Raw genomic sequence first — 56,420 nt, forward strand, 5'->3', positions numbered from 1 at the left:
TGCCGCATTCACGGCAACAAAATCGCCATCCAACCCACTCAAGTCCCCCACAGCGGTTGCGGCCAGAACTCCAGCTCTCCAATCGGGGCGCAGCGCCTTCATTTTCTGGACTGCAGGGTACTTTAGAGACATTGTCGCTATATCTTCCTGCATTCCAAGCTCTTCAACAACATTCACCACGCGGTTTTCCAGATCGACATCGTGGCCATAATATTTAAGTTCGATGATGACCTTGGCCTTGCCCTTTGCTGCCGTGAGAACATCAATCAGGGTCGGAGTACGTTCCGACGCGTATTCCGGATCAAACCAGCTGCCGATGTCGATTTCTGATACATCTTCCATGGTGGTATCCCAGACCTTTAGGTCAACGCCTGCCAATTTCATAAAATCGCTATCATGAGCGACAATCACAACGCCGTCGGCAGTTTCCTGAACGTCGATCTCGACCCAATCCGCCCCATCTTCGATGGCCTTAACGACGGCAGCCATCGTATTTTCAGGGCGCAAGGCAGCGGCGCCGCGGTGGCCAATGACTTCGGCGTGATCCGGTGCCTGAATACGTTCTAACAGGGCCTGACCGGACCAAAGACCAATCAAGACTGCCGCGACAGCGATGGTAACGGTTACCAGAACTGGCCGGCGCATGCTACTGGATGCAGGGTACAACGGCGTTTCGAAATTCGGCTCGAAAAAATCATCCAATACAACCGCCAAAGCGCCCAGCGCTGTGGCTGCTAAAACTAGTCCAGCCAAAGACCAAAGGCCGGCAACGATCAAACTGAGGGTCAGTGCAAACCTGAGGTTGACCCCCTCTTGCAATGGGACGAGCGCAAACAAAAGGCCAGCAACAAAGGCAATCGCCGCGGCGATAACAAGTCGAATTGCCAGCCAGATGGCAAGTTCGATCTTCAAGCGACCCCGCTTGCCTTCCATCCGTCGCGCACTTTCCGAAAATGTGGCAGCGGAACCCGAATTCTCGAACAGCACCAAGTGCAGGCCCAGCGCCCAGGCCGACAACCTGCGGATCAAAACCCATGCCAGCGCAAGAACGATAAGCCCAATCAAAATCACAGCCACCCAGAATGCCGGAGGGTGGAATGTTAGATAGTAGTTGATATCATATTCGGTCAGCGTCCACCACGCGACCAACCCTGCTGCTGCGACGAAGGGCACGGCCAAAAAAAGGACACGTAAAATCAGGCGCACAGCGAATCCGAACAAAGCAGGCAAGCGTGAAAGGATGAGGGTGACCGCAGAACGTCCTGCACGCCATGGGTCTTCCTCGCCCATACGCAGGGACCCGGCCATCACCGCAAAAACGAAAACCTCGGCCAGCAGAAACAAGCTGAGCACGACAACGGCCGCAATAAATCCAGCTGGTGATAACAGGAACATTGCAATGTCTTGATCGGTCAACGCAGCTTGATCCGACAGCGAGACCGCCAAATTGACGGCCATGGCAATACCTGGCGCTATCAAAGCTACCAACAAAAGTCTTACGGCTACATAAACTGGGACAAAGACAAGTCTCCGCGCCCAGGAACCAGTGTAGGCATTTGTTACAGCGGAGAAATTGGTCAAGCTGCGCCCTCCTGAATGATCCATTCATTCAAGGCTGCGTGAACTGGAATTGCAAGTCAGACTGTCAGTTTTCTTCCAGATCAGCGGCCAACCGGAAACCGATGCGATTGGCTGGCTTGTCGTCAACAGATTTTGGTAACGCCCGCAGCATCACGTTTAGCTGGCTCACGTGCTGCACCAACTGACTTCGTGCGTTGCCGCCATCCGAGCCATAAAAGGTTATGATATCAGGGTCGAAGTAGCCCATGCCTTCGATTCTCATCACGCCTGTATCACCACCCGTGAAACCCATCGCCACCTCATGGTCACCGTCCAGCGTTTTTTCAAAGTTTTGGATGTAAAGGATCAAGCGTTCATAAGCCCATCTGGCAGGACTTTTGGTTTCGACCGGTTCCTGCAATGGCTTGGGAAGCTCTTTCGAACCAGAATCCACTTCGGAATTCGCGTGCACCTCGTAACATCTTGGCAACGCGGCAGATTCGGCTGCCTCCGCCGATGTTTCAATCTTGTCCTGCATTTCCATCAACCTTTGCGCAGATATTCCCAAGCCCCGTCCGCGCGACGCGTTCGGGTGACCGCATCAATGTGGTAAAGATGGTTCAAGTGTGCAACCGCTTCTACAAGGGCCAGCCCATATTCGCCGTCCTTGATCGGACGCTTGAACAAAGCCGGGAAACATTCTGCTGCTGCTTTTGGTTTGTCCAGATCAGAAAGCAAACGCTCTAGCGCGCCGTGATGATTTTCTATTAGCTGACGCATTCGAGTCGGAAGACCGACAAAAGGCAATTTATGCCCCCCCAGCACCAAATGATCGGGCCGGGCTAGAGTTTCCAACCGCTCGCACGCCTCTAGCCAATCCGAAACAGGGTCGGCCATGGGTTCGGTTGCGTATACGCCAAGGTTCGAACTGATCGAACTTAGGATTTGGTCGCCCGTAAGCACGAGGTTATCGTCGCGGCTCCAGAATGTTGCGTGTTCTGGGGCGTGCCCGTTGCCCATGTGAACATCCCAGTCCCGGCCACCCATATGAATGACATCGCCCTGTTTGATCCGGGTAAAGCCTAGTGGCATGGGATAGACAACATCTGCAAAATTGAAAGGCCTATCTGCCTTTCGTTTGGACAGAACTTCGGTGGCCATGCCGGCGCTGCGATAGAAATCCAGAGTCTCCTGTGGCCAACTTTCCTGCTCGTCTAAAGTCAGCATTCGTGCAAACAGCCACGAAGTGCGACTTGCCACCAGTTCCGCGTCGTGTTCGGTCTGGAACCATCCGGCATTTCCGACATGATCCGGATGGTGGTGCGTGACAACAACCCTATTTACTGGCCGACCGGACAATGGCCCCGCCATTAGTCTTTCCCAAATCAGGCGTGTCTTTTTCGAGGACATCCCTGTGTCAACCACTGTCCACCCATCGCCATCATCAAGAGCGTAGACATTCACATGATCCAACGCCATCGGCAGCGGAAGCCTTATCCATAGAACCCCTTCAGCTATCTGGGTCCACTCACCGGGTGCAGGTGGTTCGGTCCAAGGATAACGTATCGTGATGGGCACGTCCCCGTCCATCAGACTGCCAACTCTTCTGCGTTTAACGCATAGAGATCGCCAGCCCCATTTTGGGTTTGCGCCAAAAGTCCAACATGTTCCGGCAGCAATGCATTAATATAAAAACGCGCCAGCTTCGCCCGCGGCCCATCCGGATCGGCCAAGGCTGCGGACAGATGGTAATGCCCACCCAATACGCGGGCAAATGCTTGCAGATAGGGCACTGCGCCAGCAAATCGCTCGTTCATTTCAATTTGCGAAACCAACCATTCCGTTGTTTCCCGCAACGATTCAGTGGCTTCCCACACAGGACCCGCCAATTCAGGTAGAACCGCGCGTGCCCGTTCTGCCTGATCCTCAATCTCGTCCAGCAGGTTTGAAGCTGCCTCGCCACCATCCATCATTTTCCGCCCGACAAGGTCCATTGCCTGAATGCCGTTCGTCCCCTCATAAATCGCGGTCACTCGGACATCTCGATAGTATTGCGCTGCACCGGTTTCTTCGATGTAACCCATACCACCATGCACTTGCACCCCGGTTTCAGCTACTCGCATTCCGGTTTGCGTTCCGAATGCCTTGCAAATCGGCGTCAACAGAGCCGCACGCGCGGCCCATTCCTGGTCCCCAGTCGCCTGCGCCAGATCAATGGCCGCCGCGTTAGCCAACAGAATGGCGCGCGCGGCAAATACATCGGCTCGCATCTCCATTAGCATTCTGCGCACATCCGCGTGATCAATGATGGTACCGGACGGCGTTTTGCCTTGTCTGCGTTCCAGCGCATATCCCAGCGCGTGCTGATAAGCGCCTTCAGCCGCACCGACACCTTGCCCGCCGACACCCAGACGCGCATTGTTCATCATGGTGAACATCGCGGCCATGCCACCATGTTCCTTCCCCACAAGCCAACCCTTGGCCCCGTCATATTGCATCACGCATGTGGGTGAGCCGTGAAGGCCCATTTTATGCTCGAGCGAAACGACCTTCAGATCGTTTGCAACACCGGGGTTGCCGTTTCTATCGGGAATAAACTTTGGCACCAGAAACAGCGAAATTCCCTTGGTTCCCGGGACACCATCCGGCAACCGGGCAAGTACCAGATGGCAGACGTTCTCGCAAAAGTCATTATCGCCCCACGAGATGTAGATTTTCTGCCCGGTTACGGCATATGTGCCGTCGCCGTTGGGTTCGGCTTTAGAGGTCAGCGCTCCTACATCAGATCCAGCCTGTGGTTCAGTCAGGTTCATGGTGCCAGACCAGTCACCCGCCATCATCTTAGGCAAGTAAAGCTCTTTCAGCGCGTCACTGGCGTGGTTTTCCAATGCTTCGATCTGGCCTTGCGTCATCAATGGCGCCAATTGAAGTGAAAGACAGGCCGCGCTCATCATTTCGTTAACCGCTGTCGTGACCGTCATTGGCAAACCCATGCCACCGTATTCAGGGTCGCCGCTCATTCCGATCCAGCCGCCTTCTGCGATCGCTTTCCAGCCGTTTGCGTAACCGGGCGAGGTTCTAAGAACGCCGTTTTCCAGACGCGCCGGTTCGAGATCACCGGGGCGTTGCAGAGGAGCCATAACCTCTTCGCACATCTTGCCAGCCTCGGACAGGATCGCGCTGACCACATCGGCGCTGGCCTCCGAAAACGTCTCTGTGGCGGCGATCTGATCAAAATCGACCACTTTGTCTAACAGGAATTGATAATCGGAGATTGGGGCGCGATAAGGCATGGCTTCTCTCGGGTTTTACGCGTGGGCTTGGAATCCGCAAGCCGCATAATTATTCATCTGGGTTGGAACGATTACCTACCTGTCCCTATGTTGCAATCAACCAAAACGCGGCGTCACCACAAATGATCCCTTACCGCACAGAGTATTTGTCCGCCGATCCAGCAGGATTGGAACAGGCCGCAGATTACCTGCGGCAGGGTCTTTTGGTCGCGTTCCCGACTGAGACGGTTTATGGCCTGGGCGGCGACGCGCGGAACGGCGAAGCTGTGGCTGCAATATACGCGGCCAAAGGGCGACCCAGCTTCAATCCCCTTATCGCTCACGTTTCATCGGTCGAGGCAGCACAACGCTATGTTAAATGGTCGGATGAAGCCGAGCGTCTGGCGGAACAGTTCTGGCCCGGCCCCTTGACGCTTGTTCTTCCTTTAAAGGCAGGAGGCGGAGTGTCCTCACTGGTTACTGCAGGGTTAGACACGCTGGCCGTTCGCGTTCCAGCCCACCCCACAGCGCGTGCACTTTTGAAAACCTTGGATGCACCTGTCGCGGCCCCTTCAGCAAATCCTTCAGGCCGAATCAGCCCAACGACCGCCGCTCATGTTCTCGCCGGTTTAGATGGTCGCATAACCGCGGTCCTGGATGACGGCCCCTGCGGAGTGGGTTTGGAATCAACCATAATTGGGCTTGCCGGCACACCAACCTTACTGCGCCCGGGTGGAGTAGCCTTGGAAGGTATCGAATCGGCTCTGGGTAACCGGCTCCATCTGCGCGAGCCCGGTGAACCACTTACCGCTCCGGGACAATTACTGTCCCATTATGCCCCCGATGCTTCGGTTCGCCTGAATGCCGAGTCACAGCAAGGCGGCGAAGTGTTGCTCGGTTTCGGAGAGGTGGTCTGTGACATGAACCTGTCACCGGACGGCAACTTGAACGAAGCTGCCGCAAACTTGTTTGCCTGCCTGCACGAACTGGATAAGTCACGCCGCCCGATTGCAGTGTCTCCGATCCCGGAAATCGGTCTTGGCAAAGCAATAAATGACCGCCTGCGACGGGCAGCAGCCCCTCGAAGCTAAGCCCGGCCAGCGCTGGCTGATAAAGTTAGAGGGTCAACGCCCAAAGTCGCCAACGCAGCTTCCCATTTTTCATCATCGGGCAGGTCATAAACCAACTTTGGGCTGGCATCGGTCGTAAGCCACCCATTCATGGCAATCTCATCCTCAAGCTGATCCGGTCCCCATCCTGAATATCCCAATGCCACCATTGCATTCAGAGGCCCTGTCCCAGACGCTAAATCTTCAAGCACATCCAAGGTCGCAGTCATGCTAAAGTCAGAGCTGATTTGCATTGAGTGCAGGTTAGCCTCGTAGTCTGCGGAATGAAGCACGAATCCGCGTGACATCTCGACAGGCCCGCCAAAATGAACCAGCCGTTCGCCAACAACAGGTATGCGGCAAGGAATTTCGAGTTGCTGCAACAAAGTCTTGATGCGAAGATCCGACGGTTTGTTGATGATAAGCCCCATTGCTCCATCGTCGGCATGGCTGCAAATATAGACTACCGCATGCTCAAACCTTGGGTCGCCCATGCCAGGCATTGCAATCAGCAGTTTTCCGGTCAGGTCCATTTGAAGGCGTCTCGTTTCTCGGCTGCCTGTCAACAATGGCCCTGTATCGCAGGAAATGGCAAGTGATCTGAGGGGAATCAGACACATTTCACCCCACTGACCTGAACGTGACTTGGCAATCCTGCCAACAATGCGCATTTATAGATTATGATGAGTTTCTGGAAACCAACCGCAATAGCACTTACGGCAAACCTTTGCCTTGCAACGTCTGCCTTTGCGCAAGGCATGGATCAGTTGGTTCAATTGGAAATCTTGGATGGCGGCAGAACGCCCGAAGGGACATATCAGGGCGCACTTCGATTGAAACTCAAAGATGGTTGGAAAACATATTGGCGCGCTCCCGGCGACGCGGGAATTCCACCGCAGTTCGATTGGAGTCGTTCGCGCAATGTTGGCGATGTCGAGATAACCTGGCCTGCTCCGCTTGTTTTCGACCAAAATGGCCTGCAATCCATTGGCTATGAGAATCAATTGATCTTGCCTGTTGAAATCACACCGCAAAACCCGGCAAAGCCAGTTCGCTTGCGTGGCGAGATGGATTTGGGTGTGTGCAAAGATGTCTGTGTCCCGGGCCGTTTGGGTTTTGATCACACGCTGGACGCCCAGGCCGCTAGGAACCCTGCTATTGCCGCGGCATTGGCCCAACGCCCGTTTTCCGCGCGAGAAGCTGGCGTTGCCGCCGCATCCTGTCACTTGAAGCCGACTACCGATGGAATGCAAATCGAAGCCCATGTTACGATGCCTTCGGCTGGCGGTGCCGAATTCGCAGTGATCGAACCCGGAAACCCATTGCTTTGGGCTTCGCAAGCGGAAACAAAACGCGATGGCAACACTTTGATTGCCCGAACCGAGGTAACGAATGTCTCGGGCGGTCCGTTCGCATTGGATCGATCCGAAGTTAGAATCACTGTTTTGGGCGCAAGCCATGCGGTTGATATCATTGGGTGCGACGCAGGCTGACCAAATGAACCCCGTCCCTAAAATTGGTGCCCTGGCCGTGGTGCTACACCAGGATCAGGTTTTGTTGGTCCAGCGTAAAAAGCAGCCGGACCAAGGGTTGTGGGGGTTTCCGGGCGGCCACGTAGAATGGGGCGAAACTGTTCTCGAGGCAGCGGCGCGAGAGTTGCTGGAAGAAACCGGGGTTACTGCGCGGCCGGATAGCTATATCGACAATCTGGATTTATTAGGTCGCGACGCGGCTGGGCGAGTGCAATCGCACTATTTGCTGGTCGGCGTTATGTGTCGGTATTTGTCCGGAGCGCCAGTTGCCGCTGACGATGCTCGTGACGCACGCTGGTTTCCAATTCAGAAAATCCTTATTGGAGACCTGCAAATGAACGAACGGGTGCCAGAGTTGCTTGCGCAGGCCATGCGGCTGAATTAGGTGCCCGCGCGGCCTGATAAGCGCCCGTAAAGCATTCCTGAGATTGTCACACCCAAGATCAGGATAATTGCTGCACCTGCCGCGAAAATACCAAAGCCCAGTCGAAGAATGGTTAACCCTTCATCGCCTGGGTAAAACCCGGACAAAAAACCAATTGGCGTGCCGGTTAAGGCGGGCCAAACCATTGAAGCGACCAGCCACAGGAATAAAGCAGAGGCCGTTGCCGCGACTGCACCTCTCACAACTCTGTCCGGTGCCCTCATCGCGCGACGCATCGCGATCATAGGTCGCGAAACATCGTTCAGGATCGCCAAAAGCGCAGGTACGAGCAATAGGACCAAGAGCATCCCAAACCCTAGGCCGTAAACCAACGTGATTACCGTAGGCTTCAAGAACTGTGCTTGTTGAGAGCTTTCGTAAAGCAAAGGCGTAAGCCCCAGAACCGTTGTCAGGGTTGTCAACATCACTGGCCGCAAACGATCTGCGGTGCCCTCGACAATTGACGGTACAAGTCCACGCTCTTGCTGATAGCCATCGATTGTAGTCACCAAAACAATAGAGTCGTTGATGATAATTCCAGTCATGCCCAACAGTCCGACTACGGTGAACATACTGAGCGGCACGCCCCAAATGTAGTGGCCCCAGATTGCCCCTACCAACCCAAAAGGAATAATTGCCATGACAACCAATGGTCGCGTCCAGCTCGCAAATACCCATGCCAACACAAGGTAAATTCCGGTAAGACATAGGATCAGCCCGGTTCGCGCCTCGGAGAGAAATTCGTCTTCTTGTTCGCTTAAACCCGCCATGCGCCATTCCACCTGCCGTTCTGCGGCGATATTGGGCAGTATGTCTTCGCGCATCGCTCGCTCGATTTCGGCGGCCTTGGTTGGGTCGTCTTCGGATATGTCACCATTCACTGAAATCACGCGCAATCCGTTCTCGCGCCGAACAGTCGAAAACCCCGACTTGCGTTCTACCGAAACGATATCAGCAAGCGGCACATAGACTCCATCTGGTGTTCGCATGAGGGTTCGTTCCAGGAAATCCGCAGTCAGCTCTCCTTCGGGCAATTCGACCCTTATCTCGGCACTGCGTGGTCCATCAGGGAATGTGGCAGCCTCAATTCCATTCAAACGATCCCGCAACACTCGGCCTAGCGTTTCTATTCGGAAACCAAGCGCTTGCCCCTGTGCGGTCAGATCCAGAATGAATTCTTCTTTGTCGTAAGCCAGATTATCTTCAAGCGCTGACACCTCAGTGTATTTCGATAATTCGGTCTGCAAGTCCTCGGATGCCGCCTTCAATGTGTTCACATCGGATCCATAAAACTGAACGTCTATCGCATCACCACCGGGTCCTGACCGCCACCCCCGGAAACTAAGCAATTCGACTTTCGGGTGGCGCGGAACAAAGTCTTGCAGCTCGCCGACGAACTCAAAGCTGGAATATGGGCGCAGGTCGGCATCTATCAGCTCGATAGAGATGCCGCCAAGCAAGTCGTCATCTTTACCGTCCGCTGCAGCCAGTCCGAATCCGGCAGAACCACCAACCTCGGCCAGAACATAATCAATAGGGTTGCGGCCGTGTCGTTCTTGGTAAACCTCACCCAGCTCAACAGTTGCACGTTGAACCATGCGCATCATTTCCATGGTGTCCGCGCGAGTGGCACCTTCAACCATTATGAAATTGCCGGTGACCGAGCCTCGTTCCGGTGCATTAAAGAACCGCCATTTCACATCGCCTTGGATAAACAAAGCAATCTGACTGGCCAAGATCACCACCATCAAAGCTACAACGACGTATCGTGCCCAGACCACCCATGCGACTAGTGGGCGAAACAAATTATCCCGTACCCAGCGAAACCCTCGATTTACCACCCGGTTAGGCAAGTCATACCAATGTTCCTTGGCCGAATGCGCGATGGCATGAGCCATGTGGTTCGGCAGAATCAGGAAACACTCGATCAGCGAGGCTGCCAACACAGCGATGACGGTGAATGGGATGTCGCGGATCAGTTCGCCGAACCGACCTCCCACGAGCGTAAGACCAAAAAAAGCAATGACGGTCGTAATTGTAGCTGCGAATACTGGCATCGCCATCCGTCGCGCCGCTCGTTCGGCGGCGACAACAGGTGCCTCACCCAAACGACGGGCACGAAAATCGGCATGTTCCCCCACGACAATGGCATCATCCACTACGATGCCCAATGTGATGATCAGGCCAAACAGCGACACCATATTGATAGAAAGTCCACCGAGGTACATCAGTGCAATCGCAGCAGACATAGCCACGGGAATTCCGGCGGCGACCCAAAACGCAATTCGAGCGTTCAGAAACAAGAACAACAGGCAGACAACCAGCCCAAGGCCAACAAGCCCATTATCGACAAGGATATCCAGACGGTCTGTGATTGCCTGAGCACGGGTTCTGATCAGTTCGATGGTGATACCTTCGGGCAGGCTTGCCTGCATATCCAGAACCACATCCTCAACTGTATGCTGGATTTCAATCGCATCACCCAGGTTCGAACGATCCACCCGCACAGACATGGCCGGGTCGTCGCCAACAAAGTAGCTGCGATTCCGGGTAACACCTTCAACCCTGATCTGCGCCACATCGCCAACAATCAGCTTGGACCCATCCGCAAAACTACGCAGCGTGATGCCTTCGATTTCTTCCGGAGTGCGTTTTTCCGCACCGGTGCGAATACGTGCATTAGCACCTGTCACATCACCAGCCGGACTTGCGGTGACCTCAGCTGCAATAGCAGATGCGATCTCAGACATGGTGATGTCGTTAGCGATCAATTGCGCGGTCGGTACTTCGACCACCACGCGCGGAGCAGCCAAACCACGAATTGTGGTACGAGTAACGCCAACTGCAAACAAACGGCTGATCAGTTCATCTGTAAACTTGGCCAATTGTTCTGCTTCGATGGGCCCGGTTATGACCACGTCGGTGACCCGATCGCGCCACGCGCCGCGTTGAATCGTAGGCTCTTCGGAATCTTCGGGAAGGTTATTCACACTGTCGACGGCTGTTCTGACTTCTTCGACAGCGCGCGACATGTCCCAGTTCGGCTCAAACTCCAGCCGTATTCGTGCTGATCCTTCTCGTGAAGTTGACTCTGTACTCGCCACACCTTCGACCGCAAGCAAGGCAGGTTCCAGCAATTGTACGATGCCATTGTCTACATCCTCGGGTCCGGCCCCGTCCCATGCAACGTTTACATCGACACGTTCGAGGATCACGTCCGGAAAAAACTGCGCGCGCATATTTGGAACGGCAGCAGCTCCCAACACCAGCATGACCAGCAACAATAGGTTCGCAACCGTACGATGACGCGTGAAATAGCTGAGGATGCCCCCCGCCGCTCCCGGTATTTCGCGCATCATCTTGGTCAGCCTCCGGCCCGGGTCTCAAGCCGGCGAACCAAAGAAGCCGGCACGCTTGCCTCACGAAGCTGACCCAATACCCGATCTTTGACTGCCTGCGGCATGTGACTGCTTGCTTCGACCTGTGCCACAAATCGCGCGCGCTGTTCGTCAGTCAGTTCGACCATGTCCGGTTCGACATCAGCACTGGCTTCAACACGCAAAGGTCGCACACGAACGCCAGAACCCAAAAGCGGAGTTCGACCAATCACAACTTCGCGGCCTGCCAGTCCTTCGCCCCGCAGTAAAACCTCATCGCCCTGTCGTCTCACCAGTTGAACGGGCAAAGGCTCTAGCCGGTCGTCTTTTCCAAGAACCAGTACATTACCAGTGGCGTCCAGAACCGACGATGGCAAACGAACCACATTTTCCAAGGGTTGCTCTTCGACAGTTACAGTTACGAAATCCCCGGGTTTAAACCCCTGCGCACCGTCAAGGCGAGCAAAGACCAAACGTCCTGTCTGTCCCTCTCCTGCCGACCCGCTGTCGCGACTGATCAGACCGGTTGCAGTCAGGTCAGTTCCGGTAACTTCCAGCGATACGGTGACAGGTGCCTGAATCAAAGCGCCGGTATCATCCAGCAGTCTCACATATTGTGCTGTGGATACACGGAACGCGACCTCGAGCGCGTTTGGGTCAACCAGTTCAGCCAGTTTTTCGTTCGCTGAAACAAGTCGCCCTTCTACCAGCGTCACTCCAGTCAGAGTTCCCGCGAAACTGGCATGGATTGTCATGTCTTCCAGATCGCGCTCTGCTCCATCCAAGGCAATTCGGGCGCGCGAAAGCAATGTTGTGGCCTGATCAACCCGCGACTCAGCCTGCGCCAGGGCAATCCGACTGGAAAGAACAGCCTGCTGTGCTGAAGTTGCCGCCAATTCAGCCTCTTCCACGCTGGCTGCCGCTCCGACTCCTCGTGTTTGCAAGTCGCGCTGACGTTGAAGCGCACGTTCCCGCAATTCGGCTTGCGCTTCGGCAGATCGCAATTCATCTTGCGCCAACAGAAGCGAACGTTCCGCGTCACGTTCTTCGAATTGCGCATCAAGCAAGTCGGACTTGGCGCTGTCCAATGCAGATTGAGCATCTGCAGGATCAAGCTCGACCAACAGTTCGCCTGAAGTGACCGTCCCCCCATCTTCAAAATCCTCGGCCAATGCGACCACACGACCAGCGAGAGCCGCGCGCAACTCAAGCCGCCGACGGCTCTGTACCTGACCGAATGCTTCTAAATAAGGAACCACAGTTTCCGGCTGAGCTGTTCTGACACTGACAGCAAATATACGCTCTCGGGCCGCGGGTGCCTGCGTATCGCGGGTGAGGACATCTTGAATTGCCCCGGAAATCATATGACCAGCTACGAACAACAGGCCCAGCGTCATAAACGCAAGGAAAACACCGACAAGGCTTTGCCTTAGAAATCGCATTGATGTCTCAGCTCCGTTTGCGACTGTAGCCCTACGAAAAAGGTAGCTGAGCAATGAAAATTGCCAAGCCACAACACAGTTACTTAGTGTTTAACGCACGAACATCCTACTTCCGTCTCAGATGTTCGTCCAATCTGGGCAATATTTCCACGAAATTGCAGGGGCGGTGACGATAATCGAACTGTTTTTCAAGGATGGCATCCCATGCGTCCTTGCAGGCACCAGGACTGCCGGGAAGAGCAAACAGATATGTCCCAGCTGCTACGCCTCCAGTGGCACGTGATTGAACGGCCGAGGTGCCAATCTTCTGCATTGAAACGATTGTGAAAACTGTTCCAAACGCATCGATCTCTTTTTCATAAACATCTCGGTGCGCTTCAACCGAAACATCTCGACCTGTTAGCCCGGTGCCGCCAGTCGAAATTACCACGTCAATCTCGGGATCGGCCACCCATAGACGCAATCGGGCAGCTATTTCGGAGCGCTCATCCTGAACGATTTGTCGGTCGGCTAGAATGTGTCCGGCCTTTACAATGCGATCGACCAAGGTCTGACCTGATCGGTCATCCGCCAAGGACCTTGTGTCGGAAACCGTAAGAACAGCAATCCGGACAGGGATGAACTCTTTGTTTTCGTCAATATTCGTCATGCAGTTCAGGCCCTTTCCATAGTAGAAAACCGAACCATCGGTGGCAAAGACAGGCCATCGTTGATCCAGACTAAAACTCCCGAAGCAGTGGCCTTCGAGTCCAAAACCCGAAGCTCACCGCCCGCAAACCAACAGACCAGTCCATTCTTCGCGGAACATTCTTGGGCCTTGTTCAAGTCAAATAGAAGGAAATGCGGCAGAAGTGAGCACTTGGTAGGGTAAACAAACTTTGACAAAAACGCAGGCAAAGTGTCAGGTCCGGTCATAAGCTAACCTCAAACCAATTCGGGCGAGGCCCTAAATTGGCCACTTGTGTTCGTCCGATCGCACCACGAAAACCCCAGCTGTCGTGTATGTGGCCACAGAAAACAAAGTCTGGCTGAACCCGTTCAATTGCATCTCGTATCGCGGTGGACCCGACTGAAATACCCTGCGATGTAACATCGCCACAACCTTTGGGTGGAGAATGCACAATCAATAAGTCTGCTGTTTCGCAACGATTTAACAACTCTAACGCTTCGGCTTCAGTCATGTCGCAAGACCAATCACCAAATGGCGTAACCGGTACGCCATAGCCCAAACCGAACACGCGAAGCCCATCAATCGTCATTCCAGAGCCATGTAGCACATGGACACCTTCTGGCACGGCATCAGTCAGTTCTTCGGCGCTTTCAGCATTGCCTGGCACAAGGACCAGCGGAACGGATATGCCCGACAGCATCTTCATCGCCTCATCCAAACCACTTCGTGCATTACAATAGTCGCCAGCTCCGATTACCAGATCGGCTTCCGCACTTGCTGCAACTAGGTCGGCAGCACGATTGCGGGCAAGATGCAGATCGGAAAACGCTAAAACCCTCATTTGTCAGTTCTCAGCCATGACTTCAGCTCCAGCAGGTCTGCCCACGCCTGTTTCTTCATTTGTGGTTGACGCAGCAAATAGGCCGGATGGAACATAGGCAGGACCGGCAGGTCAAATGCCTGATTCCATTGTCCCCGTAACCGGGTAATCCCTCTTTTGCCCAGAACGGCCTGACAGCTGATATTGCCCATCACAACCAAGACCTTCGGTTTGGCTAACGCAACGTGCCTTTCCAGAAATGGTCCCATCATGCCTATCTCTTCAGGTTTGGGGTCACGATTTTGCGGCGGCCGCCAAGGTAGAACGTTAGTAATATACACGTTCTTCGTCCGATTCAGATCTATGGCAGCCAGCATCCGGTCCAATAATTGCCCGGCGCGGCCTACAAAAGGCTTACCCTCGCGATCTTCGCCACGACCCGGAGCTTCACCGATAATCATAACCGGTGAGCACGGGGTTCCGTCTGCAAAAACAAGTTGACGCGCACCGCGTTTCAGTTCGCACAGATCAAACGCCTCCATCGCAGCCCGTAAATCTGAAAGCGTCCCAGCGGAGGTTGCAGCCTGCTGAGCAACTAAAGCTGCGTCTAACGATTCAGACTTCACAGGTGTGGCAGGTTTCGCGGTAGGTTTTTTAGACTTTGGTCCAGTATCCGGAAGCGCATAACGATCCACTGGCGCGTCACCAATCGCCTCGGTTACGCCGAGTTCGATCTGCCATTCCAGCAGAGCCCGCGCGGTGTGAATGTCCAAGCCCGATTCCATGGAACTAATTTACCCTCCTTTGGGCTGAGGGAAAGCGAATAGAACTTGATATACGAACGGTACGCACAGACGATGCACGCATCCATGTTGTTGACCTTGCGATTCCTTCTGATCGGACTGATCCTTGCCTCGTTGGCAAGCGGCCCGGCCTCGGCCACATTTCACGACAGACCTGGCCAATGCAGAGGCGGCCAAATCAAATGCGGCGCTCGCTGCTGCTCAGCCGGGCAAAGATGCAGCTTTGACGGCCACTGTATACAACCCGGCGGGAATTATTGTGGCGGCGGACGATCCTGTGGCCCATTTGAACGCTGCGTAGCAGGCGGAACCCGCTGTGCGCCAATAGGAGCTAATAAATGTGTCTCGCGACTTGATTGTCCGGGCGGAAGCTTCTGCAACGCTCGTGGCGAATGTGAACGCACATCGCCCGAATTCGACCCCACTCCGCCGACCAGGTGCGATGATGGGCTTACATGTGCGCCGGGCTCAGCTTGCTTGCCCGGTGGGGGATGTTCGCGCCCGGGCTGGTTCCTGTGCGAGGAAACCGGATCGCAATGCAGGCCGGGTTTCAAGTGTTCGCAACACCAAGGATGTGTTCCAATGAAAGCAATCGATTGTGGATATGGCAAATGGTGCAAGCCCGGCGAGCAATGTTTGCCCGAAGGTGGTTGCACTAAACTACCTGAAGGCACCGAACCTTAGGTTGCCAGGTGCCTTGCAGCTTCATATAAGCGGCCCGATTGTCAGACAGGAGCCAGCCCATGAGTTTCGCCCATCGTCACCTACTTGGCATCGAACATCTGTCGCAATCCGATATTACCGCTATTCTAGATCTGGCCGAAAAATACGTGGACCTGAACCGTCGCTCAGCCAAGCACTCTGATGTACTTTCAGGTCTTACCCAGATCAACATGTTCTTTGAAAACTCAACCCGAACCCAAGCCAGTTTTGAACTGGCTGGTAAGCGGTTGGGCGCAGACGTCATGAATATGGCGATGCAGGCAAGTTCGATCAAAAAAGGCGAAACGCTGATCGACACGGCGATGACCTTAAACGCAATGCACCCAGATTTGCTGGTTGTAAGGCATCCCCATTCCGGCGCGGTCGACTTGCTGGCGCAAAAGGTAAATTGCGCAGTTCTGAACGCAGGTGATGGTCGGCACGAACACCCTACTCAGGCGTTGCTTGACGCATTGACCATTCGCCGCGCCAAAGGGCGGTTGCACAGGTTGAACATCGCTATCTGCGGTGATGTCGCCCACAGCCGCGTGGCACGGTCAAACCTGATTTTACTTGGCAAAATGGAGAACCGCATCAGGCTGATTGGCCCTCCTACTTTAGTGCCCGCACAATTCGCCGAATTCGGTGCGGAAATCTACGACGACATGAACGAAGGCCTAAGGGAAGTTGATGTTGTGATGATGTTGCGCCTGCAACGAGAGAGGATGGATGGTGGGTTTATCCCTTCGGAACGGGAATACTATCACCGCTATGGTCTTGATGCTGCCAAGCTGGCACTGGCCAAACCCAAAGCCATAGTTATGCACCCAGGGCCGATGAACCGAGGTGTCGAGATTGACGGAACGCTGGCAGACGACATCAATAGGTCTGTTATCCAGGAACAAGTCGAAATGGGCGTCGCAGTTCGTATGGCCGCGATGGAACTTCTGGCCCGCAACCTTACCGAGGCCGCATGAACGATCTGAACATAGCACCCTACGAACGCGGCGTACTGCGCCTGTTTCACTTGGACATGCGTCCCGAAGAAGCGAAGTTTCTGCGAGAACCAGGCGCGGTCGACCAGGTTCTTGGCGTGACAGGGCTTGACGCAGAACAGATCGACATATTCCCGGTCTCAGATCTCGAGGATTTGGGCCTATATGGCTATTTGCACGACGGCTGCGGTATTTCAGACGACCAACTGAACCGAGAAAAGCTGGATGCCATTAAAGGTTGGGTTTTGGTCGTGCGGAGCGCCGCCTTTCGCGGTCGTGAGGCAACGCTGACGCTCGATCCAAGGGTTCGTTTGGTTGACCTGTTTACCGAGGCGGTCACAAACTGGTCCGGCGGGAAAATCGAAACTGAGAGCGCCTTGCCATTCTCTGGGCATCAGATTTTGGAACAAGACACTAATCCGCGCAGAATTGGGTCAGCCATTTTAGCTGTGGCATTTGTAACTGTCATAGGAGGCTTACTTTGGATGATCCTGTAACTTTCGCACCGAGCAAGGCGGCCTATATTCGTACCAACGCGTGGCTTGCGGCCGGGGCCATGGCTGGCGCAATGATTGTGTTGTGGGTGATTGGTAATCCCTACGTCTGGACAGGCGCTCCCGCGGGCCTTGCCGCAGTCACTGTTCGCGCCTGGTATCTGGCCTCGGAGGAATTGGCCACCAGTTGGCAGATGACGGATACTGCCCTTACAGGTCCTGGCCCCCGCAAAGTCCCGCTAATCCAGATTGCAGCGGTCAACAAGATGGGCAGCTTTGTTCAGATCGTTACCAATGGTGGTGAAAAACACCTGATCAAGTACCAATCTGACCCCGCAGCAACGAAAGCCGCGATCGAAAGGGCAATGGCATGAGCACCATAACCTTCACAAATGCCCGCTTGATTGATCCGGAAAGCAGTGAGGACTTTATCGGATGGCTGCAAATCGCTGAAGGTCACATCGCCGCGAGGGGAGAGGGAACTCCACCTGTTTCCGACGAACAAACAATTGACTGTGGCGGTCAGTGCCTCGGGCCTGGTATCGTCGATATTGGCGTCAAAGTGTGCGAACCGGGCGAGCGACACAAGGAAAGCTATAAGTCCGCTGGGCTCGCAGCAGCTGCAGGCGGTGTGACTACCATAGTCACGCGCCCTGACACTTCTCCAGCTATCGATACACCCGAAAGTCTGGAATTTGTCACTCGCCGTGCGCAGGCCGATACTCCTGTCAACGTGCTTCCCATGGCTGCCCTAACCAAGGGTCGGGAAGGGCGCGAGATGACCGAAATCGGATTTCTGCAAGATGCTGGCGCCGTCGCGTTCACGGATTGCGATCATGTCGTCGTCAACACCAAGGTCTTCTCGCGTGCGCTGACCTACGCGAAATCCTGCGGAGCATTAGTGATTGCTCACCCACAAGAACCCGGTCTGAGCGGCGGTGCAGCAGCGACCAGCGGAAAGTTTGCCGCGCTGCGCGGTCTGCCGGCCGTGTCCCCAATGGCCGAGCGAATGGGGCTGGACCGAGACATCGCTTTGTTGGAAATGACCGGGGCCGCGTATCATGCCGATCAGATCACCACAGCGCGCGCCCTACCCGCTCTGGAACGAGCAAAGCGAAACGGGTTGGACATAACGGCAGGAACGTCAATTCATCATCTAACGTTGAATGAGATTGACGTGGCCGACTACCGTACGTTCTTTAAGGTAAAGCCACCACTGCGTTCGGAGGATGACCGTTTAGCAGTTATAGAAGCCGTTCGGACTGGTTTAATAGACACTATCAGTTCAATGCACACGCCTCAGGACGAAGAAAGCAAACGTCTTCCATTTGAAGAGGCCGCGTCGGGCGCGGTCGCGCTTGAAACTCTATTGCCCGCAGCGTTGAGGCTGTATCACGCGGAGCAATTGGACCTGCCATCTTTGTTCAGGGCCATGGCCCTGAATCCTGCCAAACGACTGGGGCTTAATAGTGGTCGATTGGCAATAGGTGCTCCGGCCGATCTGGTGTTATTTGATCCCGACGTTCCTTTTGTTCTGGACCGCTTCACTCTCAAATCAAAATCTCAGAATACTCCATTTGACGGGCAAAGATTGCAGGGTAAGGTCACCGCAACTTACGTCGCTGGCGAACAAGTCTACCGGAGAACCTGATGCCGATCTTTGATAGTACAACAACTCAGCTCATTCTTTGGGCTGCGCTGGGGTATCTTATGGGTTCTATACCGTTTGGTATGATCATTGCCCGTGCGATGGGTCTAGGGAACTTGCGCAATATCGGTTCAGGAAACATCGGTGCAACCAACGTTTTACGAACCGGAAACATGGCCGCAGCCGCGTTAACCCTTCTTATGGACGCGGCGAAGGGTGCGGCGGCGGTTCTTTTGGCTCGTTCCTTGGCTGGAGAGGATGCGGCGCAAGCTGCCGCACTTGCGGTTTTTCTGGGTCATTGTTTTCCGGCCTGGCTTGGGTTCAAGGGCGGAAAAGGCGTGGCAACCTTTCTAGGGCTATGGCTGGCACTAGACTGGCGCGTCGGGGTTTGTTGCTGCCTGACTTGGCTTGTCGCAGCAGCAATATGGAGAATTTCGTCTTTGGGCGCACTTGTTGCGGCGGCTTTGTCGACCACGTGGGTAGTGATACTGACAGACGGCTCCACCTTCATACTGGGCGTTATTCTGACCCTGTTAGTATATTGGCGGCACAGTGCCAATCTGGCTCGTATTCGCGCTGGAACCGAGCCTAAAATCGGAAAGTCCTGACTGCGCTGGGTCTTTAAAAAATCTGTGCTTTCTCTGCATTTTTGAACAGCTGCCCTTAGTACCTGCACAATCACGATTGATTGCTTTGAACGTGAACTCGGCGTTTCCCAACTCGGATGGCGTGACCTTCAATTACAGGAGGCACGGACAACTTAATCTGGGTCGTCTAAGCAAAATTTGGATGCTTGAAAACGATCCGTGCTCGAAGGATGAAAACATGAACAGGATCAGATCCATCATTAGCGGCGTTGCACTTTCAGTCGCCATCGCAAGCTCGGCATTGGCGGCCGGCGTAGAACTTAACACAAGTACGACTGGGCTGGCACTTCAGGGCTATGACCCCGTCGCATACTTCACCGAAGGTCAACCCACCAAGGGTGATTGGCAGATAACCACATTGCACAACGACGCAACCTATCGCTTTGCCAACGAAGACAACAAGACTGCGTTTGAGGCAAATCCGGAGGCGTACCTACCGGCCTACGGAGGCTATTGCGCGTTCGGAGCCGCGATGGGTTTCAAGTTTGACGGCGACCCCAACTATTGGAAGATCGTGGACAACAAGCTGTATCTGAACCTGTCCGAAGGCATCCAGAAACGTTGGGAGGGTGACATTCCCGGATTTATCGAACAGGCCAGCAACAACTGGGAAACGATTGCTGACAAAACCCCGGCGGAGTTACAGCAGTAATAAAGCGCTGAGAGTGCGAAAATCTTGGCGGCAGGATTCCTGCCGCCAAATTTGTTTGTGCTTCAACTACAAATGGTGCCGATAGTTTCTGTCGCTGAAGGTAGACGCGTATCGGTCATACTAAATCGAATATAAGTAAATCTATGGTTCTAAAATTGTACTGCCGGTGGTTTGCCGCGCTTCAAGTGCGCGATGCGCGTTGGCGACATCCTCTAATGGGAATTGCTGATCAACGTGTATCTTGACTTCTTTGCCCTCAACCTTGCCAAACAACCTCCTCGCCATGGCCTGACAGACACTGGGGTCCGAGATATGCGTAAATAAAGTCGGTCGTGTCAGCCGAAGCGATCCTTTTTGCGCCAAAACCCCTATGTCCAAGGGCGGCACTGGCCCAGAAGCATTGCCGAAGGAAATCATCATACCCAGCGGCTTGAGGCAATCCAAAGATCGCTCAAACGTGTCCGCACCCACGGAATCCATCACAACATCGACGCCTTTCCCGTCGGTGATTTCCAAAACACGCGCAACAAAGTCCTCGGTACGGTAGTTTATGCAATGGGCCGCACCATTGAATTGCGCGAGGCTGCATTTCTCATCCGTACCAGCGGTGCCTACCAGCGTGATCCCTTCAGACTTGGCCCATTGGCAGGCGATCAGGCCCACTCCGCCCGCCGCAGCATGAAACAGAACCGTATCCCCGCGCTTCAACGGAGTGGTCCGATGGAACAAATATTCCACGGTCATCCCTTTTAGCATCATCGCAGCCGCGGTTCGGAAAGAGATGCTTTCAGGCAATGGACAGACTTGCGCTGCTGGCATCACTCGAGCCTGTGCATATGCACCCGGAGGGGCACTGGCATAAGCCGCCCTTTGTCCCTGACTCAAATGAGTGACACCCTCACCCACGGCTTCGATAACACCGGCGGCCTCCATCCCCAAAGCATGAGGCAATGCCAACGGATAAAGACCGCTGCGCTGGTATACGTCTATGAAGTTCAGTCCGCAGGCCTGATGCCGGATGCGAACCTCTCCCGGACCCGGATCGCCAACATGGCGTTCTTCGATCCGCAGAACTTCGGGACCGCCGGTTTCGTGAATAACTACGGTCTTTGCCGTCAGCTGCATGGTGACCTCCCTCTGTTATAGAGCAAAGCTATCACGCCCGAACGATAGGGCAATCCATTCAATCCGCAGGCTCGGAAAGACATAAACGCCATAATGTGGTATAATTCACTTAGGCGTTGAAGGATCATTCGGTCCGGACACCCAAAAAACCGGATGCATCCTTACGCGCCAAAGCGCTGTGGAGGGGATGATCATGGGCAAAACAATCGGAAATCCAATCAGTTGGGCCGCTAGAAATCTTGGTGCGACCAGTTCACATATTGCGGAAAGCCTTTCCAGGGTAGGCAGTTCGGACACTCAACAACTTCCTATGGTTAAAAGGCTTACTATTCAGGATCTGCGCGACTGTCTTCGCGCTGGTTATCGGGACTTCCTCGAAACCCGCGCCGACGCAATCTTTGTCGTGCTAATTTACCCAATTGCAGGTATGTTGATGTTCGGTTTCGGACTAAACATGAACATGATCCCGCTTCTGGCACCGCTGATCGCTGGATTTGCACTGATAGGGCCAGTGGCCGCCGTTGGGCTGTATGAAATTAGCCGGAAAAGAGAGTCGGGAGGCGAAGTTCATTGGCTAGACGCCTTTGGAGTATTTCGCTCGCCCTCGTTTGGCGCAATTCTGGCATTGGGGTTTTACCTGATAGTTCTTTTTTTGATCTGGCTAATGGTGGCACAAAGTCTCTATTCACAAACACTTGGGCCCGATTCGCCCGTTTCTTTCGGTGCCTTTGTGACTGAGGTTTTCACCACAAGCGCTGGCTGGGTTATGATTATACTGGGAACTGCGATCGGGTTTGTTTTCGCGCTTGTGGCACTTGCTATTAGTGTTGTCAGCTTCCCCTTGTTGCTGGACAAGAAAGTCGGGCTACCGATCGCAGTGGTGACCTCAGTTCGGGTCCTGCGAGAAAATCCGGGCGTAATACTTACTTGGGGTTTCATAGTCGCGGCCTTGCTGCTGCTTGGTGCTATTCCGCTGCTGCTTGGCCTGATCATCGTAATGCCGGTACTTGGCCATGCCACCTGGCATCTGTACCGGCGTGCCATAGCGTGACCATTGGTCCGGGCCTTTAGTCTGCAACCTTAAGAACGATCTTTCCGATGTGGCCCGAACTTTCCATTCGCGTGTGCGCCGACGCGGCGTCCGTCAGATCAAACTCGCTATCCATAACTGGAGCGACTTTCCCGGCCTCGAGCAACGGCCAAACAGCCTCAAGCAAATCTTGCGCAATAAGCGCCTTGGCCAGATTACTTTGCGGTCGTAACGTACTCCCGGTTAAAGTCAGACGCTTGACCATCATAAGCGCAAAGTTGACCTCAACTGTTGGTCCTTGAAGGAAAGCGATCTGGACCAGACGGCCATCTTCGGCCAAGGCTTTGAGGTTTCGGGGTATGTAATCCCCACCAACCATGTCGAGGATCAAATTTGCGCCGCCTTCAGTGCGCATGACGGCAACAAAGTCTTCATCTTTGTAATTTATCGCTTTTTCGGCTCCGAGGCTGACACAGGCGGCACATTTTTCGTCTGATCCTGCTGTGGCAAAAACCCGGGCGCCGAACGCGTGTGCCAGTTGGATTGCCGTTGTTCCAATCCCGCTGGAGCCGCCATGAACCAGAAACCTTTCACCGGCCTTCAACCCTCCTCGAGTGAACACATTAGACCATACAGTAAAGAAGGTCTCAGGCAAGCAAGCAGCTTCTTTTAGGCCCATCCCAGACGGCACAGGCAGACAATGCGCTGCCGGTGTCGCAACGTACTCTGCGTATCCGCCACCGGGTAACAACGCGCAGACTTGATCGCCAACCGCCAAACCTTCAACACCTTCACCAACAGCAACAATTTCGCCGGATGCCTCAAGGCCCGGCAAGTCGCTTGCACCCGGCGGCGGATCATAGGCCCCTGCCCGTTGCAGGGCATCAGGGCGATTAACGCCGGCGTAGGCGACCTTGATGACAACCTGACCGTGTCCAGGTTTCGGAACCGGACGTTCGGTCAGTTGCAAAACATCCGGGCCACCAGGTGTCGTTATTTCAACGGCGCGCATCATCTGTGTCATCTGCCAATCTCCTTTGCCGATTGCCTAACAGGCATCAGGCTAAAGGCCCAGTCGCAAGTTCAGATTACTTTCGGGGGTTAAGCAAACCGGGAAGGTCAGCCCGCATCCGAACCGGTGCCTTAATTTGTCCAGCCAGCCAGTTGGGGACAGACAGTAAGGGTTTCAAGAGCGGGTTCCCGTTAACTTGCGCCTTGAGCTTTTCAAACTGCATTACACCCTCTATGCGGCGATCAAGAAATTCCCACGTTTTTTGATTGTCTGGACTGTCATCCCCCAACCAATACAACAGGGTCGAGGAATAAACACCGGACAAAGTCGCGCGTTTGGTATACCAGTTCACATCGTCTGAGGTGTCACCAAGCGCATCCCAAATCTGATCGCATGTGCCCCAGATCGCCTTCGCTCCGTCCGCTGCATACATCGGCAGAGCAAACAGAGTGACCCCCCGGCGAACCGCCTCTTTATCGTGTACGGCTTGCAAACGAAACCTAACTGCTGCTGCAATTTTTTCGCGGAACTTCAGCCCACTTAAATCTTCGGACTTTATCCGCTCCAACATTTCTGCATCACCGCGCGCGTGGAACGCCAATGCCAACTCCACTGCGCCGCGAGGACAAATGATACGAGCCATGCCTTCATCCAGACCGCAATCGACGACTGCGGCGCGAAAGCTCACCTCGGACCAGCCGTCAAATGGCACATGGTCCAGAATAGCATCCAACAGCTGTTGCTTCGTGTCTTCGTAAGTCACTGTCATTGCGTTTCTCCGATTCTGGCCCAGTACTAGACAAGATAGGTGCGCTTTGCTATACGGCCACCTCCTGCAAATCCTTGCAACTCTATCTAGAAAGGTGGTGACAACCACATGCAGGTTAGTGTTCGCGACAACAATGTCGATCAGGCGCTTCGTGCCCTGAAGAAAAAGCTGCAGCGCGAAGGCGTGTTCCGTGAAATGAAGCTTAAGCAACATTTCGAGAAGCCGTCGGAAAAGAAAGCGCGCGAGAAAGCTGAAGCGATCCGCCGTGCCCGCAAACTGGCACGTAAGAAAGCCCAGCGCGAAGGTCTGCTCTGAGATCTGCGTCTCGTCCAGCTTTGGATGACACTATTTGACGACCCCCGAGGCGGCGCCCGGGGGTTTGTCGTTTTTGGATCAGACGTTATTCGCCGATAGGCCGTGGGTTGCTTGCGGTAATTTGCCGACCGCGCGCTGGACCGTTTGGACCGGCATATTGCAGCCAACCGAATCATCCAAGCCAGCACCACCTTGCCAATACCTGATCTGATTGCGCCGGACGCTTTTCTACCAACCAAAATCCCTCTGTAACTGGTCGCGTCCGAAAGGACGTGAACAAACGGAGGCATAAATGTCGACAGCAAGTACAATCGAGTGGGAAATGCTGGCGCTGATTAACCAAGAGCGCGAATCCCGCGGATTGGATCCACTGCTAATGGAAACCCAACTGAATGATTCATCAGAGGATCACAGCGCCTGGATGCTGGATACGGACAGATTTAGCCACACAGGTGAAGACGGATCATCCGCAACCCAGCGGATGCGGGCAGCTGGATTCGATTTTGAAGGCAGTTGGCGGTCAGGCGAGAATATCGCGTGGCAATCCGAACGCGGCGCGCCTGGTATCAGCGATGATGTTGCACAACTGCATGAGAATTTGATGAGCAGCCCGGGTCACCGTGCTAACATACTCAACCCTGATTTCAGGTATATTGGCATCGGCATCGAGACCGGTGATATGCGGGGCTACGACGCGGTCATGGTTACTCAGAACTTCGCCACGACCAGCGCTCCGGTTCTGCTGGATCAAGGCCTGGCTTTTGTAGAACCTATCCCGACCCAACCTGCAGAAGAATCTCTGCAACCTGTCGAAGAAGAAACCGTCGAACCGATCGAAGACGATTATCAAACCGCCGAAGAAGTTACTGCGGAACCAGTGGAAGAAATTGACCCGCCCACTCAAGAAACCGTTGTGACACCGGTTGAAGACAACGACGAAACCGTTGAAGAAAACGTCGCAGAGCCTGACGGAAGCGAATACGAAAAAATCGAAGAGGAAATCGCCGAGCCGGTTGAAAGCGGCGAAAAACCTGTCGAGGAAAATGTTGCGGAACCGTTAGAAAGCAGAGACGAAACAGTCACGGAAGACATCGTTGAACCGGTCGAAATCAAAGACGAGCCATACGAAAAAGCAGTCGTGGAATCTGATGTCACTGACATCAAAGAATTTGACGTGCAGGCCTTTTTGGTTGAGGTCGAAGAAATGGTGAACACCTTGAAGGCTCGCTTCGATCAGTTCGATTGGAATACGTCAAAGTGGGCTCAACCTGAGTCCAAGTCGAATGATTTCGACTTTGCATTCAGCCTTGGCTCTGACGAAGAAGAGACATTCGCCGAAGAAGAAGGCGCAATCGATGAGTCAAGTCAGGATTTCGACTGCACTGCAACATATGAAGTAAACTGGGCCTTTGATTTCGGGTGATCGAAATTTGGATACGGGGCTCCGTGTCCCGTATCCAATATCTGCCTGATTCAATAAATCTTGGGCACATGCAACTCGTCTGGCAAAATACGGCGCTCGTATTCGGGGTTATAACGACGATCAGGAAGCGTTACCTTTTCCTGCGGAACATCATCATAAGGTATTTTGGTCAAAAGGTGCTCGATACAATTCAGGCGCTCACGTTTCTTGTCGTTTCCTTCCACGATATACCAAGGCGCTTCGGGAATGTTGGTGCGGAAGAACATATCTTCCTTGGCCTTCGTATACGCCTCCCAACGAATTCTAGACTCCAAATCCATAGGCGACAGCTTCCATTGCTTCATAGGATCATGAATCCGCATCAAGAACCGCAATTGCTGTTCCTCATCCGTGATTGAAAACCAGTACTTTAACAAAATAATTCCTGAACGAACCAGCATACGTTCAAATTCAGGAACGTCTTGAAAAAACTGTTCGACCTGACTTTCGCTTGCAAATCCCATAACCCGCTCGACACCCGCTCGGTTATACCATGAACGATCGAACAGAACGATTTCGCCAGCTGCGGGTAAGTGCGGGACATAGCGCTGAAAATACCATTGGCTTTGTTCGCGGCGGCTTGGTGCGGGCAAGGCGACCACTCGGGCAACTCGCGGATTCAGACGTTGAGTAATCCGCTTGATCACACCGCCCTTGCCGGCACTGTCGCGACCCTCAAACAGGATGCACACCTTGGCACCTGTATGCTGAACCCAATCCTGAACTCTGATCAATTCAGCCTGCAGACGCAGAAGATTGCGGAAATACAGCTTTCGGTCCAGCATATCTGGATGCTGTTCGCGATAGATTTTTCGGATCTCCATTGAAAGCATCGGCTCATTGAATTCGATCTCGAAATCTTCGTCGAGCGTGTCTTCCAGTTCAGCTTCCAACCAGTCCTGCGCAGCGTCATTAATGTCGTGTGCCAAGGTCTGCTCCTTATAATTCTTCGGGTCCGGACCGTATCGGCGCTGTGTAAACGACATATGTCGTCAAGGTCGCGATTTCGCCAAAAAGTCGCTGCCCTTTGGCAATGCAACCTAAAGCGCCAGACTTTAAATGTGGCCCGTTCGGCAATAGGATACAAGCGCGAGAATTGACGCAACCAGAACCTCCGGGACGTCGCTAATCCAAACAGCTGAATTTGTGTGCACCTATCAATTTGGGAGATGAATCCGAAGACTTTTGGCGCTTTAAAGGTCACACCGGAAGTGCGGTCGTTTTGAATACAGTTCGCAACGCAAAAGAACTCTGCATTTGGGCCACGCCGGGTAGGCGAGACAGGTATTGGCGGTGAATACGTGCGAAATCTTCTGTATTTTCCGCAACAACCTTCAGAATGTAATCCGCTGTGCCAGCCATCAGATGGCATTCCAATACGTCCGGGATCCGGGCTACGGCCTTTTCAAAGGCGTTCAGGACTTCTTCGGCTTGTCCCTGCAGCGTGATTTCAACGAAAACCGTTGTCGGGACATTCATTTTGCGGGCGTCCAGCAGGGCGACGTAGTCCTTTATATAGCCTTCTGCCTCCAGACGTTGCACTCTGCGGTGGCAGGCCGAAGGCGAAAGGTTTGCCTGATCCGACAACTCGGAATTGGACATCCGCCCTTTGCGCTGCAGCGCGGTTAGAATCTTACGATCGGTTGCATCCAAACTCATTTGCGCACGTCTATTGCATGACTTGGCCTTATTGTCGAATAAATTCCCGCGTTTTTTGATTTTCACAAGCAGGGTTTCACAAAAATTGCGCTCAATTTTGCACATAATTTAGGCAGTTTATGTATGGAGAACCTCAATGAAGATCGGTTGCCCCAAAGAAATCAAACCTCAGGAGTTCCGTGTAGGAATGACCCCGAACGCAGCTGGCGAAGCCGTGGCACACGGGCATGAGGTCATCATCGAAACCAATGCTGGAACAGGTTCCGGCTTTGAAAACGAAGCATATGTCGCGGCCGGCGCTCGAATAGTCGACACCGCGGAAGAGGTTTTCGCAACGGCCGACATGATCGTGAAGGTCAAGGAACCACAGGCGGTCGAACGCAAAATGCTACGCGAAGGTCAATTGCTGTTTACGTACCTACATTTAGCGCCTGATCCTGATCAGACCCACGATCTGTTGGAGTCAGGCTGCACCGCGATTGCTTATGAAACCGTCACGGATGCCAACGGAGGACTGCCGCTGCTGGCGCCAATGTCCGAAGTTGCAGGCCGCCTTGCGCCACAGGTCGGATCGTGGACACTGCAAAAGGCCAATGGCGGTCGCGGTGTGCTGATGGGCGGCGTGCCTGGTGTGGGCCCGGCCAAGATCGTCGTCATTGGGGGCGGAGTTGTAGGCACTCACGCCGCTAAAATCGCTGCAGGCATGGGCGCAGACGTCACCGTGCTGGATCGATCCCTGCCGCGCCTGCGTTATCTGGACGACGTATTCGGCGGAACGTTCAAGAACCAGTATTCAACCGCGGGCGCAACTGCCGAACTGATTCAGGATGCCGACATGGTAATTGGCGCGGTGCTTATCCCGGGGGCGGCTGCTCCCAAGTTAGTGACCCGCGCACAGCTGTCGACAATGAAACCCGGCGCGGTTTTGGTTGATGTAGCAATAGACCAAGGCGGTTGCTTTGAAACCTCAAAGGCAACCACGCATGCGGACCCGATCTATGAAGTGGACGGGATTATGCATTATTGCGTCGCCAATATGCCCGGCGCGGTCGCGAGAACGTCAACCATTGCTCTTGGAAACGCCACTATGCCATTTCTTTTGGCCCTGGCAGACAAGGGTTGGAAAGAGGCATGTCAAGACGATCCGCACCTGTTGGCAGGTTTGAACATCCACGCGGGCCAACTGACCTATTACGCTGTTGGCAAGGCTCTTGGGATCGACGTCGTCTCTCCGTCAGTTGTCATTAAATCCTAGCTAAATTTACCGTTTATGGCACGGTTTGGAAAAGTCTTCTGTCTAATCAAAAAAGGTGCCGCGCGAATCGCGCGGCACTTTTCGTTTTGAAGTACTGCCATTTCACACTTCTGGACACAGGGTCCATGGCTTTCAGCCCTGCCTTTGGATCTCCACCGAATGCGGGTATGGGATCGAAACTCCCTTTGCGTCAAAGGCTTCTTTGATGGTTTTTGTCAGTTCGAATTTGACGTCCCAATAATCATCTGCCGCGCACCAAAGACGCGCCGTCAGGTCGACCGAACTGTCACCCAGATTTGTCACCCTTACCCAAGGCTCCGGATCGCCCAGAATGCGCTCATCGGCTTTTGCTACGTCCAAAATAATCTGCATTGCATCATCTGCGCTGTCACCATAATCGATGCCAAACACCAGATCGACGCGTCGAGTATCGTGAGCTGAATAGTTTGTAATAACCGACCCCCATGCCTGACCATTCGGCACGATGATTTGAACATTGTCCGGGGTAACAAGCTCTGTCGTGAAAAGGTTCAGGTCTTTGACCGTCCCAGCAGTTCCACCAATATCAACGTATTGCCCCAGTTTGTATGGCCGGAAAACAACCAACATCACGCCCGCGGCAAGATCGCTGAGTGTCCCTTGAAGGGCAAGACCGATCGCCAACGATGCAGCACCCAGAATAGCGACAATGCTGGTAGCCTGAATGCCAAAGATCCCTAATACTGCAACGAACACAATCGCCAAAAGCACCCATTTGACCAGGCTGGCAACGAAATTTCCAAGTGTCGGGTCGATATGTGGTGTCGCGTTTATCCGACGGCGGACCACACCGCTTATCGCTCCGGCCAAAATCCAGCCGAGCACCAATACAATCAGGGCTTTGATCGCGTTCATAATCAATGGACCGAACGCGCCCACCTGTGTTGCAACTTCTTCCACGCGCATCTCCTTTTCGACAGCATACCCGGGCATCTAGCGCGGGGATCATAAGTGAGTTTGTTCCAAAGTTCTTGTTGGGTCTAGGGGCCGGGTTGCATGGTTTTCCCCCCAAGTGTTCCCCTGCAAACATCTGCTGACCTTTTACGCACAGTTCCGGAACTGACAAGGTGACGTGGTTTTGTCAAAGTGCCCATGAGTTGCACGAGAAAGGAACCTCCGATGCTGGATGTAAGCTCATTCCTGATCATGTCAAAATGGCCCCCGCAATGGCCTGAAAGGATTCAGCTATATTCGTTCCCAACGCCAAACGGCATAAAGGTGTCAATTATGTTGGAAGAGACCGGGCTTGCCTATGAACCGCATCTGGTCACTCTTGCTGATGCGGATGTCAAAAGCCCCGAATTCCTATCGCTCAACCCCAACAACAAAATTCCGGCAATCGTTGATCCAGACGGACCCGATGGTCAGCCAATTGGGCTATTCGAAAGTGGAGCGATACTACTTTATCTCGCAGAAAAAAGCGGCACACTCCTTGGGCGGTCACCGTCTGAACGACATCGCATCACCCAGTGGCTGATGTTCCAAATGGGTGGTATTGGCCCGATGCTGGGTCAACTTGGATATTTTCATAAATTTGCCGGCAGTGAAATCGAAGATCCTCGTCCGCGCGCGCGTTATCGTGACGAAGCCAAACGTTTGCTGAACGTTTTGAATACACAGCTTGACGGCCAGGATTGGATCGCCGGGGACTATTCAATAGCAGACATTGCCATTGCATCATGGTTAACCGCGCTGGATTTTTATGGCACCAAAGACGTCGTGGGGTGGGATGAGTTTACCAACCTTCCGATCTATCTTGACCGTTTCCTTGCCAGGCCTGCGGTTCAGAAAGGCAGGTCGATACCGGCACGCGACTAGTTTGTAAATCAACGCGAACGGCTCAAAATATCCGTTCGCGATCTTTGCATTTGGCTAATCAGACAATTTTCCGGTTAAAACATATCGCAGAATCTCAACTACCTGTCCTGGTTCTTCCGCAACAGCCAAAGCAGCGGCATCCACCTCTTTCAGCGCATGCTGATGATCGGGACCGTGCAACACGATGATCGATTTGCCCAAAGCCGAGGCATAACCCGCGTCAAATGCCGCGTTCCATTGTTTGTATTTGTCGCCAAAACGAACAACAACGACATCAGAATCCAAGATCCCTTTTCGGGTACGAATTGCGTTGAGCATGGCACCTTTGTGGTCGTGCCAGTATTTGTTTGGCTCGCCTCCCAAAATGGCTACGCCGCAATCATCGCTTGCACCATGATCAGTCACTGGGCTGCTAAAAGTTACCTCTAAGCCACGTGCGCCATCGATAATCTGTTCGCGCCAATCGGTGTGTATTTCTCCGGAAAGGTAAACCTTCAGCATGTCTTTCTCCTTTTCAGGTAACCAAAGTAGATAAATGGCTCTCGCCTTACCAAAGTGATCAAACCATGGGCGAAGCGACTCTAGCCGCGCAGAACGCCGCCTGTTGCCTTAGCGACTTTTTCGACAATTTTCGCGCTGACCGCTTCGATATCCTGATCTTTCAAGGTCGCTTCTGAAGGTTGAAGACGCACTGTAATGGCCAGAGATTTCTTGCCGTCGCCTACATTGCCGCCGATGAACTCATCAAAGACGCGCACATTATCAATCAGAACCTTGTCAGCACCCGCCGCTGCATTGACAAGTGTCAATGCCTCAACCTGCGCGTCGACCACGAACGCAAAATCACGTTCGACCGCCTGCAGGTCCCGCAGTTCCAAAGCCGACCGCGTTGCACCGGATTTACGCGGCATAGGAACTTCTTGCGGCCATACGACAAATGCCATCGCCGGTCCTTTGACGTCCATCGCCTGCAAAACGCGTGGGTGCAACTCACCAAACACACCCAGCACTTTTTTGGGTCCTAAACAGATTTTTCCGTGCCGCCCCGGATGCCACCAAGAATTTGCTCCACGCATGATCTGAACTTTTTCAGGCGCTCCGATAGCCGCAAGAACTGCTTCGGCGTCAGCCTTGGCGTCAAACACGTCCACCGAGCGAGACGCTCTGTGCACATCTTTAGGACCACTATTTCCAACCAGAAGACCGGCGATTTGTGTCGTTTGATCGCCAGGCTCGCCATCGTGAAAAACCGGGCCCACCTCGAACAAAGCCAAGTCGGAATAACCGCGAGCCTGGTTTCGGGCGGCAGCCTGAAGCAACCCGGGCAACAGATCCGGGCGCATGTGGCTCATTTCCGACGAGATCGGGTTTTCCAGCATGGTGGTATCATCGCCGCCGCCAAACAGCGCGGCCGAAGCCTGATCAATGAAAGTGTAGGAAACACACTCATTGTAACCTAGCGCCGCACACGTGCGCCGCGCCATAGACTGGCGCCGTTGAGACGGGGTCATAACCGGCTTGGGTATCCCGCTATTGGCACGCGACAATGGCTTGCCTTGAAGTTTGGTCAGCGATGCGATCCGGGCGACCTCTTCCACCAAATCGGCTTCACCCATGATATCCGGACGCCAGCTTGGAACTTTGGCCATTTCACCGTCCAACTGAAATCCAAGGCGGGTCAAGGTTTGACGCTGTTCGCTTTCCGGGATGTCCATGCCTACCAGAGATTGCACACGCGCAGCATCCAGCCGGTAAGAACGTGCGTGATCCGGCGCCTTGCCTGCCTCGACCACGTTCGAAGCCTCTCCTCCGCAGATATCAAGGATCATCTGAGTGGCATGTTCCAGCCCTTCCAGAGTGTATTCTGGGTCGACGCCACGTTCAAACCTATAACGCGCGTCCGAGTTGATCTTAAGCGCTCGCCCGGTCAGGGCAATCTGTACGTGATCCCAAAAAGCACTTTCCAGAAATACATTCACTGTATCTGCGGTACAGCCGGTTTCCTCTCCTCCCATGACGCCCGCTATTGATTCCGGCCCATTGTCGTCGGAAATCAGCATCATTCCGGGCTGAATAGTGTATTCTTTTTCATCCAGCGCAACCAACTTCTCGCCGCCTTTGGCGCGATGCACGCGCAGATTTCCTTGAACTTTGTCTGCATCAAAAACATGCAAAGGGCGGTTATGATCAAACGTCATGTAGTTGGTGATATCCACCAAAGCCGAGATCGGACGCAACCCGATCGCCTTCAACTGGTCTTGCAACCATTGTGGACTGGGACCATTTTTGACACCTTTGATCAAACGCCCGGTGAAATGAGGGCATCCGTCCAACGTGTCGTCATCAATCGTCACCTTGATTGGGCTTTCAAAATCTCCGGGTACAGGCGCAAAATCCCGTTCTTTGAGCTTACCGATGCCACGAGCAGCCAGATCGCGTGCTATCCCAGCAACGCCCAATGCATCCGGGCGGTTAGGTGTGATAGCGATTTCAATCATTGGATCAACTTTGGCCGGGTCATTCTCGGCCAGCCAGTCGACGAACTTGTCTCCGACCTCGCCCGTGGGCAGTTCTATGATACCGTCATGTTCGTCTGAAAGCTCCAGCTCCCGCTCGGATGCCATCATACCAAAGCTTTCGACGCCGCGGATCTTGCCCACATTGATCGTCAAGTCCAGACCGGGGATGTACATGCCAGGCTTGCAGACAACTACGGTAATTCCCTCGCGTGCGTTCGGTGCGCCGCAGATGATTTGCAGGTCGCCTTCGTCAGTTTCAACCGTGCAAACGCGCAGCTTGTCTGCGTCTGGGTGCTTTTCAGCATGCTTGACGCGACCCAGCGTAAATCCTTTAAGGCGGTCCGCCGGGTTCACGATCTCTTCGACCTCGAGGCCGAGATCGGTTAGCGTTTCGGCAATCTCGTCTACTGACGCGTCGGTTTCGAGGTGATCTTTCAGCCAAGACAGAGTGAATTTCATTGCGCGGAGCCTTTTTTGGCAAACATCCAGTCGGCCAAGGCAATGGCAAAGATTGGGCCAAGGTGCAAGCGTTGCGCGTTACGGATAGGTGGGGTTGCGGCCCAAAAGTTCGTCTAACTGCCGACCGATCCAGCCGTGAGGGATAAAATGCCCGCCCGGATGCGTGTCCAGCACCACCTGCCCCTGTGCGCAATCGCTCCATTCTATCCGGCTGAGCGTCAGGAATGGCTCGACGCTCCAGTCGCCCCTCGGCGTCGCTGTCCGGCAATCAAAAGCCTCGCGCCATAGCGCAACCGGATAGGTCTTGTCGCCATTCGGACCTATAGGAAAATCCATGACTGTGTCGCTTAGCCCGTGCACGTGGCGCACTTCGCGCGGGGCTTGCGGGCAGTCTTCGGTCTGCCGGATCGAACCAGCAACAGCCAGCAATGCTGCAGTGCCGTCACCCGACTGGCAGGCATAGCGCCACGCCATAGCGCCGCCGTAGGAATAGCCGGACACATAGATGCGCTTAGGATCCACTGGATAGCGTTTGGCCACATCCTCCAAAACCCGGTTCGCAAAGGCCACATCGTCGGATTCAGAGGTCCAGAAATCCCAAGTTTTGCGCTGACCGTTCGGCGCCACCAACAACACGCCCCTCAGCTTGGTCGCGCCAGCGATCCGCGAGTGATTTACCACCACATCGCCCTGCCGTGCCCAACCGTGAAAATGCAGCAACACTGGCAAAGTCGTTTCGCCGTCCCAGCCATCCGGTTCAAGTACATGGTACGAGCGGTCGCCAAGGTCGCATGCCACATCGCCGTGGCAGTCAATTGCTGCGGCTTGTAGTGGGAAGAGGAACAACAGGCAGGTCAGAATCCGGAACATAAGCTAGAGCCTACAAAACCTGCGCCTCAAGTCACGTCACAACCCCGTGGGAGGTCGCCATAAGCCGCTCGATCTGGCTATTAATCAGTTTTGAATTGGCAGCGTCTTTTGGATGTCTTCTACTAATAAAGCCGTCTTATTAAATACGTCTCGGCGCATTTCTGTCAGCGCCGCAGCAAGCAAGTTTTAAAATTTTTTCATGTCGCGCTGAGCGCTCGGACTCGACGTATCTGCGGCATACTCTGCGAATTCATTGACACTTTTCAAAACCTGATCGGAAGCTAGCAAAGACAATTCCATCCTGAGCGAATTGTAGGTTTCTAGTCCACCATCACTGTTTAACTGCATAAAGGACCGCATGAAGTTTAGATAAAGCTCGCGTTTCTTTGACACTAGGTCAGCTTCTCGATCCAGTCGTTTTTGCACTCTGTAAGTAATTGTGGCTCCGACTACCGCTATCAGCGCCACAAAAAGAGTCACAAAGCTCGAAAGGTTGTCGGAATTCAGGAGATTCGGGACATTACTCACCTACTCAAACCACCATGCAGGTTCGGCATATCCAGCGCGGCAAACCCATAGTGGCGCAGCCAGCGCAGGTCTGAATCAAAGAACGCCCGCAGATCAGGGATGCCGTATTTCAGCATCGCCAGACGGTCGATGCCGATGCCGAAGGCAAAGCCCTGATAGACCTCAGGGTCGATCCCACCAGCGGCGATCACCTTGGGGTGGACCATGCCCGACCCCAGAATCTCCATCCAGTCGTCGCCCTCACCGATCTTTAGCTGACCGTTATCCCAGGAACATCGGATGTCGACCTCGGCCGAGGGCTCGGTGAACGGGAAGTGTGAGGCGCGGAAGCGCAGTTCGACGTCGTCGACCTCGAAGAAGGCCTTCACGAACTCTTCCAGAACCCACTTCAGGTTCGCCATCGAGATGTCTTTGTCCAAGGCCAACCCCTCGACCTGATGGAACATCGGCGTGTGGGTCTGGTCATAATCGGCGCGGTAGACGCCGCCCGGGCAGATCACGCGGATCGGTGCGCCCTGCAGCTCCATCGAGCGGATTTGAACCGGCGAGGTATGTGTGCGCAGCACATGCGGCGGGCGGTTATCCCCTTTGGCCCGATGCATATAGAACGTATCCATCTCGGCCCGAGCGGGGTGGTGGCCGGGGATATTCAAAGCGTCAAAATTATGCCAATCAGTTTCGATCCGCGGCCCTTCGGCCACTGAAAACCCCAACTCGGCGAAAATTGCTGTCAATTCTTCGGTGGCCTGACTAACAGGGTGGATTGAACCCTGACGGCGCGGACGCGATGGCAAGGTGACATCCAGCCATTCCGTACGCAGCCGCTCATCCAGAGCGGCATCCGCAAGTGCCGCCTTCTTAGCGGTAAGAGCCGAGTTGATCTCATCCTTGAGGGCGTTTAGTGCGGGTCCTGCAATCTGGCGCTCCTCGGGGGTCATTTTACCCAATTCGCGCATCTTCAGCGCAACTTCACCCTTTTTCCCGACGGCGGCGACGCGGATCGCCTCGAGCGTGTTTTCGTCGCCCGCTTCGGCGATCTGCCCCAGATATTTTGCCTTGAGATCGTCCATGACGCTTTCCGAAACTTGCCCTGAATTCTGTTCAAGTCCTGCTATCACAGCAGTCCGCGAAAGCAAGAGGGCGTGGATCAGATCGCCCGCAGCATTGCCGCCTGTGCGCCGCACCGTACCGGGCGGACAGTCTGGCCATAACCTGCCGGATGATTCTGCAATTCAGGGAACAACAAAAAAAGCTCGCGCGCTGCGTCTTGATCAAGACTGGATAACGCCTGTGCGCCCGGAAAGAAACTTTCCGAAATCAAACCAGATGTTGATACCAACTGATGCCGATCGAAAAACAAATGGACATAATGCACGATATCGCAGGGCGCTGATGTGACAGTCACTCCGTCAACCAATGACTTAGCGGGAACCAGAACCTCATCTTCGCCGAACAGCAATTGAGCTTGCCAACCCGTCACAAGAAGCCGGTGCTGAGGTGAAACGTAAACATCAGCGTCGGCACTCAGCGCCCCTGCGTGGATACAGATGGGTGCAAGCCTGCCGTGCCCCTTAACCGTACGTCCCCCGGCCCAAAGGATCGGACAGGGACCATCATCGATCGTTAATACAGCGTCACCCGGTCTAAGCGTCTCCGCCCGCCGCGGGCCCTCCGGAGTATCAACCAGCGTTCCGGCCACAAAACAGGGTGCACCACTGTCGCCAGGTGAAAGATCTCCATAAACCAGCGAATCCGGGTTTGGCTGGTTGAACTGCAACGTAGTCGTTGTTTGGTTCGGCCCCACCAAAACCAGCAGATTGACCGAAGTTTCACCTGCCGCAAGTCCGTTTTGCGCCACGATATTCTGCGTACCGCCGCCAATATCGTAAAAATCGATAACCTCGCCCGTCGAGGTATTTGTTAGCGCGTAAGCTTCGTAATTGTTGGGGCCACCACCATTGGGGTCCGTCAGAAGGATAGGAAAATCATCTGCCGATATAACGAAAACCTGTTCGTTGTTGTCCGGGTCGATCAAGACTTGGACCGAGGGGTCAGTCAATGGGATTTCGATACCGACCTGACCGTTGGCCTGGTAGAACGACACGGTAAAATCCGCCGGATCCTCACCCGGACGAAGTGAGACTTCCAAAAACTCGGAAACGCCTGTCTGAGCGGCATAAGCGTTCGAGTAATGTAGTTCGCTGATACGGGCCATTTCGTTTTCACAGTCAGAAAATTTGGCCCAACACTACGCGAAAACGCCCTGCTGATGGCAAGGGTGTAATTAAACGAATAGCAAATGCTTTCCCAACTGCAACACAACCCCATACAGCACTGCGGCGTCAGTAGCTGAATTCGGGATAAATTCTGGTCAGATCGCTTTGCCATTCACCGTAATACTTGTCCAGCAATTCGTCGGCAGGCACTTTCCCGGATTCGATACTGTCGTTGAGCGCGTTCAGAAAATGTGTCTCATCCTGAACGAGACCTCCGGCGCCCGGCCGGGCGCGGGCAGCCAATCCGGAACTCGCGATCGCAACCACCTCGCGCGCCAAATCATGCATATTAATTTTGCCCACCTGCGCCTGCAAACCGTTCTTTGCGGCTTCGACTCTCAGAGTTTCGCGTGTCTCGGCATCCCAATCCTTTACCAGATCCCATGCGGCATCCAGCGCGCCCTGATCATACGTCAGGCCCACCCAGAACGCCGGCAAAGCGCACAGACGCCGCCAGGGACCACCATCAGCTCCGCGCATTTCCATGAATTTCTTGATCCGCGCTTCGGGGAATGCCGTCGTCAGGTGGTCAGCCCAATCACTCAGTGTTGGTGTCTCACCGGGCAGAGCCGGCAGTTTACCCTGAAGAAAGTCGCGAAAAGACATGCCGAGCGCATCAATGTACTTTCCATTGCGGTAAACAAAATACATTGGCACATCGAGCGCGTACTGAACGTATCGTTCGAATCCAAAACCTTCTTCAAACACGAAAGGCAACATCCCGGTTCGCGCATCATCCAAATGCCGCCAAATGTAGCTGCGCCAGCTTTTCTGCCCATTGGGCTTGCCTTCGAAAAATGGTGAGTTCGCAAATAACGCCGTAGCGACGGGTTGCAACGCCAGCGCAACGCGAAGCTTTTGCACCATGTCCGCTTCGGATCCAAAATCGATATTGACCTGAACTGTGCAAGTCCGCCGCATCATGGCCCGGCCCATCGTTCCGACCTTTTCCATGTAGTCGTTCATTAGCCGATAACGCCCTTTAGGCATCAATGGCATGTCTTCATGTGTCCATATCGGAGCCGCACCAAGACCTATGAATCCAACGCCAATTTTATCCGCAATGTCTTTCACATCGCGCAGATGCGCGTTCACCTCGTCACAGGTTTCGTGGATCGTTTCAAGCGGCGCGCCTGATAGTTCCAGTTGACCGCCCGGCTCAAGCGAAACGTTCGCCCCGTCTTTTTCCAGGCCAATCAGTTTGCCGCCTTCTTCAACAGGCGCCCAACCGTGCAAATCACGCAGGCCTTGCAAAACCGCCAGAATTGAGCGTTCACCTTCATAAGGCAGAGGTTTCAACGTGTCCTTGCAGTAGCCAAATTTTTCATGCTCGGTGCCAATACGCCAATCCACTTTGGGTTTACAGCCGGCTTCCAGATATTCGGCCAGTTGCTCATGGCGTTCGATCGGTCCGCCGCCGGACTGAGGGATAGACATGAACCGTGCTCCGATCTTGCTGTGTCAGTCGTGTTGGCCAGTGGTTATCCTAAACCGCGGCAGTGTCAATGCAGCCGAACATGCAAGGGGCGCGATGGGCGTCGTTCCCAAATGACGACCGGGTGTTCAGAACCGCCGTTTAGTTCCGACAGCATATGCTCGGTTTTTAGTCCCGGCAGACTGGAAAACACGTCAAACAACGCTTCGGCCCCTTCCGCATTCACTGGAATGTGAAGCGTGGGTTGGCCGGGCTGATCCAGAACCCAAAGTGCCGGATTGGAAGTAGGGTCCAATGCCAAACGTTCGATTTCCTGCGTGGCGACGATACCGCCGTCGAGGGGACCGAAATATGTTATCTGGCCCTCGTCAATGGTCACCACACCCGGCCCGCCGGCTCCTGTGCGAAAACGGACGCGTTGAACTCCGATAACGGCAAGAGCTATGGAAATGGCGATCAGGACCCAGCCCAACCAACCCAACAACCCACCGGGACCGCTAATCCAGCTTAAGCCTATTAAAAAAACAAAGAGCGCCGTTAACACTTCGCGCCAGCGCCAAAGGGCCCACTTGGCTTCGGGTCTGATGAAACTCACTGCTCAACTCCGGTATAAGGTGCCTTGATGGCTTCAAATCTCATTGGCGTCAGATCGTATACCAAATGCCGTTCAACAAGACCCGCTTCGCGTGATATTTTGGCCTGCCAGATCGCTCCTTTTTCGGCCCATTGAATTTTGTTTTCAAAAAAGTCCGCCCACTCCCACCCATTCAAATCAGCAATATTCTCTTCACCAGGAGCGATCAAAGCATAACTGCTTGAGATCATTGCCCTGTTCTTGCGGCCCAGTGAAAAACTCTGGCGCAAGGCAAATCCAGAGGAAAGCTCGAGCTGCAGAACCGTCTCGTATCGCGCACCTTCAATACGGTTCCAGCCTCGCCGTTCCAATCGGGATGCAGCCAGATCCCCCATGTGAAATCCATCGGTAGACTGCGGATAAGCATCAATCGGGGCCGGGACAAGTCCATCGGGCAGATGATCTTCCGCAGCTGCCCCATTACGCCACAGCGCACCCTCATCCGTGAATGCACCACCGCCGAACCAACTGTCCGCCTGCGGCCAGAACGCGATGGCCGCCAACCATGGTGTTCTGGATACTGCGGTCCAACACCTGGAACCATGGCAAGCAAAGTAAACAAGATGCTTGCCGTCGGGGGACAGGTCGCACCGATATTCATGGATACGCCCGTTGATCCATCGACCCAATTCTACCTTGTTCCTGCGCCGATCCCAAGACAACGCCGCAACCTGAGCTGAAGGTCCTCGGCGCAGTATAACCGCGTTGTCAGACTGCGTAGCCGTCAAAACATGAAGCCTGGGTGGGGGAGTCAAGTCCAATCCCCCAATACCTGTTGCCACATGGTCAATGCAGCGACTGCCGCGGTATCCGCACGCAAGACACGCGGCCCAAGGCTAACTACGTGGGCAAAGGGTAACGCCGCCAGCCGCGCGCGTTCACGTTCAGAAAACCCCCCCTCCGGGCCGATCAGAATGGCCCAAGGACGACCTTTCTCTGTAGCAGTTAGATGCAAGGCCGCACCTGCTTCGGCCTCATCACAGAACATCAATTGGCGATTTTCGGGCCAAGAGTCCAAAACCGAATCAAGACGTTTCAGGTCAACGACCTCTGGCACAAAAGTCCCACCACATTGTTCCGCAGCCTCGATTGCATGGGATTGTAAACGATCTTGGCGAATGCGCTCGGAATTGGTGAATTGCGTCTGCACCGGCACGATCCGCGCCGCGCCCATTTCCGCCGCCTTTTCAACGATGAAATCGGTACGTGCCTTTTTGATTGGCGCAAACAAGAACCATAGATCGGGCGGCAATTGAAGTTGCTTGGTCTGCTTTAAGCAGATCAGAACGCCCCCTTTTTTGCCGGCTTCGACAATCTCGGCCATCCATTCACCATCGCGACCGTTGAACAGGGCAACTGGGCCACCAAGGGACAGCCGCATCACCCCGAACAGGTAATGCGCCTGGTCACGCGTCAAAGGAACCGATTGCCCCTGACCCAAAGGGTGATCTACATACAATCTGATTTTTGCGTTCATGGGACCTTACATATGCAAGGCAATGCGCCAACACCAGACGGTCAAGTTGCCGATGCCGTCACGGGAAACTGGGTGGATACCCACGCTCCGGCCTTTGCGCGCCCTTACTTGCGTTTGTCTCGGGCTGATCGACCTATTGGCACCTGGCTGCTGCTGATCCCCTGCTGGTGGGGATTAGCATTGGCAATCCTCAGCCGTGGAGACGCGCGTTGGAGCGACCTTTGGATTGCGGCAGGTTGCGCTATTGGAGCGTTCTTGATGCGAGGGGCCGGTTGCACTTGGAACGACATAACGGACCGTGACATCGACGCCCGGGTCGAGCGGACACTGTCACGACCGATCCCTTCGGGCCAGGTCAGTGTGCGGCAGGCGATAATTTGGATGGTACTTCAATGTTTGTTTGCACTGGCAATTCTGTTGACTTTCAACCGCGCAGCCATCGCAATGGGTGTACTGTCCTTGCTGCCCGTGACCATCTATCCGTTTGCCAAACGATTCACTTGGTGGCCGCAGGTGTTTCTTGGATTAGCTTTCAACTGGGGCGTTCTGCTGACCTGGGCCGCCCATACAGGGACTATAGGTTGGCCTGCAATCACCCTTTACTTGTCAGGAATCGCGTGGACCCTGTTTTATGATACGATCTACGCTCATCAGGACGCTGAAGACGATGAATTGATTGGTGTGAAATCCACCGCTCGCCTGTTTGGCGTCGATACAGCCAGATGGCTCAAGTATTTTCTGGTTCTTACCGTAAGTCTGATGGCACTTGCCATTATCGACGCTGCATTGCCGCGGGCCTCGCTACTTGCTTTGGCGGTCGCGCTGGCAGGGCCGTGGGCAATGGGGTGGCATATGGCGTGGCAACTGCGCGGTCTGGACACTGAAGACAACGCGAAATTATTGCAATTATTTCGCGCCAACCGGGACACCGGCCTTATTCCGCTTATCTTCCTTTGCGTCGCACTATTGCTCTGATTGAACCTCCGGCCCGGGGTCTGTATGAGTCCGATGCCAGACGACCGAGGAGTCACAATTCACCCCATGCGCCTGCCATACGCAATCGCCGTTGCCGTGTTTTTTGTCATATCAGCCATGATATCCGTTGTGGGTGCAGGCTTGGCTGTCACACGGATCGAAGACGCCTCTGAACTGGCTGTACGCCGGGCGCTGGACCTGCAGGGTCATGGCTGGGCCGAAGTGCAATCGGACGGTTTGCGTGTTGTTTTGACAGGAACGGCCCCAACGGAAGCGACCCGGTTCAACGCGCTGACTGCAGCCGGAACCGAGGTCGACACTTCGCGCGTGATCGACGAAATGGAAGTTGCACCGACAGCCAATCTGAACCCGCCCCGATTCTCGGCCGAGATCTTGCGCAACGATAATGGAATTTCGTTGATTGGTTTGATCCCCGCAAGCGAGGACCGCGGCGCTCTGATCGACAACCTAAAACGCTTGAACCCCGGTGTTAGCGTTTCGGACCTTATGGAAACCGCGGATTACCCCGAACCAAAGGGGTGGGATGACGCAGTAACTTTTGCTGTCGCGGCGCTATCAAAACTGCCTAGGTCCAAGATTTCTGCAAGCCCCGGGTTGGTCCGGATCACCGCGATTACTGATAGCCAACAGGAAAAAGAACGGTTGGAACAGGAGCTGACCCGTGCTGCGCCACCCAGCCTGCGTATTGGGCTATCTATTTCCGCACCGAGGCCGGTCATAACTCCGTTCACTTTGCGCTATCTGATCAACGAAGCAGGAGGGCAGTTCGACGCTTGTTCTGCCCAAGACGAAACAGCGCGCGCCAGTATATTAGAGGCGGCCAAGAAAGCTGGTTTAACGGGACCACACGACTGCACGATTGGATTGGGCGTACCCTCTCCGCGATGGGCCAGCGCCGCTCAGCTAAGCATTCGCGCACTTTCCGAATTGGGGCGCGGATCCGTTACTCTTTCTGACGCAGACGTCACACTGGTGGCCGCACAGGATACCGACCCCGCCCTTTTTGATCGCGTGGTCGGAGAACTTGAAACAGCATTGCCAGACGTATTTGTTCTTCATGCCGTTCTGACCGAACCGGAAACTCAGGAACAGAGTGGCCCAGTCGAGTTTACCGCGACGCGCAGTCCCGAAGGCCTTGTGCAATTGCGCGGGCGTCTTGAAGATGAAGCCTTGCGGGACATGGTCGACAGCTTTGCAAAAGCGGCATTTGGGTCCAACCAAGTATACACCGCGACCCGTTTAGTGTCTGACCTGCCGGAAGACTGGTCCGTACGAGTACTGGCCGGACTTGATGCACTGTCACAGCTGAATAACGGAGCATTAACAGTAACCCCCGACTATGTCGAACTTTCGGGCATAACCCACGATCCCCAAGCAAAAGCCCGGATCGCAGGGCAACTATCAGAACAGCTGGGCGATGCACAGGATTTCAACCTGCTAATTGCCTATCAGGCACCGCCTGAACCGGAAGACGCTCTGCCCGACCCTGAGCAGTGCGAAGAGCAGATAGCGGAAATTCAATCCGCCAGCAAAATCGCGTTCGAACCCGGGTCGGCCACAATTGCCGCAGAGTCGCGTGACACAGTGAACCAGATTGCCGATATCCTGCGAGAGTGCGGACCGATAAGGATGGAAATCCAAGGTCATACCGACAGTCAGGGTCGCGAAGAGATGAACCTTCAGCTCAGCCAGTCCCGCGCGCAATCCATTCTGACGGAACTAAGAGGGCGGCGAATCCCAACGTCCAGTTATACTGCGGTGGGTTATGGCGAAACGCAGCCCATTGCCGATAACGACACAGAAGAGGGTCGAGAAGAAAACCGACGGATTGAATTCCGGCTTGTTCGCCCTGAACCCGGTACAAACAATGAATCTGGACTAGAGGCATTGGAATCCGAACTTGAAGCGATAGAAGCCGAACCAACGGACGATGCAACGCCCGACGCGGAAACAGGGAATCTGCAAGTTGAACCGAACTGAATTCATAATAGCCACTGCCATTATCTTGTTCGCGGCCTTTTGCATGGGATGGTTCGCCAACTGGCTGGCCCATCGTCTGTCGCGTGTCCGCCAAAGCGATGTGGCCGATTTGGATCGCATGAGCCAAGAGCTGCATGAAGCCGAAGAGACGCGGGATCAGGCAATTACTTACCTTCAGCAGCGTGAGGCCGAACTTACGAACCAACTGACCCAGACTGAGGCGGAACTGACCGCTGCGATGGACGGACTTCGCGCTGCGCGTCAAGAGGCCGATGAACTGCGCGGGCGGATCAGAGACTCGGACTAAACGCTCGCGCGATATGTTTTACGACGCTACCAGCGGCCCAAAGCGTTTTCATCCTCATCCCTGGCTGCGACCCATTCCGCACCCGACCTGGTGATTTCCTTTTTCCAGAAAGGCGCACGGGATTTAAGATAATCCATCAGAAACTCTGCTGCCTCGAACGCATCTTTGCGATGCGGCGCCGCGGTGGCGACCATCATGATCCGCTCTCCTGGCTCAAGACGCCCATGCCTGTGGATCACCAGCACGTCGCCTAAGGACCATCTTTTCTGCGCCTCCTGAGCGATCTTCGTCAAGGCCCTTTCAGTCATGCCGGGATAATGCTCAATTTCCATTACATCCAAATCGCCGGTTGCAAGATCGCGCACCACACCTGTGAATGTAACGATAGCTCCATGCGCAACGTTACCCCGGGCGAATGAATTAGCCTCGGCCCCCAGATCAAATTGTTCTTCCTGAACCGCGATACGCATTTGGTCATCCACCAGTCATTGGCGGAAAAAAAGCCACTTCGCGCACACCGGAAAGCGGTGCATCGAAGTCAGCCAACTCCTGATCAAGTGCCACGCGCAAAGCTGAGATATCCGCGAATGCGGCGGCGTAGCGATCTTCGCGCTCACTTAGCTCTGCCACCAATTCCGCGACCGTGGCAGCCCTGGTCTCCACCCGTTCTTTTGGAATTCCGATGCGTTCGCGAACCCAAGCGAAATACAGCACATCCATCCACTAGCTCTCCTTCAGATGAGGCATGGCTTTACGTAGGTAGTCATAACCCGTGATCAATGTCAGCGCAGCGGCAATCCACAACAGCCACAGCCCGACCTGTCCGGACCAGTACATTCCACTGAGGTGCCAGCGTAAATTGTTCACATCCTCAACTTGTCCGGCGATAACTTGTTCGACCAAATCAGCATCCATGCCGTAGGTCGCCATCACTGCATAGTGTTCAAAAATACCCTGTGAGAACATTATTGCGATGGCAACCATCTGCGCGGTTGTTTTCCATTTTGCCAGTTTCGTGACTTTCAATGTTCCGGCCACGTCTCCCAAATACTCGCGCAGGCCAGAAACAAAAACTTCTCGGAATAAGATCACAGTTGCTGGAAGAACCAGCCAAGGTGTCCAATGTTCAGTTGAATAGCCCACTAGGATCATAAGCGCGATTACAACCATCGCCTTATCGGCGATAGGGTCCAACATAGCGCCAATCTTGGTCTCTTGTTTCCAAGCGCGGGCCAGATATCCATCAAACCAGTCGGTGATTGCAGCTGACAAAAACAGGATTAGCGCAAACCAGTCCGCATAGGGGCGAGTGAAGTACAGAAACATCACCGCCAGGCCTGGCGCGGCAAGCAGGCGCAGTATCGTAAGGATATTGGGCAAGTTCCATTTCATGCAGCGGAGCCTACATCGCCGGTTCCGGACAGAAAAGACGGTGCAGCAAAAAACTATACCGATCACATGGGCTTGGTCAAAGCGCCGCATCTGTCAGGTGCGTTCGAAATTGGACTTGGCCTCCGCCACGATTGGCGTCAGATTGCCGCGTGAATCAGGCCAATGAAGCATCCAAGATGACAGCTCAAGTTCTAACTAATTCCCGATCGAACCTGATTGGCAGTATTTGGATGATTACAGCGATGGCCGGGTTCGCCATTGAAGATGCTTTCCTCAAAGGAATGTCCAAGTCACTGCCTGTTTGGCAAGTTCTGGTCTATTTCGGGTTGGGTGGATCTGCTGTATTCGGCGCGATATCGACGCTGCGAGGTTCGCGACTGTTTCAAAGGGCTGTTCTTTCCCGCCCGATGCTCATCCGAGCGTTTTTTGAGGTTCTCGGTCGGTTGTTCTATGTTCTGGCCGTCGCCTTGACGCCGTTGTCTTCGGCTACTGTGATACTACAAGCCGCACCATTAGTCGTCGTCGCAGGGGCCGCTCTGATTTTTGGCGAAACAGTCGGTTGGCGCCGATGGAGCGCGATCTTTGTCGGCATGGCCGGTGTAATTGTTGTCATCCAACCAACCGGTGACAGCTTCTCAATTCTATCGCTGTTGGCAGTTTTCGGAATGCTGGGTTTGGCCGGTCGAGATCTGGCCAGCCGCGCGGCACCTGCGCAACTGGGAACCGATTTGTTGGGATTTTACGGTTTTCTCAGCGTCATTGTCGCCGGGTTTTTCTATCGCTTTGTGGAAGGCGTTCCTGCAGAACCTCTTTCCTCTGATTCCGGTTTTTACCTAGCGGGCGCGGTGATGTTCGGTACAATGGCATATGCGTCTCTGATGAAGGCAATGAGAACGGGCGAAGTGTCGGCGGTGACACCGTTTCGATACTCACGCCTTCTGTTCGGTATCGGTTTGGGCGTGTTTTTGTTCGGCGAGCGATTGGATCAAACTATATGGATCGGAAGCGCCCTGATCGTAGCCTCGGGTCTCTACATCCTTTGGCGCGGCAGATACCACTAACCTTTTTCATGAAAGAAGTCATAGACCTTTTGCGCAAGGCCTGCTGAAATTCCGTCCACTGCTCTTAAGTCGGCCAGATTGGCGCGGCTGACTGCTTTGGCGCTGCCAAAATGCGCCAGCAGCGCGCGTTTTCGCGCGGCGCCAACCCCGGGTATTTCATCTAACGGGGTGGCACCTACGGCTTTTGACCGCTTGGCGCGATGTGTTCCGATAGCAAAACGGTGGGCCTCATCCCGCAATCGTTGAATAAAATACAGAACAGGATCGTTTCGTTTTAGTGCAAAGGGTCGCTGGCCAAATCGATGGAACTCTTCCTTGCCGTGATCCCGGTCTACACCCTTGGCTACACCGATCATCGGGATGTCTTCCACCCCATGCTGCGCCATGATTTCATGCACTGCACTGACCTGGCCTGCCCCTCCGTCTATCAACAACAGGTCCGGCCAATGACCCTTGTCTCGATCCGGATCTTCTTTCTGAAGGCGTGTAAAGCGGCGCGTCAGAACCTCTTTCATCATTCCAAAGTCGTCGCCTGGTGTCAGGTCGTCACCGCGGATATTGAACTTGCGATAAGAGTTTTTAATAAAGCCCTCAGGGCCGGCCACAATCATACCGCCCACCGCATTGGTGCCCTGGATATGCGAGTTGTCGTACACCTCTATCCGTTCAGGAGGGTTGTCTAGATCGAATGCCTCGGCCAAGCCGCGCAACAGCTTGGCTTGCGTGGCAGTTTCCGACATGCGGCGGGCCAAAGATTCGCGCGCATTTCGCAAGGCTCCAGCGACCAGTTCTTGTTTTTCTCCACGCTGTGGCACTAAAATTTCGACCCTGCGACCAGCTTTTTCAGACAATGCTTCCTGCATGAGGTCTGCGTTCTCGATTGCATCAGACAAGATCAACTGAAGCGGTGGTTCCTTATTGTCGTAGAATTGCCCCAGAAACGCTTCCATGACCTCTGCCGCAGAAACATCTGGCCCGACACGCGGATAAAAATCTCGGTTGCCCCAGTTCTGGTTGGCCCGGATGAAGAAAACTTGTACACAGGCCTGTCCGCTGTCCATGAACAGTCCGATTACATCCGCCTCGGTAACACCGCGCGGATTGATTCCTTGGCTGGTTTGAACTTGCGTTAAAGCCCGAATTCGATCCCGAAGACTGGCAGCACGCTCAAATTCCATCGCCTCGGACGCCGCCATCATCTGTTCGGCCAGCTCTTCCTGAACTTTAGTAGATCGCCCAGACAAGAACCGCTCTGCATCTTTGACACTTTCGCGGTATTCTTTGTCCGAGATCAACCCGACACATGGACCCGAGCACCTCTTGATCTGATAGAGAAGACAGGGCCGCGTACGACTGTCGAACATCGAATCCGAACAGTTTCGCAGCAGAAATGCCTTTTGAAGCTGATTGAGGGTCCGGTTCACAGCACCTGCACTGGCGAAGGGGCCAAAGTAAGCGCCCTTTTCTTTCTTTGCACCCCGGTGCTTTTTTATCTGAGGAAAAGGATGATCCTTGGCCACCAGAATATTTGGAAAGCTTTTGTCATCACGTAGCAGCACGTTGTACTTTGGCTTTAGTTGCTTGATCAGGTTCTGCTCAAGCAACAGAGCTTCGGTTTCAGTGCGGGTAGTCAAGAACATCATCGAGGCTGTAGCGGCGATCATCCTCTCGATCCGACCAGAATGACCTGGACGAGCGTAATTGGATACCCGCGCTTTCAGGTTTCGGGCCTTGCCTACATAAAGGACTCTGCTCTCGCTATCCAACATGCGATAGACGCCAGGCGAACTGTCCAGCGTTTTCACATATCTCTGGATGCAGGCATAACCTGATGGCTGAGTTTCCGAAGTCGATTCGTTCTGGTTCGTCATAGTCATGAGATATGATTCTCTGGCAATGGCTGCAATCTTGTGCGCCTTAGATCAAGAGAAAACAAATCCACGGTTTCTGTGGATAACTACGCAGATAAGTTTTTGGGTTTGTCGAAATCCCCTTAAATTACTGTCCTTTCGCTGAACTGCCTAAAAATTGGGCGCTATTTTAACTATTTGAAATTATTGAGTATTTTTTTATGTGTAAAACAAGTATATGAAAAAAAAGACATTTTTGTAACGCAAGTGTAACAAAGCCGCGAGCGGTGCAAAACTTGAAGCGAATATGTCTATTCCACGCCAAGAACATCCGGCGTCTGCCAAACGAGGTGTTGACCGCCATCGACGCATAACAACTGCCCGGTGACCGCATGAGCGTCCAAAAAATACCCCAGTGCCGCGGTAATATCTGAAGGGTTTGCGCCCCGCTCCAAAACCGTATTTTTTCTCTGGGCCTTGAAGTGGGCTTCGCTTTGACGGTGGCCTTGTAAAGTCGGGCCAGGGCCGATCGCATTTACGCGGATCGCAGGTGTGAGTGCCTGAGCGGTCGTGCGCGTCAAAGCCCACAACCCCATTTTGGCGATAGTGTACGTCATGAATTCTGGTGTCAGTTTTCGTACCCGCATGTCGACCATGTTTACGATCAAGCCCGTTGCGACCGGCTCTCCCTCGTTGTCAACAATCGGTTCAAGTCCCTGTTCGGCCATAGACTGTGTCAAAACGAATGGAGCTCTCAGGTTGCTGTCGATATGGCGATCCCAACTGCGGCGTGTTGCAGTGTGAATATTGTCGTATTCAAAAATCGACGCGTTGTTCACCAGGCAGGTTACCGGACCACCCAGCGCCTCTGCGGCACGGGGCAACAGTGAATGGACTTGATTTTCATCCAACAAGTCGGCCTTCAATGCGATCGCGGACCGACCAAGCGCTTTGATCTTGTCGGCGGTATCCTCTGCCGCCTCGCGCGAAGAAGCGTAGTGGATTGCAACGTCATGACCGCGTTCTGCAAGATAAATCGCCATAGAACGACCCAATCGCCGCCCAGCACCAGTTACCAAAGCTTTGGGCATCGTGGCCTCCCTAGGTCAGATCACGCCAGAAGAATGACGACATACACCAAATATAACATCGTCAATACCATGCCCCACACGCGGGTAATGTCCTTTTTGAAGAACACGAATGGTACCAGCAACAGCGACGCACCCAACATCACCCAAAGATCGAACTGCAAAAATTCTGGGTCTACAGGGATGCGACCGAACAAAGTGGCAATGCCGATAATGGCCAATAGATTGAACATGTTCGAACCGATCACATTGCCCAACGCCACGTCCGCCTGCCTGCGCAAAGCAGCCATCACAGTGGTCGCAAGTTCCGGCAACGATGTTCCAACTGCGACCAGTGTCAAACCAATCACAGTTTCGCTCACACCGTATGTGAGAGCTATGACGGTTGCGTTTTCCACCAGCAGATGGGCACCCATCGGTAGTCCGATCAACCCGAGGATCAGGTAGATCGACAGTTTCCAGTAAGGCATATCCGGGTCGGCCTCTTCCAACCCTTCCAATTCTTCTTCAGCAGCACAAGCACTGCGGTGCGCGTGCGCTTCACGAAAAGCGTTTGCAAGAACCAACGCCAAGGCAGCAAGCAGGATTACCCCGCTGAGCAATGTAAAGACACCAAGAAATGCCAAGGCGATGAACAGAACCGATGCAATCAACATGAATACATAGTTCTTGCGACTGTCACATTCGCTGGTGTGAAGAGTGGCCAGCATGGCCGGAACGCCCAAAACCAAAAGTATGTTTGCCGTGTTCGAACCGACCACGTTACCCAGCGCGATCCCCGGAGCATTTTCTTGAACAGCACTGATGGCAATCAATAGTTCAGGGGCCGATGTGCCAAAGGCCACAATAGTCAAACTTACAATAAGCGCGGGTACACCTAACCTTAGGCTGAGGTTTACCGCGCCGCGCACCAGCGCGTCTCCGGCCAGTAAAAGGATAAGCAACCCCAGGCCGGAAAGCAGCCACGCCGTCATCCGCGGCCTCCTTTTTCACAGGCGCAAGGGCCTTTACCTATTCGAAAACGGCCGCAGCGCAGACATTTAGCGGATTTCAGGCGGCGTTGTCCGGGAAAGCGAAGCTTGCCGAACATCGCCAGTACCCCCATAGCAATCAGGAAAAGGGTTACGGCCTTGATGATCACGTTACAACCCGAAACGCGCATAGGCTGCGCGCTCCTCAAGGCCGGCAATTGCGTCCTGGGTCAAAGTAGCACCAATGCGCGACCAGATCTGCTTGCGCAGGCCGTAGCGGCGGAATTTTACTTTTTCTCCATAGCGTTCCTGCATTTTCGGCTTCAAATGGGCAATCCCGTCAATCAGGCCCAGTTCCTGCGCCCTGCGAGCCAGCCAAATCTCACCGTCAAACAAATCGGCTTTTCCATCCAGCTTGTCTCCACGACGTGTTTTTACGTGCGTGATAAAGTTTTCGTGGATATCGCCGAGCAAAGTTTTTAGCCGTTCGACATCTTCTTTCTTTTCCGGGGCGAATGGGTCCAACATCGATTTTGACTGACCGGCAGTATGAACCCTGCGTTCTACCCCCTGCCGCGCCAAGAATACATGGGCACCAAAGCCCGCAGAAATAACTCCTATTGAACCAATGACAGAGCAGTCATCGGCCCAGATTTCGTCAGCCGATGCTGCCAACCAATAACCACCTGACGCCGCCACGTCTTCGACAAATGCAAACACTGGAATTTCCAGCTCGTCTGACAGACGCCTGATCCGCGCTCCAATCAGTGAACTTTGAACCGGAGACCCTCCAGGAGAATTGATTTCGAGCGCAACTGCGACTGGTTTACCCTTGCGGAATGCTTTTTCCAGAATTGGGGCCAGCGTCGTGTCGCTCAGAGACGCACGACCGGCCATGCCAATAGCTCCGGACAAACGGATCACGGCCACAAGGGGGGACTTTTTTAGAAAAGGCAGGCTGAACTTCATGGGTGCCGATGTAGAGTGCGCCTCACGCTTAAACAAGGGAACCTGAGGGCCATATCCACGACGAAAACCAATTTAACACATCCGATGGGCAAAAATGCAACGCCCTAACTGCGGATGCGCCAGCCAGTTTTGAAGATCCAGCCAACTATTGCAAGGCACCCACAGGTAAAGGCCAGGATGGCTAGCAAACTGAAAGCGATCGGCACATCCGCCAACCCGTAGAATGACCAACGAAAGCCTGAGATCAGATAAACCACTGGATTGAACAATGTAATGGTCTGCCAAATGGGCGGCAGCATTGAGATTGAATAAAATGTGCCGCCCAGAAAAATCAGCGGCGTGACGACAAGCTGCGGCACCAGCGACATCTGTTCGAAATTGCCGGCCCAAATACCGATAATAAAGCCCAGTAACGAAAAGCTTAAACACGTCAAAATCAGAAACGCTGCCATCGCAAACGGGTGTTCAATACGAATGTCCACGAAAAATGTAGCAGTCACCAAAATCACCAAGCCCACAAATAGGGACTTGGTGGCCGCAGCCCCAACATAGCCGATCACGATTTCGATGAAATTAACAGGTGCCGAGAGCAGTTCATAGATTGTACCCAGAAACTTCGGGAAATAAATCGCGAATGAAGCGTTCGAAATTGCCAGCATTACAACCGACAATATTATCAGCCCGGGAACAATAAACGCGCCATATGGCACGCCTTCGACCTCTTGAATCCGGCTGCCAATGGCGGTTCCGAAAACAACAAAATAGAGAGTTGTAGAAATAACAGGCGACAGAAAACTTTGCGCCAAGGTGCGAAAGAACCTTCCCATTTCAAATCGATAGATTGCGGCAATCGCAGACCAGTTCATTCGGGTTCTCCGGACACCAGGTTGACAAATATCTCCTCGAGGCTCGACTGACGGGTCTGCACGTCCCTCAACACAAGGCCTGCTTGCGCGACGTCGTTCAGCAAGGTTGTGATGCCAGTACGTTCGGCGTTGGTGTCATAGGTAAACACTAGAACATCGCCAGAGCCGTTCAACGAAAGCCGATGGTCAGACAGGCTGTCCGGGATGGAGTCGATGGGCTCGTTCAGCGTCACCTCGATCTGCTTCTTTCCCATCTGAGACATCAGCGTCTCTTTGTCCTGCACCAAAAGCAACTCGCCCTTGTCAATAACGCCAATTCGATCAGCGATAGCTTCGGCCTCTTCGATGTAGTGCGTCGTCAATATGATGGTGACACCAGCCGCTTTCAATTCGGCCACGATCGCCCACATATCCTTTCGCAGTTCTACGTCGACGCCAGCGGTGGGTTCGTCCAGAAACAACACGCGAGGTTCATGCGCCAAGGCTTTGGCAATCAGGACGCGCCGTTTCATACCGCCCGACAGTTCCTTCATTGAACTACGGCGTTTGTCCCATAGCGACAGTTTGCGCAGAATATCTTCAATCTTGGCGTTATCTTTGCCATAACCGAACAACCCGCGTGAAAAACGCACCGTGTTCCAAACCTTTTCGAAGGGTTCGAGCGCGATGTCCTGCGGCACTAATCCAATCATCTGACGCGCTGCTCGGAAATCCGATTGAGTATCGTACCCCCCCACAGTAACAACGCCCGAAGTCGGCGTCGTAATACCACATACTGTTGAAATCAAAGTCGTTTTTCCGGCGCCATTTGGACCTAACAGAGCCAGTATTTCCCCTTCTTTTATGTCCAGTGAAACGCCCTTCAACGCCTCAAAACCGCCCGCATATGATTTGCGCAGATCCTTGATCGACAAAATCGTATTCATGTTCGTCCTCGTTCCGCTGTGCACATTACCGCGACAAATCATGGGCGAACAGATCAAAATCGCACACATGACTGTTCGCAAAGGCTGTAGACTGTTCAATGTACGCTTGCTTTCCGGGTCTTGGAACGAAACCCTACTTTGCGGGAGGGCAGCTATGCTGGATGGATTACGCATTATCGAAATCGAAGGTTTAGGACCTGGCCCGTTCGCTGCCATGCTGTTAGCCGATCTTGGCGCGGACGTGATCACGATACACCGGGCGGGTGGACCTGTGACACCCGCCACACCTGATCGGTCTCTGTTGGATCGGGGAAAACGATCCGTTGAACTGAACCTGAAGGAACAGGGCGATCTTGAAATCGCCCGACGCCTCATCGCCTCTTCCGATGCGCTGATCGAAGGTTTTAGACCTGGCGTAATGGAGAAGTTAGGATTGGGGCCCGAAATGTGCCTGGCCGAAAACCCCAAACTGGTTTACGGGCGTATGACAGGCTGGGGTCAGGACAGCCCAAACTCGGAAACCGCCGGCCACGACCTGAACTATATCGCCCTGTCAGGCGCGCTTTGGTACGCCTCTGCCCCAGGCTCGGTTCCTCAGACCCCTGCAACACTTGTTGGCGACATAGGCGGAGGTGCAATGTATCTGGTTACGGGGATTCTTGCTGCCCTGTTGAATGCCCAGCAGACCGGTCGCGGCACCGTAGTTGACGCAGCCATATATGACGGCTCTGCCCATTTGATGAACTTGCTGATGAGCCTTGGCCAAGTTGGCGGCTTATCAGAGACACGTGGTAATAGCCTTTTGGACGGGCCACATTGGAGCCGTTGTTATACTTGCTCGGATGGCAAGCACATCTCAGTCCAGTGCCTCGAGCCAAAATTCTATGCGGAATTCTTGAAGCTGCTTGATCTTTCTGGTGACCCAAAGTTTCAAAACCAGTTTGACGCGGCACTTTGGCCAGAGTTGACGGAACGCTTGGCCGAACTTTTTTCCACTAAATCGCGCGATCAATGGGCAAAACTGTTTGCTGGCACTGATGCCTGTGTCGCTCCTGTTCTAAGTCCGCAAGAAGCACGGCATCACGAAATGAACCGGGCCCGCGGAACATGGCAAACACTCGATGGCGCACTACAGGCTGCTGCCGCGCCAAGGTTTTCAACGCATAAATGGCAACCGAGGCCAATACCCACCCGTGGCGAACACACGAATGAGATTCTGGCCGATCTCGGCATTGACACCAAGCCCCCAACGAGAACCAATAAATCTGTCTAATTTAGTATAGCGGGTTTACCTGCCGCGTACCGTGTCGATCATCAGCTGCACGTTATCAGGGTCGGCATCCGGCGTAATCCCATGGCCGAGATTAAAAATATGCGGCCCATTGGAAAAAGCTTCGACAATCGCGCGGGTTTCATTGACCAGTGCCTGCCCACCCGTGACCATGTGTGACGAAGCTAGATTTCCTTGAACGCATCCGTCTACTTGAACATGTTTCGCGGCCCAAACAGGCGACACGGAATTATCCAAGGCGACGCAATCAACACCGGTGGCTTGCGCAAAACCCACATAGCCCTCACCCGCCTCGCGAGGAAATCCAATCACGGGAATTCCCGGGTAGCGTTCTTTGATAGCTTTTGTAATGATCCGACAAGGCTCGACCGAATATTTCCGAAATGCTTCCCCTTTGAGAGACCCAGCCCAGCTATCGAATATCTTAACGACTTCCACGCCAGCGTCGATCTGCGCTGACAAATATTCGATGGTGGCAAAGGTGATCCGGTCGAGTAAAGCCTCAAAAAGAGCCGTGTTTTCCTGCCTCAGTGCATGGGCAGGACCTTGATCAGGTGTACCGCGTCCGGCAATCATGTATGTCGCGACCGTCCAAGGCGCGCCAGCGAACCCTATCAGCGTTGTCTCCGGGGGAAGTTCGCGCGCAAGGATGCGAACCGTTTCGTAGATTGGTGAAAGGGTATCGTGAATTTCGCTTGCAGGATTGAGTAAATCAAATTCTGCCTGCCGTGAGATTGTGGACAAGCGCGGTCCTTCGCCCGCAACGAACCAAAGGTCAGCACCCAGCGCCTGCGGCACCAAAAGGATATCAGCGAACAGTATCGCTGCATCGAACCCGTAACGTCGGATAGGTTGTAATGTCACCTCGGCCGCCAGTTCCGGATTGTAACACAGCGATAGGAAATCTCCCGCTTGGGCGCGTGTGGCTCGGTATTCAGGCAGATACCTGCCCGCTTGACGCATCATCCAAATGGGAGGCACATCCTGAACCTTGCCCGCCAACGCCCGCAGCAATTTCTTTTTCTCGGCCATGCATGCCTCCATTCCTCCTACTTGCCGCAACGGGTCCGCCTTCGGCGTCAATTTGTCAAGCGCTGCCCCCATTGTCAGGGCAATGTGACGCGACTAAAGCTGGACTCATGAACCTGACTCTCCCATCACCGGCATCGCCCCTTAAAATCGGAACGCGCGGATCGCCGTTGGCCCTGGCGCAAGCTTATGAGACACGTCAGCGGCTGAAAGATGCCTTTGAATTGCCCGCTGATGCCTTTGAAATCGTGGTAATTAAAACGACGGGCGACAATCGCGCGATGATCGACGCAGACCGCCCATTGAAAGAGATCGGGAACAAGGGTCTATTCACCAAAGAAATCGAAGAGGCGATGCTGTGCGGTGACATAGACATTGCAGTACACTCGACAAAGGACATGCCAGTTGCACAGCCAACGGGGTTGCTGCTGGACACTTATCTTCCACGCGAAGATGTGCGCGATGCATTCATCTCACCGCGATTGGGTGAGATTGGCTCTTTGCCCGAAGGCGCAGTGGTTGGCACGTCTTCACTGCGGCGGCGCGCGCAGATATTGCACCGCCGGCCAGACCTGCGGGTGGTCGAGTTTCGAGGAAATGTTCAAACGCGATTGAAGAAGTTGGCGGAAGGCGTAGCGGATTGCACATTCCTTGCGATGGCCGGACTACGTCGCCTTAAGATGGAGGAGATTCCGGCAACGGCAATTTCTACTGACGAAATGCTGCCTGCCATCGCTCAAGGGGCTATCGGAATCGAACGGCGTCAGGACGATTTTCGCTCTGCAGAAATGCTTCAGTCGATTCACTGCCCTCAGACAGCAGCGCGTCTTTTGGCCGAACGCAACCTGTTGGCCGGGCTGGATGG

General features: G+C 54.0%; 58 protein-coding genes (1 of these 58 running past the window's edge). 22 read left to right on the forward strand and 36 right to left on the reverse strand.

Annotation, left to right across the window (positions count from 1 at the left end; genetic code table 11):
- From AC2FNV_RS08510 to AC2FNV_RS08525, 4 genes are all read right to left on the reverse strand, one after another.
- Positions 1-1,581 (reverse strand): glycerophosphodiester phosphodiesterase family protein (locus AC2FNV_RS08510; RefSeq protein ID WP_496772977.1); only part of this gene is annotated, 1,581 nt, incomplete at its 3' end.
- A gap of 64 nt (positions 1,582-1,645) precedes the next feature.
- Positions 1,646-2,098, reverse strand: a complete 453-nt coding sequence (locus AC2FNV_RS08515; protein ID WP_170605935.1) for a DUF6173 family protein — start codon at positions 2,096-2,098, stop codon at positions 1,646-1,648.
- Positions 2,099-2,103: 5 nt separating this feature from the next.
- Positions 2,104-3,150: an MBL fold metallo-hydrolase gene (locus AC2FNV_RS08520; protein ID WP_170605933.1), complete on the reverse strand. Its 1,047-nt coding sequence runs from the start codon at positions 3,148-3,150 to the stop codon at positions 2,104-2,106.
- Positions 3,150-4,853, reverse strand: coding sequence for an acyl-CoA dehydrogenase (locus tag AC2FNV_RS08525; RefSeq protein WP_170605931.1), 1,704 nt, complete (start codon positions 4,851-4,853; stop codon positions 3,150-3,152). The genes AC2FNV_RS08520 and AC2FNV_RS08525 overlap by 1 nt, the downstream gene beginning before the upstream one ends.
- Before the next feature lie 122 nt (positions 4,854-4,975).
- Between AC2FNV_RS08525 and AC2FNV_RS08530 the strand changes: the two genes are divergently transcribed.
- Positions 4,976-5,923 carry an L-threonylcarbamoyladenylate synthase gene (locus tag AC2FNV_RS08530; protein ID WP_170605929.1) on the forward strand — a complete coding sequence of 316 codons (948 nt, stop codon included), beginning with the start codon at positions 4,976-4,978 and terminating at the stop codon, positions 5,921-5,923.
- On the opposite strand, the gene AC2FNV_RS08535 is transcribed toward AC2FNV_RS08530, so the two are convergent.
- A complete protein-coding gene (locus AC2FNV_RS08535; RefSeq protein WP_170474819.1) occupies positions 5,920-6,474 on the reverse strand; it encodes a YqgE/AlgH family protein in 555 nt (184 codons plus the stop codon). The two genes, AC2FNV_RS08530 and AC2FNV_RS08535, sit on opposite strands and share 4 nt — an antisense overlap.
- Positions 6,475-6,699: 225 nt before the next feature.
- On the opposite strand from AC2FNV_RS08535, the gene AC2FNV_RS08540 reads away from it, so the two are divergent.
- Both AC2FNV_RS08540 and AC2FNV_RS08545 read left to right on the forward strand, forming a co-directional pair.
- A complete protein-coding gene (locus AC2FNV_RS08540; protein WP_496772981.1) occupies positions 6,700-7,434 on the forward strand; it encodes a protein-disulfide reductase DsbD domain-containing protein in 735 nt (244 codons plus the stop codon).
- A gap of 4 nt (positions 7,435-7,438) precedes the next feature.
- Positions 7,439-7,858 carry an NUDIX hydrolase gene (locus AC2FNV_RS08545; protein WP_170605925.1) on the forward strand — a complete coding sequence of 140 codons (420 nt, stop codon included), beginning with the start codon at positions 7,439-7,441 and terminating at the stop codon, positions 7,856-7,858.
- On the opposite strand, the gene AC2FNV_RS08550 is transcribed toward AC2FNV_RS08545, so the two are convergent.
- The 5 genes from AC2FNV_RS08550 to AC2FNV_RS08570 form a co-directional block, all read right to left on the reverse strand.
- Complete coding sequence (locus AC2FNV_RS08550; protein ID WP_170605923.1) at positions 7,855-11,256, reverse strand: efflux RND transporter permease subunit; 3,402 nt, start codon at positions 11,254-11,256, stop codon at positions 7,855-7,857. The genes AC2FNV_RS08545 and AC2FNV_RS08550 overlap by 4 nt on opposite strands.
- A gap of 5 nt (positions 11,257-11,261) precedes the next feature.
- Complete coding sequence (locus AC2FNV_RS08555) at positions 11,262-12,716, reverse strand: efflux RND transporter periplasmic adaptor subunit (protein WP_170474810.1); 1,455 nt, start codon at positions 12,714-12,716, stop codon at positions 11,262-11,264.
- Between the two features lie 106 nt (positions 12,717-12,822).
- Positions 12,823-13,365 (reverse strand): molybdenum cofactor biosynthesis protein B, encoded by a 543-nt coding sequence (gene moaB / locus AC2FNV_RS08560; protein ID WP_170474807.1) that lies wholly within the window; start codon positions 13,363-13,365, stop codon positions 12,823-12,825.
- 262 nt (positions 13,366-13,627) lie between these two features.
- On the reverse strand, positions 13,628-14,227 hold the full coding sequence (locus AC2FNV_RS08565; protein WP_170605921.1) for a metallophosphoesterase family protein: 600 nt from the start codon (positions 14,225-14,227) through the stop codon (positions 13,628-13,630).
- A complete protein-coding gene (locus tag AC2FNV_RS08570; protein WP_170605919.1) occupies positions 14,224-14,991 on the reverse strand; it encodes a uracil-DNA glycosylase in 768 nt (255 codons plus the stop codon). Before AC2FNV_RS08570 ends, AC2FNV_RS08565 begins: the two co-directional genes overlap by 4 nt.
- Before the next feature lie 124 nt (positions 14,992-15,115).
- Between AC2FNV_RS08570 and AC2FNV_RS08575 the strand changes: the two genes are divergently transcribed.
- The 8 genes from AC2FNV_RS08575 (at position 15,116) to AC2FNV_RS08610 (ending at position 20,147) form a co-directional block, all read left to right on the forward strand.
- Positions 15,116-15,310: a hypothetical protein gene (locus AC2FNV_RS08575; RefSeq protein ID WP_170605918.1), complete on the forward strand. Its 195-nt coding sequence runs from the start codon at positions 15,116-15,118 to the stop codon at positions 15,308-15,310.
- Between the two features lie 39 nt (positions 15,311-15,349).
- Positions 15,350-15,595 (forward strand): hypothetical protein, encoded by a 246-nt coding sequence (locus AC2FNV_RS08580; protein WP_170605916.1) that lies wholly within the window; start codon positions 15,350-15,352, stop codon positions 15,593-15,595.
- Between the two features lie 157 nt (positions 15,596-15,752).
- Positions 15,753-16,688, forward strand: coding sequence for an aspartate carbamoyltransferase catalytic subunit (locus tag AC2FNV_RS08585; protein ID WP_170605914.1), 936 nt, complete (start codon positions 15,753-15,755; stop codon positions 16,686-16,688).
- Positions 16,685-17,203, forward strand: a complete 519-nt coding sequence (locus AC2FNV_RS08590; RefSeq protein WP_170610880.1) for a hypothetical protein — start codon at positions 16,685-16,687, stop codon at positions 17,201-17,203. Before AC2FNV_RS08585 ends, AC2FNV_RS08590 begins: the two co-directional genes overlap by 4 nt.
- On the forward strand, positions 17,188-17,574 hold the full coding sequence (locus AC2FNV_RS08595; RefSeq protein WP_170474790.1) for a hypothetical protein: 387 nt from the start codon (positions 17,188-17,190) through the stop codon (positions 17,572-17,574). The genes AC2FNV_RS08590 and AC2FNV_RS08595 overlap by 16 nt, the downstream gene beginning before the upstream one ends.
- Positions 17,571-18,851: a dihydroorotase gene (pyrC, locus tag AC2FNV_RS08600; protein ID WP_170605910.1), complete on the forward strand. Its 1,281-nt coding sequence runs from the start codon at positions 17,571-17,573 to the stop codon at positions 18,849-18,851. The genes AC2FNV_RS08595 and pyrC overlap by 4 nt, the downstream gene beginning before the upstream one ends.
- Positions 18,851-19,456 (forward strand): glycerol-3-phosphate 1-O-acyltransferase PlsY, encoded by a 606-nt coding sequence (gene plsY / locus AC2FNV_RS08605; protein WP_496772987.1) that lies wholly within the window; start codon positions 18,851-18,853, stop codon positions 19,454-19,456. The genes pyrC and plsY overlap by 1 nt, the downstream gene beginning before the upstream one ends.
- Positions 19,457-19,673: 217 nt before the next feature.
- Positions 19,674-20,147 (forward strand): YHS domain-containing (seleno)protein, encoded by a 474-nt coding sequence (locus AC2FNV_RS08610; RefSeq protein WP_170606207.1) that lies wholly within the window; start codon positions 19,674-19,676, stop codon positions 20,145-20,147.
- A 141-nt stretch (positions 20,148-20,288) separates the two neighbouring features.
- Here AC2FNV_RS08610 and AC2FNV_RS08615 read toward each other — a convergent pair whose 3' ends face one another.
- Positions 20,289-21,272, reverse strand: a complete 984-nt coding sequence (locus AC2FNV_RS08615) for a quinone oxidoreductase family protein (protein ID WP_170605908.1) — start codon at positions 21,270-21,272, stop codon at positions 20,289-20,291.
- Between the two features lie 193 nt (positions 21,273-21,465).
- On the opposite strand from AC2FNV_RS08615, the gene AC2FNV_RS08620 reads away from it, so the two are divergent.
- Positions 21,466-22,323, forward strand: a complete 858-nt coding sequence (locus AC2FNV_RS08620; RefSeq protein WP_170605906.1) for a DUF2189 domain-containing protein — start codon at positions 21,466-21,468, stop codon at positions 22,321-22,323.
- A gap of 16 nt (positions 22,324-22,339) precedes the next feature.
- On the opposite strand, the gene AC2FNV_RS08625 is transcribed toward AC2FNV_RS08620, so the two are convergent.
- Together AC2FNV_RS08625 and AC2FNV_RS08630 are read right to left on the reverse strand one after the other, a co-directional pair.
- A complete protein-coding gene (locus AC2FNV_RS08625) occupies positions 22,340-23,326 on the reverse strand; it encodes an NAD(P)H-quinone oxidoreductase (protein WP_170605904.1) in 987 nt (328 codons plus the stop codon).
- A gap of 64 nt (positions 23,327-23,390) precedes the next feature.
- Positions 23,391-24,083 carry a COQ9 family protein gene (locus AC2FNV_RS08630; RefSeq protein WP_170605902.1) on the reverse strand — a complete coding sequence of 231 codons (693 nt, stop codon included), beginning with the start codon at positions 24,081-24,083 and terminating at the stop codon, positions 23,391-23,393.
- A 108-nt stretch (positions 24,084-24,191) separates the two neighbouring features.
- Between AC2FNV_RS08630 and rpsU the strand changes: the two genes are divergently transcribed.
- The gene (gene rpsU / locus AC2FNV_RS08635) at positions 24,192-24,398 is read left to right on the forward strand and encodes a 30S ribosomal protein S21 (RefSeq protein WP_005614280.1); all 207 of its coding nucleotides are present in this window, start codon (positions 24,192-24,194) and stop codon (positions 24,396-24,398) included.
- Positions 24,399-24,690: 292 nt separating this feature from the next.
- Positions 24,691-25,821, forward strand: coding sequence for a CAP domain-containing protein (locus AC2FNV_RS08640; protein WP_170605900.1), 1,131 nt, complete (start codon positions 24,691-24,693; stop codon positions 25,819-25,821).
- Positions 25,822-25,871: 50 nt separating this feature from the next.
- On the opposite strand, the gene ppk2 is transcribed toward AC2FNV_RS08640, so the two are convergent.
- The gene (gene ppk2, locus AC2FNV_RS08645) at positions 25,872-26,789 is read right to left on the reverse strand and encodes a polyphosphate kinase 2 (RefSeq protein ID WP_170474765.1); all 918 of its coding nucleotides are present in this window, start codon (positions 26,787-26,789) and stop codon (positions 25,872-25,874) included.
- A 271-nt stretch (positions 26,790-27,060) separates the two neighbouring features.
- Positions 27,061-27,519 carry an Lrp/AsnC family transcriptional regulator gene (locus AC2FNV_RS08650; protein ID WP_170474762.1) on the reverse strand — a complete coding sequence of 153 codons (459 nt, stop codon included), beginning with the start codon at positions 27,517-27,519 and terminating at the stop codon, positions 27,061-27,063.
- 136 nt (positions 27,520-27,655) lie between these two features.
- On the opposite strand from AC2FNV_RS08650, the gene ald reads away from it, so the two are divergent.
- Positions 27,656-28,774, forward strand: a complete 1,119-nt coding sequence (gene ald, locus AC2FNV_RS08655) for an alanine dehydrogenase (RefSeq protein ID WP_170605898.1) — start codon at positions 27,656-27,658, stop codon at positions 28,772-28,774.
- A 132-nt stretch (positions 28,775-28,906) separates the two neighbouring features.
- Here the strand turns inward: ald and AC2FNV_RS08660 are convergent, their stop codons facing one another.
- On the reverse strand, positions 28,907-29,713 hold the full coding sequence (locus AC2FNV_RS08660) for a mechanosensitive ion channel family protein (RefSeq protein WP_170475393.1): 807 nt from the start codon (positions 29,711-29,713) through the stop codon (positions 28,907-28,909).
- Positions 29,714-29,932: 219 nt separating this feature from the next.
- Here AC2FNV_RS08660 and AC2FNV_RS08665 point away from each other — a divergent pair, with 219 nt between their 5' ends.
- On the forward strand, positions 29,933-30,631 hold the full coding sequence (locus AC2FNV_RS08665) for a glutathione S-transferase family protein (RefSeq protein ID WP_170605896.1): 699 nt from the start codon (positions 29,933-29,935) through the stop codon (positions 30,629-30,631).
- A 54-nt stretch (positions 30,632-30,685) separates the two neighbouring features.
- Here AC2FNV_RS08665 and AC2FNV_RS08670 read toward each other — a convergent pair whose 3' ends face one another.
- The 9 genes from AC2FNV_RS08670 to AC2FNV_RS08710 form a co-directional block, all read right to left on the reverse strand.
- A complete protein-coding gene (locus AC2FNV_RS08670) occupies positions 30,686-31,132 on the reverse strand; it encodes a YtoQ family protein (protein WP_170605894.1) in 447 nt (148 codons plus the stop codon).
- An 80-nt stretch (positions 31,133-31,212) separates the two neighbouring features.
- Positions 31,213-33,609 carry a phenylalanine--tRNA ligase subunit beta gene (pheT, locus tag AC2FNV_RS08675; protein ID WP_170605892.1) on the reverse strand — a complete coding sequence of 799 codons (2,397 nt, stop codon included), beginning with the start codon at positions 33,607-33,609 and terminating at the stop codon, positions 31,213-31,215.
- 78 nt (positions 33,610-33,687) lie between these two features.
- Positions 33,688-34,479 carry a CE1 family esterase gene (locus AC2FNV_RS08680; protein ID WP_170605890.1) on the reverse strand — a complete coding sequence of 264 codons (792 nt, stop codon included), beginning with the start codon at positions 34,477-34,479 and terminating at the stop codon, positions 33,688-33,690.
- Positions 34,480-35,003: 524 nt separating this feature from the next.
- A complete protein-coding gene (pheS, locus tag AC2FNV_RS08685; RefSeq protein ID WP_170605888.1) occupies positions 35,004-36,077 on the reverse strand; it encodes a phenylalanine--tRNA ligase subunit alpha in 1,074 nt (357 codons plus the stop codon).
- A gap of 77 nt (positions 36,078-36,154) precedes the next feature.
- Positions 36,155-37,222 carry a Hint domain-containing protein gene (locus AC2FNV_RS08690; RefSeq protein WP_170605886.1) on the reverse strand — a complete coding sequence of 356 codons (1,068 nt, stop codon included), beginning with the start codon at positions 37,220-37,222 and terminating at the stop codon, positions 36,155-36,157.
- A gap of 127 nt (positions 37,223-37,349) precedes the next feature.
- Positions 37,350-38,720, reverse strand: coding sequence for a glutamate--cysteine ligase (locus tag AC2FNV_RS08695; RefSeq protein ID WP_170605884.1), 1,371 nt, complete (start codon positions 38,718-38,720; stop codon positions 37,350-37,352).
- Positions 38,721-38,785: 65 nt separating this feature from the next.
- Entirely contained in the window at positions 38,786-39,313 is a 528-nt protein-coding gene (locus AC2FNV_RS08700; RefSeq protein WP_170474737.1) for a hypothetical protein, read from the reverse strand.
- Entirely contained in the window at positions 39,310-40,107 is a 798-nt protein-coding gene (locus tag AC2FNV_RS08705; protein WP_170605882.1) for a hypothetical protein, read from the reverse strand. The genes AC2FNV_RS08700 and AC2FNV_RS08705 overlap by 4 nt, the downstream gene beginning before the upstream one ends.
- Positions 40,104-40,829, reverse strand: coding sequence for a 16S rRNA (uracil(1498)-N(3))-methyltransferase (locus AC2FNV_RS08710; protein ID WP_170605880.1), 726 nt, complete (start codon positions 40,827-40,829; stop codon positions 40,104-40,106). The genes AC2FNV_RS08705 and AC2FNV_RS08710 overlap by 4 nt, the downstream gene beginning before the upstream one ends.
- A gap of 12 nt (positions 40,830-40,841) precedes the next feature.
- Between AC2FNV_RS08710 and ubiA the strand changes: the two genes are divergently transcribed.
- From ubiA to AC2FNV_RS08725, 3 genes are all read left to right on the forward strand, one after another.
- Entirely contained in the window at positions 40,842-41,804 is a 963-nt protein-coding gene (gene ubiA / locus AC2FNV_RS08715; RefSeq protein WP_170605878.1) for a 4-hydroxybenzoate octaprenyltransferase, read from the forward strand.
- 66 nt (positions 41,805-41,870) lie between these two features.
- A complete protein-coding gene (locus AC2FNV_RS08720; protein ID WP_170606205.1) occupies positions 41,871-43,805 on the forward strand; it encodes an OmpA family protein in 1,935 nt (644 codons plus the stop codon).
- Positions 43,792-44,112, forward strand: a complete 321-nt coding sequence (locus AC2FNV_RS08725) for a hypothetical protein (protein ID WP_170474725.1) — start codon at positions 43,792-43,794, stop codon at positions 44,110-44,112. Before AC2FNV_RS08720 ends, AC2FNV_RS08725 begins: the two co-directional genes overlap by 14 nt.
- A gap of 26 nt (positions 44,113-44,138) precedes the next feature.
- Here the strand turns inward: AC2FNV_RS08725 and AC2FNV_RS08730 are convergent, their stop codons facing one another.
- The 3 genes from AC2FNV_RS08730 to pgsA are packed head-to-tail and all read right to left on the reverse strand — an operon-like array spanning position 44,139 to position 45,504.
- Positions 44,139-44,582 carry a molybdenum cofactor biosynthesis protein MoaE gene (locus AC2FNV_RS08730; protein ID WP_170474722.1) on the reverse strand — a complete coding sequence of 148 codons (444 nt, stop codon included), beginning with the start codon at positions 44,580-44,582 and terminating at the stop codon, positions 44,139-44,141.
- 4 nt (positions 44,583-44,586) lie between these two features.
- Positions 44,587-44,832, reverse strand: a complete 246-nt coding sequence (moaD, locus tag AC2FNV_RS08735; protein ID WP_170474719.1) for a molybdopterin converting factor subunit 1 — start codon at positions 44,830-44,832, stop codon at positions 44,587-44,589.
- 3 nt (positions 44,833-44,835) lie between these two features.
- On the reverse strand, positions 44,836-45,504 hold the full coding sequence (gene pgsA / locus AC2FNV_RS08740; protein WP_170605876.1) for a CDP-diacylglycerol--glycerol-3-phosphate 3-phosphatidyltransferase: 669 nt from the start codon (positions 45,502-45,504) through the stop codon (positions 44,836-44,838).
- A gap of 176 nt (positions 45,505-45,680) precedes the next feature.
- On the opposite strand from pgsA, the gene AC2FNV_RS08745 reads away from it, so the two are divergent.
- Positions 45,681-46,565, forward strand: a complete 885-nt coding sequence (locus AC2FNV_RS08745; protein ID WP_170605874.1) for a DMT family transporter — start codon at positions 45,681-45,683, stop codon at positions 46,563-46,565.
- Here AC2FNV_RS08745 and uvrC read toward each other — a convergent pair.
- From uvrC to AC2FNV_RS08780, 7 genes are all read right to left on the reverse strand, one after another.
- Positions 46,562-48,436 (reverse strand): excinuclease ABC subunit UvrC, encoded by a 1,875-nt coding sequence (gene uvrC / locus AC2FNV_RS08750; protein WP_496773052.1) that lies wholly within the window; start codon positions 48,434-48,436, stop codon positions 46,562-46,564. The genes AC2FNV_RS08745 and uvrC overlap by 4 nt on opposite strands.
- 290 nt (positions 48,437-48,726) lie before the next feature.
- Positions 48,727-49,506, reverse strand: a complete 780-nt coding sequence (locus AC2FNV_RS08755; protein WP_170605870.1) for an SDR family oxidoreductase — start codon at positions 49,504-49,506, stop codon at positions 48,727-48,729.
- A 20-nt stretch (positions 49,507-49,526) separates the two neighbouring features.
- On the reverse strand, positions 49,527-50,477 hold the full coding sequence (locus AC2FNV_RS08760) for a calcium/sodium antiporter (protein WP_170605868.1): 951 nt from the start codon (positions 50,475-50,477) through the stop codon (positions 49,527-49,529).
- Positions 50,474-50,665, reverse strand: a complete 192-nt coding sequence (locus AC2FNV_RS08765) for a hypothetical protein (RefSeq protein ID WP_254442600.1) — start codon at positions 50,663-50,665, stop codon at positions 50,474-50,476. The genes AC2FNV_RS08760 and AC2FNV_RS08765 overlap by 4 nt, the downstream gene beginning before the upstream one ends.
- Positions 50,646-51,443 carry a S49 family peptidase gene (locus tag AC2FNV_RS08770; RefSeq protein ID WP_170605866.1) on the reverse strand — a complete coding sequence of 266 codons (798 nt, stop codon included), beginning with the start codon at positions 51,441-51,443 and terminating at the stop codon, positions 50,646-50,648. The genes AC2FNV_RS08765 and AC2FNV_RS08770 overlap by 20 nt, the downstream gene beginning before the upstream one ends.
- 104 nt (positions 51,444-51,547) lie before the next feature.
- Positions 51,548-52,309 (reverse strand): ABC transporter permease, encoded by a 762-nt coding sequence (locus AC2FNV_RS08775; RefSeq protein ID WP_170605864.1) that lies wholly within the window; start codon positions 52,307-52,309, stop codon positions 51,548-51,550.
- Positions 52,306-53,235, reverse strand: coding sequence for an ABC transporter ATP-binding protein (locus AC2FNV_RS08780; protein WP_170474699.1), 930 nt, complete (start codon positions 53,233-53,235; stop codon positions 52,306-52,308). Before AC2FNV_RS08780 ends, AC2FNV_RS08775 begins: the two co-directional genes overlap by 4 nt.
- Positions 53,236-53,389: 154 nt before the next feature.
- On the opposite strand from AC2FNV_RS08780, the gene AC2FNV_RS08785 reads away from it, so the two are divergent.
- Positions 53,390-54,508: a CaiB/BaiF CoA transferase family protein gene (locus AC2FNV_RS08785; protein WP_170605862.1), complete on the forward strand. Its 1,119-nt coding sequence runs from the start codon at positions 53,390-53,392 to the stop codon at positions 54,506-54,508.
- A 15-nt stretch (positions 54,509-54,523) separates the two neighbouring features.
- Here the strand turns inward: AC2FNV_RS08785 and hemE are convergent, their stop codons facing one another.
- Positions 54,524-55,558 (reverse strand): uroporphyrinogen decarboxylase, encoded by a 1,035-nt coding sequence (hemE, locus tag AC2FNV_RS08790; RefSeq protein WP_170605860.1) that lies wholly within the window; start codon positions 55,556-55,558, stop codon positions 54,524-54,526.
- Between the two features lie 107 nt (positions 55,559-55,665).
- Here hemE and hemC point away from each other — a divergent pair, with 107 nt between their 5' ends.
- Positions 55,666-56,420 carry the 5' portion of a hydroxymethylbilane synthase gene (hemC, locus tag AC2FNV_RS08795; protein ID WP_170605858.1) on the forward strand. The gene runs 211 nt beyond the window's last position, so 755 of the gene's 966 nt are visible here — the first part of the coding sequence; its start codon is at positions 55,666-55,668; its stop codon lies beyond the right edge, outside the window.

It is taken from the genome of Ruegeria sp. BHSA163 (assembly GCF_059613365.1).

What these genes read in the sequence shown, in the direction of transcription:
- AC2FNV_RS08515 (WP_170605935.1), bottom strand. Translation starts at nt 2,098, where the DNA reads ATGCAGGACAAGATTGAAACATCGGCGGAGGCAGCCGAATCTGCCGCG.
- AC2FNV_RS08520 (WP_170605933.1), bottom strand. Translation starts at nt 3,150, where the DNA reads ATGGACGGGGACGTGCCCATCACGATACGTTATCCTTGGACCGAACCA.
- AC2FNV_RS08525 (WP_170605931.1), bottom strand. Translation starts at nt 4,853, where the DNA reads ATGCCTTATCGCGCCCCAATCTCCGATTATCAATTCCTGTTAGACAAA.
- AC2FNV_RS08530 (WP_170605929.1), top strand. Translation starts at nt 4,976, where the DNA reads ATGATCCCTTACCGCACAGAGTATTTGTCCGCCGATCCAGCAGGATTG.
- AC2FNV_RS08535 (WP_170474819.1), bottom strand. Translation starts at nt 6,474, where the DNA reads ATGGACCTGACCGGAAAACTGCTGATTGCAATGCCTGGCATGGGCGAC.
- AC2FNV_RS08540 (WP_496772981.1), top strand. Translation starts at nt 6,700, where the DNA reads ATGGATCAGTTGGTTCAATTGGAAATCTTGGATGGCGGCAGAACGCCC.
- AC2FNV_RS08545 (WP_170605925.1), top strand. Translation starts at nt 7,439, where the DNA reads ATGAACCCCGTCCCTAAAATTGGTGCCCTGGCCGTGGTGCTACACCAG.
- AC2FNV_RS08550 (WP_170605923.1), bottom strand. Translation starts at nt 11,256, where the DNA reads ATGATGCGCGAAATACCGGGAGCGGCGGGGGGCATCCTCAGCTATTTC.
- AC2FNV_RS08555 (WP_170474810.1), bottom strand. Translation starts at nt 12,716, where the DNA reads ATGCGATTTCTAAGGCAAAGCCTTGTCGGTGTTTTCCTTGCGTTTATG.
- moaB (WP_170474807.1), bottom strand. Translation starts at nt 13,365, where the DNA reads ATGACGAATATTGACGAAAACAAAGAGTTCATCCCTGTCCGGATTGCT.
- AC2FNV_RS08565 (WP_170605921.1), bottom strand. Translation starts at nt 14,227, where the DNA reads ATGAGGGTTTTAGCGTTTTCCGATCTGCATCTTGCCCGCAATCGTGCT.
- AC2FNV_RS08570 (WP_170605919.1), bottom strand. Translation starts at nt 14,991, where the DNA reads ATGGAATCGGGCTTGGACATTCACACCGCGCGGGCTCTGCTGGAATGG.
- AC2FNV_RS08585 (WP_170605914.1), top strand. Translation starts at nt 15,753, where the DNA reads ATGAGTTTCGCCCATCGTCACCTACTTGGCATCGAACATCTGTCGCAA.
- AC2FNV_RS08590 (WP_170610880.1), top strand. Translation starts at nt 16,685, where the DNA reads ATGAACGATCTGAACATAGCACCCTACGAACGCGGCGTACTGCGCCTG.
- pyrC (WP_170605910.1), top strand. Translation starts at nt 17,571, where the DNA reads ATGAGCACCATAACCTTCACAAATGCCCGCTTGATTGATCCGGAAAGC.
- plsY (WP_496772987.1), top strand. Translation starts at nt 18,851, where the DNA reads ATGCCGATCTTTGATAGTACAACAACTCAGCTCATTCTTTGGGCTGCG.
- AC2FNV_RS08610 (WP_170606207.1), top strand. Translation starts at nt 19,674, where the DNA reads ATGAACAGGATCAGATCCATCATTAGCGGCGTTGCACTTTCAGTCGCC.
- AC2FNV_RS08615 (WP_170605908.1), bottom strand. Translation starts at nt 21,272, where the DNA reads ATGCAGCTGACGGCAAAGACCGTAGTTATTCACGAAACCGGCGGTCCC.
- AC2FNV_RS08620 (WP_170605906.1), top strand. Translation starts at nt 21,466, where the DNA reads ATGGGCAAAACAATCGGAAATCCAATCAGTTGGGCCGCTAGAAATCTT.
- AC2FNV_RS08625 (WP_170605904.1), bottom strand. Translation starts at nt 23,326, where the DNA reads ATGACACAGATGATGCGCGCCGTTGAAATAACGACACCTGGTGGCCCG.
- AC2FNV_RS08630 (WP_170605902.1), bottom strand. Translation starts at nt 24,083, where the DNA reads ATGACAGTGACTTACGAAGACACGAAGCAACAGCTGTTGGATGCTATT.
- rpsU (WP_005614280.1), top strand. Translation starts at nt 24,192, where the DNA reads ATGCAGGTTAGTGTTCGCGACAACAATGTCGATCAGGCGCTTCGTGCC.
- AC2FNV_RS08640 (WP_170605900.1), top strand. Translation starts at nt 24,691, where the DNA reads ATGTCGACAGCAAGTACAATCGAGTGGGAAATGCTGGCGCTGATTAAC.
- AC2FNV_RS08650 (WP_170474762.1), bottom strand. Translation starts at nt 27,519, where the DNA reads ATGAGTTTGGATGCAACCGATCGTAAGATTCTAACCGCGCTGCAGCGC.
- ald (WP_170605898.1), top strand. Translation starts at nt 27,656, where the DNA reads ATGAAGATCGGTTGCCCCAAAGAAATCAAACCTCAGGAGTTCCGTGTA.
- AC2FNV_RS08665 (WP_170605896.1), top strand. Translation starts at nt 29,933, where the DNA reads ATGCTGGATGTAAGCTCATTCCTGATCATGTCAAAATGGCCCCCGCAA.
- AC2FNV_RS08670 (WP_170605894.1), bottom strand. Translation starts at nt 31,132, where the DNA reads ATGCTGAAGGTTTACCTTTCCGGAGAAATACACACCGATTGGCGCGAA.
- pheT (WP_170605892.1), bottom strand. Translation starts at nt 33,609, where the DNA reads ATGAAATTCACTCTGTCTTGGCTGAAAGATCACCTCGAAACCGACGCG.
- AC2FNV_RS08680 (WP_170605890.1), bottom strand. Translation starts at nt 34,479, where the DNA reads ATGTTCCGGATTCTGACCTGCCTGTTGTTCCTCTTCCCACTACAAGCC.
- pheS (WP_170605888.1), bottom strand. Translation starts at nt 36,077, where the DNA reads ATGGACGATCTCAAGGCAAAATATCTGGGGCAGATCGCCGAAGCGGGC.
- AC2FNV_RS08690 (WP_170605886.1), bottom strand. Translation starts at nt 37,222, where the DNA reads ATGGCCCGTATCAGCGAACTACATTACTCGAACGCTTATGCCGCTCAG.
- AC2FNV_RS08695 (WP_170605884.1), bottom strand. Translation starts at nt 38,720, where the DNA reads ATGTCTATCCCTCAGTCCGGCGGCGGACCGATCGAACGCCATGAGCAA.
- AC2FNV_RS08710 (WP_170605880.1), bottom strand. Translation starts at nt 40,829, where the DNA reads ATGAACGCAAAAATCAGATTGTATGTAGATCACCCTTTGGGTCAGGGG.
- ubiA (WP_170605878.1), top strand. Translation starts at nt 40,842, where the DNA reads ATGCAAGGCAATGCGCCAACACCAGACGGTCAAGTTGCCGATGCCGTC.
- AC2FNV_RS08720 (WP_170606205.1), top strand. Translation starts at nt 41,871, where the DNA reads ATGCGCCTGCCATACGCAATCGCCGTTGCCGTGTTTTTTGTCATATCA.
- AC2FNV_RS08730 (WP_170474722.1), bottom strand. Translation starts at nt 44,582, where the DNA reads ATGCGTATCGCGGTTCAGGAAGAACAATTTGATCTGGGGGCCGAGGCT.
- moaD (WP_170474719.1), bottom strand. Translation starts at nt 44,832, where the DNA reads ATGGATGTGCTGTATTTCGCTTGGGTTCGCGAACGCATCGGAATTCCA.
- pgsA (WP_170605876.1), bottom strand. Translation starts at nt 45,504, where the DNA reads ATGAAATGGAACTTGCCCAATATCCTTACGATACTGCGCCTGCTTGCC.
- AC2FNV_RS08745 (WP_170605874.1), top strand. Translation starts at nt 45,681, where the DNA reads ATGACAGCTCAAGTTCTAACTAATTCCCGATCGAACCTGATTGGCAGT.
- uvrC (WP_496773052.1), bottom strand. Translation starts at nt 48,436, where the DNA reads ATGACGAACCAGAACGAATCGACTTCGGAAACTCAGCCATCAGGTTAT.
- AC2FNV_RS08755 (WP_170605870.1), bottom strand. Translation starts at nt 49,506, where the DNA reads ATGCCCAAAGCTTTGGTAACTGGTGCTGGGCGGCGATTGGGTCGTTCT.
- AC2FNV_RS08760 (WP_170605868.1), bottom strand. Translation starts at nt 50,477, where the DNA reads ATGACGGCGTGGCTGCTTTCCGGCCTGGGGTTGCTTATCCTTTTACTG.
- AC2FNV_RS08765 (WP_254442600.1), bottom strand. Translation starts at nt 50,665, where the DNA reads ATGCGCGTTTCGGGTTGTAACGTGATCATCAAGGCCGTAACCCTTTTC.
- AC2FNV_RS08770 (WP_170605866.1), bottom strand. Translation starts at nt 51,443, where the DNA reads ATGAAGTTCAGCCTGCCTTTTCTAAAAAAGTCCCCCCTTGTGGCCGTG.
- AC2FNV_RS08775 (WP_170605864.1), bottom strand. Translation starts at nt 52,309, where the DNA reads ATGAACTGGTCTGCGATTGCCGCAATCTATCGATTTGAAATGGGAAGG.
- AC2FNV_RS08780 (WP_170474699.1), bottom strand. Translation starts at nt 53,235, where the DNA reads ATGAATACGATTTTGTCGATCAAGGATCTGCGCAAATCATATGCGGGC.
- AC2FNV_RS08785 (WP_170605862.1), top strand. Translation starts at nt 53,390, where the DNA reads ATGCTGGATGGATTACGCATTATCGAAATCGAAGGTTTAGGACCTGGC.
- hemE (WP_170605860.1), bottom strand. Translation starts at nt 55,558, where the DNA reads ATGGCCGAGAAAAAGAAATTGCTGCGGGCGTTGGCGGGCAAGGTTCAG.